Source organism: Burkholderia sp. JP2-270 (assembly GCF_003233675.1).
GTDB classification, from domain to species: domain Bacteria; phylum Pseudomonadota; class Gammaproteobacteria; order Burkholderiales; family Burkholderiaceae; genus Burkholderia; species Burkholderia pyrrocinia_C.
The window spans coordinates 1,473,956-1,531,626 of the sequence record NZ_CP029824.1; the positions used below are offsets into that span (position 1 = coordinate 1,473,956).

Below are 57,671 nucleotides of genomic sequence, written 5' to 3' on the forward strand. Positions count from 1 at the left end.
ACGATTCGACGAGCGTCGGCGCGATGAAGCCGGGGATCTTCGAGAAGCCGTCGGCCGCGACGCGCTGGTTCGTGTCGAGCACGTACGGGTTGCCGAAGCGTTCGAGCACGACGTCGCGGTAGCGCGCGAGATCGAGCGGGCTCGGGGTCAGGCAAGGGATCACGTCCTGCGTCACGTAGTCGTGCGCGAAGCGGCGGATCGCCGCGTCGTGCGTGCCTTCGTGGATATACGTGTAGCCCGCGAGCGTGCCGGCCCACGCGATGCAGCTATGCGTCGCGTTGAGGATGCGGATCTTCGCTTCCTCGTACGGGTGCACGTCGTCGACGAGTTCCGCGCCGGCCAGTTCCCAGCGCGGCCGGCCGGCCGCGAAGCGGTCCTCGATCACCCACTGGATGAACGATTCGCCCATCACCGGGCAGGCGTCGTCGATGCCGGTCGCCGCCAGCACGCGTTCGCGCACGTCGGCGGTCGGGCGCGGGGTGATGCGGTCGACCATCGCGCTCGGCGTGGCGACGTTCGCGTCGAACCACGCGAGCAGGTCGGCTGTGCCGCGCCGTTCGAGGAATTCGCGCATCCCTGCGCGAAAACGCGCGCCGTTGTTGCGCAGGTTGTCGCAGCTCTGCAGCGTGAGCGGGCCCGCGCCGCGCTGCATGCGTTCGGCGAGCAGCGCCGCGAGCGCGCCGTACAGCGTCGTGCGCGCGCCCTGCAGGTCGGCCGCGAGATCGGCATTCGCGACGTCGAGCCGGTTGTGTTCGTCGAGGTAATAGCCGCCTTCGGTGACGGTGAACGACACGATCCGGCAGGCCGGGTCGGCGCCGGCGTCGATCAGCGCGGCGAGGTCGATCGACCAGGGCAGCACGCGCGTGATCGCGCGGATCGTCTCGTACGCGCGCTCGCCTTGCGGCGTGACGGTTTCTAGCGTGTATTCGCCGTGCTGCACGGCGAGCGCGTCCATCGTCGCGCGCATGTCGTCACGGATGTTGCCGACGGTCAGCGACCAGCGTTCTTCGGCCGGCACGGCCGCGTTCACGCGATGCAGATACCACGCCTGGTGCGCGCGGTGAAACGAGCCCGCGCCGATGTGCAGTAGCACGGGCGCGCGGGCGGAGGGCGATTCGCTCATCCGGTGTCTCCTGTTCGTGCCAGTCTTTCCTGTTGGTTAGATCATTTGCTCTTCATGTGAGCGAATGATCGTATTCGGACGAGCGAAAGTCAAGGCGGGGAGGCTGCATTTCGATGGTGCGCTGCGGCGGCGCGCGGGTGGCGCGGGAACGGAGGCGAAGGGGCGCGAACAGGCGGCCGGTCGGGAACGGGCGTCAACGCCCTTTGCGCGTGAGCGCGACGAGTTCGTCGAGCAGCTTGCCGGCTGGCCCCCGGCAGGATCCCGTGGCGGCGTCGGAATGCGGTGAGCGTGCGTACCGCGACGACCTCGCGCACCGGCAGCGTGTCGATCGTGCCGGCAGCCTGCTCGGCGTCGTACATTGGCTCGGCCATCCAGCTCAGGAAACCGGCATGCGCGGCGAGGCTCTTCAGCGTCGTGACCGAGCGCGTTTCGACCGCGATGTCGGGCGGCGCGAGCCCGTGCGCGTCGCAGGTCGCGCGCATGTGGTCGAACGGCGCGGTGCCGCGCGTCGGAATCGCCCGGCGCGCGTGCAGCGTATCGGCAAGCATCGGCGCGCTGCCGCTCGTGCTCGGTTTCGTGCTCGTGCGTGCGCTGCCCGAATCGCCGCGCTATCTCGCGCGACGCCCCGCGCGCTGGCCGGAACTCGGTGCGCTGCTCGCGCGGATGCAGCGGCCGATCGTTCATGTGTCTGCTTGCTGTCTACGCGGCGCTCAGCTGGCTGCCGACGATGCTGGCCGCGAGCGGGCTGAGCGTGTCGGTCGCGGGCGCGGGGCTCACCGCGTACAACCTCGGCGGCGTGATCGGCGCGCTGCTGTGCGCATGGGCGATCGCGCATGCCGGGTCGCGCTGGCCGCTCGCGCTGTGCAGCATCGGCGGCGCGGCGAATGCGGTGTGGCTGATGGGTGTCGATGCGAGCCGCCACACGAACTGGCTGATCGTCGGGCTCGGCCTGCACGGGCTGTGCGTCAACGCGGTGCAGTCGACGATGCATGCGCTTTGCGCGTACATCTACCCGACGGCGGTGCGTGCGACGGGCACCGCGAGCGCTCGCGTTCGGCCGGCTCGGCGCGATCCTCGGCGCGTTCGCGGGCGCGATCGTGATCACGGCGGGCGACGCGGGTGCGTACCTGACGATGCTGGCCGCCGCGATGGGCGTGGTGTGCGTCGCGCTGCTCGCGGTGCGGCGGCACATTCCGCGGCTGTCGCGCGCGCAGTCGCTGCCGCGCGAAGGGGAGGCGCTGGCCCGCACGTCGTCGTGACGTGCGGACGCATCGCGTGCATCGCGTGCGTCAGAGCGTGGTGCGCACGTGCCAGAGCTCGGGGAACAGCACGACGTCGAGCATCTTGCGCAGATACGGCGCGCCGCTGGTGCCGCCCGTGCCCTGCTTGAAGCCGATGATGCGCTCGACGGTCGTCACGTGACGGAAGCGCCACTGGCGGAACGCGTCCTCGAGATCGACCAGTTCCTCGGCCATCTCGTACAGCTCCCAGTGCTGCTGCGGGTGACGGTACACCTCGAGCCACGCGGCTTCGACCGTTTCGTCGTGCCGCGTCGGCTGCGTCCAGTCGCGCTCGAGCCGCGCCGGTGCGATCGGGAACCCGCGCCGCGCGAGCAGGCGCACGACCTCGTCGTAGAACGACGGCGCTTCGAGCGTCGCGCGCACCTGTTCGAGGATGTCGGGCCGGTGCGCATGCGGCTGCAGCATCTGCACGTTCTTGTTGCCGAGCAGGAATTCGAGCTGGCGATACTGGTAGGACTGGAAGCCCGACGACTGCCCGAGATACGGCCGCATCGCCGAATACTCGGACGGCGTCATCGTCGACAGCACGTTCCACGCCTGCACGAGCTGCTCGAGGATGCGCGACACGCGCGCGAGCATCTTGAATGCGGGCGGCAACGCATCGGTCCGCACCGCGTCGAGCGCGCCGCGCAGCTCGAACAGCGCGAGCTTCATCCACAGCTCGCTCGTCTGATGCTGGATGATGAACAGCATCTCGTTGTGATCGGGCGACAGCGGGTGCTGCGCGTCGAGGATCGAATTCAGCGACAGGTAGTCGCCGTAGCTCATCGACTTCGAGAAATCGAGCTGCGCGTTGTGCCAGCCGGCTTCACCGGCGGCATCGCCCGGCACGTGAGGCGCTTCGTGTGCCGCTTGCGCGGAATGTGCCGAATGTACCGGTTGCGCGGCGCGTGCGCCCGAGAACGGGCAGCCCGCCGGTGCTTCGTCGCCGGGTGGCTGCATATGACCAGAATTCACGACTTTCTCCAGGATTGAATGACGGGGGCGCGGCGCGTTATCCGCACGTCACTGCGGCGCGCGCCGGGCAAGACCGGTCAGGTCACCGCGCCGCGTTCGGCGAACTCGGGCGCTTTCCACGCGTCGGTGGCCAGGATGTCGCGCAGCGTCTCGACGGCATCCCACACGTCGACGAAGCGCACATAGAGCGGCGTGAAGCCGAAGCGCAGCACATACGGCTCGCGGTAGTCGCCGATCACGCCGCGCGCGATCAGAGCCTGCATCACTTCGTAGCCGTGCGGATGCTCGAAGCTCGCCTGCGAGCCGCGCTGGTGATGCGAGCGCGGCGTCACGAGCTTCAGCGACAGGCCCGCGCAGCGCGCTTCGACGAGCGCGATGAACGCGTCGGTCAGCGCGAGCGACTTGCGGCGGATCGCCTGCATGTCGGTCTGCAGGAACACGTCGAGGCCGCATTCGACCATCGACATCGACACGATCGGCTGCGTGCCGCACAGGAAGCGCGCGATGCCCGGATCGGGCGCGAAGCCCGGCTGCATCGCGAACGGCGCGCGGTGGCCCCACCAGCCGGACAGCGGCTGCGAGAAATGCGCGTGATGGCGCTGCGGCACCCATACGAACGCGGGCGAACCGGGGCCGCCGTTCAGGTACTTGTACGTGCAGCCGACCGCACCGTCAGCGCGCGCGCCGTTCAGGTCGACCGGCACCGCGCCGGCCGAGTGCGCGAGGTCCCACAGCATCAGCGCGCCCGCATCGTGCACGAGCTGCGTGACGGCCGGCATGTCGTGCATGTAGCCGGTGCGGTAGTTCACGTGCGTGATCATCGCGACGGCCGTGTCCGCGCCGAGCGCGTCGGGCAGGTCCGCCGGATCGTCGATCAGGCGCAGTTCGTAGCCGCCGCCGAGCTGCTCGATCAGCCCCTGCGCGATATACAGGTCGGTCGGGAAGTTCGAGCGTTCCGACACGATCACGCGGCGCTCGGGCGAGCGCTCGGCCTGATGGCGCAGCATCGCCGACAGCAGCTTGAACAGGTTGATCGAGATCGTGTCGGTCACGACCGTTTCGCCGGGTGCGCCGCCGATCAGCGTCGCGAGCTTGTCGCCGAGACGGCGCGGCAGTGCGAACCAGCCGGCCGTGTTCCAGCTGCGGATCAGCCCTTCACCCCATTCGGCGTCGATCACCTGCTGCGCGCGGGCGGCCGACGCGCGCGGCTGCGCGCCGAGCGAGTTGCCGTCGAGGTAGATCACGCCGTCGGGCAGCGCGAACTGGTCGCGCAGCGGGGCGAGCGGGTCGTCGCGGTCGAGGGCGAGCGCGTCTTCACGGGTTTTGATCATGATGTGGGGTCGTAGGTCGGGGTAATCAGGAAGCATGCGCGGGCAGCGCGCGCAGTACCGCGCGCACGGGGCTCGCGTCGAGCGTCGCGAACTTCAGCGGCAGTGCGATCAGTTCGTAGTCGCCGGGCGGCACGTCGTCGAGCACGATGCCTTCGAGGATCGCCATCCGGTGCGCACGCACGCGGTGATGCGCATCCATCGTCTTCGATTCCTGCGGGTCGAGCGACGGCGTGTCGATGCCGATCAGCTTCACGCCATGCGCGGCGAGCAGGTCGATCGTTTCAGGCGCGACTGCGCAGAAACCGGGGTCCCATTGCGCGATCGGCGCTTGCGCACAGGTGCGCAGCAGCACGCGCGGCGGCACGCCGTCGAGCACGACCGCGATATCGCCCGGCTGCACGGCGGGCGATGCGCCGATGCAATGGATCACGCGGCACGGGCCGAGATAGGTGTCGAGCGGCACGGCGCCGATCGGCGCGCCGTCGGCGTCGTAGTGCAGCGGCGCGTCGCAGTGCGCGCCCGTATGCGGCGACAGCGTCAGGCGCGCGACGTTGACCGGCGAGCCGGCCTCCATCCGCCACACGCGTTCGACGGAAACCGGCGTATCGCCCGGCCACACGGGGGTGGCGGGGCTGACAGGCGGCGAGATGTCCCAGAGTGTGTCCATGGCATGACGAATCGGTGAGTCGATGCTTCGAATGATAGGTGGACGCTCGCAGAAAGTGCTTGCGAAATAAACATGGACAATCCGCCGGATTGGCAGATAATTCGACTGAGAGGGAAAACGGGGACCAAAAATGCACGCGATCACGCTCGATGCCACCGACTGCCGGATTCTGGCGGTACTGCAGGAGGAGGGCAGAATCAGCAATCTCGATCTGGCGGAACGGATTTCGCTTTCGCCGTCCGCCTGCCTGCGCCGCATGCGCCTGCTCGAGGAGCAGGGTGTGATCGAGCACTATCGCGCGTGCCTCAGCCGCGAGAAGCTCGGCTTCGAGCTCGAGGCGTTCGTGCAGGTATCGATGCGCAACGAAGAGAATCAATGGCACGAGCGCTTCGCGGAAGCGCTGCGCGAATGGCCCGAGGTGGTCGGCGCGTTCGTCGTGACGGGCGAGAGCCACTATCTGCTGCGCGTGCTCGCGCACAACCTCAAGCACTATTCGGATTTCGTGCTGAACCGGCTCTACAAGGCGCCGGGCGTGATGGACATCCGTTCGAACATCGTGCTGCAGACGTTGAAGGACGAAGCCGGCGCGCCGGTCGGGCTGGCGCGCACGGGTGCGATCAAAGCGGTGTAAGGCCGTGGAAGCCGCCGCCGTGGAACACGAGCGGCGGTGTCTCGTCCGCTGCGGCGCGCACGCCGCAGCGTTCGACTTCGCCGACGAAGATCACGTGGTCGCCTTCGTCGTAGCGGCTGCGGTTATGGCATTCGAACCACGCGAGCGCGCCGTCGAGCACGGGCATCCCCGAGTTGCCAGCCACATGCGCGATCCCTTCGAAGCGGTCGCCCTTGTAGGTCGAGAAGCGCTTGCACAGGTCGAGCTGCGACGCCGCAAGCACGTTCACCACGTAATGACTGTTGCCGCGAAACACGGGCGTCGACGCCGATTTGTGCGCGAGGCTCCACAGCACGAGCGGCGGATCGAGCGATACCGAGTTGAACGAGCTGGCGGTGATGCCGATCAGTTGCCCGGACGGCGCGCGCGTCGTGATCACCGTCACGCCCGTCGCGAACTGGCCGAGCGCCTGGCGGAAGGCGGCCGCATCGAAATCCGGCGGGTTGGCGCGGCTCATCGGGCGGCCATCCGGAACGAAACGGGCGGGCGCGACGCGACGCGGGTGCGACGGGCGCGGCGGACGAAAGGCGACAAGGCGGTCGATTGGGAAGTGGTGCGCATGGCCCGATTTTAGCGGAATCGGGGCCGCCGGACCCGGCCGGACGGCGCATCGCAGGGATAGCGTGACGTAGCGAACACTGCGGCGCGATGCCGGGTTCAAGATGGCGAGCGGTCGGCATGGCGGTTCTGTCGCGTTTTTGTGCGGTGCCGCCGGCCGGTCCACCGGCCGATCCGCCGATCCGCCGCGCGCGTCACCGATGTCCGCGCTATCGCGTCGCTGCCAGTCCGAGCGACAGCGCACCCGTCACGATCAGGCTCGACGCCCACACTGCATCGAGATTGAACCAGCTCCGCGACACGAACTTCAGCCCGAGATAGCGGTACACGAGCCACGCGAGCCCGCCGCCGGCGGCGATCATCGCGGCCGCATGCACGGCCGCGACGACGAGCGCCATCCCGAGATGCGCATCGACGAGCGTGGCCGCCGCACGGTGGCCGGCATCCATGTCGAGCCCGCAAAGCCCGAGGTAGATCGGCACCAGCATCAGCCCCGCGCCGTGCGCGATCGCGATCGCGAACGACCACAGGCCGAGCCGCGCCGGCGGGATCCGCGCGAGCGCACGCGGATGCCGGCGTCGGATCAGCAGCACGGCGCCGAAGCCGATCACGAGCGCGCTCGCGCCGATCCGGATCGCCGACTGCCACGCGAGCAGCGCCGCGAGCAGCCCGAACGGCAGCATCACCACGAATACCGCGAGCGCATGGCCGAGCGCGAGATAGCCGAGCGCCGCGACGAGCGCGCCGCCGCGGCGCGTCATCAGCGCGTTCGACACCGCGAGCGGCCAGCCCATCGCGGGATTGAGCCCGTGATACACGCCGCTCGCGAGCACGGCCGCCCACAGCGCGAACTGCGCGTGAAGTCCGGTGTTCAACGCTTGACCGACGGGTAGCAGAACGAGTCGGTCGAGCAGTCGCCGCCTTCGAGCCGGATCTGGTGCGCGCGATAGCCGTCGGGGAACTCGACCCAGTAATCGTCGGCGAGCGTCAGCCCGCCGTCCGGCCCCGCGTGCGCGAGCACCTGCGCGGCCGGCACGCCGTCCGGATAGAACTGGTCGTCCCACGTCGAATAGAGCGAGTTGGTCCAGTACACGCGCCGGCCGTCGCGGCTGATCTCGACCATCTGCGGGCCGCCCGCGAACGCGCGGCCGTTCGTGTGCGGCGCGCGGCGCGCGATGCCGCCGATCCGCACCGACCCCGCGAGCACCGGGTTGTGCGGATCCGACACGTCGTACTGGCGCATCTCGCCGGTGCCCCAGCACGATACGTAGAGGAAGCGGTCGTCGAGCGACAGGTCGATGTCGGTCACGAGCGGCGGCACCGCGCCGAATGCTTTCAGCAGCGGCGGCAGTTCGTCGGCCGCGGCCGGCTCGGCCGGGATCGTCGCGGTCTTCTTCACATGGAACTTGCCGCCCTCGCGCCACCAGGTCCAGATCGAGCCTTCGAGATTGGTCGTATCGACCACCACGCCGACGAATCCGTATTCGCGCACCGGATCGTGCGCGGGCCGCACTTCGAGCGCCATCTGGTGCTGCGCGCCGAGATCGATCGTCTGTACGTTGCGCCGCGCGCGCAGGTCCCAGAAATGCAGCCGGTGCCCGTATTTGTTCGCGAGCAGGTCCTCGGGCACGATGCCGTTCTCGAATTGCGGCGGCAGCGCCCATTCGCTCGACACCATGTAGTCGCGCGGCAGGTTCCACCAGAAATCGTAGTGCTTGTCCTGCGGGCCGCGATCGATCTCCCAGCGACCGAGCACGTCGAAGGTTTCGCAATCCATGATGAAGATGCCGGGCGCCCCGTCGGTGCCGTCCTTGCCCGCGCCGCCGAGCGTGCTCACGTAGATGCCCTCGGGGCCGCAGTGAACGGTGTGCGGCCGCGAATAACCGGTCTTCGCGAAGATCTCGTCGGGTTCGATGATCTTGTGGATCCGTGCCTGCGCCGGATGCGGCTTCGTGTCGATCACGTAGATGCGCGACGAGCGCAGGCCGGGGATGATCAGGAAGCGGCGTTCGAGGAACGCATGGCCGGTCAGCGGCGACAGCGCCGACGAGCACGCATTCCAGCCGAAGTGGTGAAACTCGTCGCCGGTGTTCGGCATCGTCACCGTGTGCACGATCTTTCCGTAGGTCGGCGAGCCGGGCTTCACGTCGATCACGGCGAGCGCGTCGGGTCTGGAAAAATCGGGGCTCAGCAACAACGTATAGGCAAACTCTTCTGCCGGCGCCTGCATCGCAAGCTCGGGCGAAGCGTGAAACGTCGGGTCAGGCCGCATGCTCATGGTGATGCCCTCTCGGTGGTATCGGACTACTGACGCACGGCCGTGCGCTGCGGGCGTGCGGGTCGAGGTGGCCGCGCGGCGCGCATCTCGCCGGCGGGCGCGATCGGCAGGCGGGCGCACGCGTCGGCGACACGCGCGGCGCCGTGCATCAGATCGTGAAAGCGGGTGAAGACGAGGTGCGGGATCGTCGCGCCCGCGGTGACACGGGCGCACGGTGTCGCGATGGTGCGGCCGAAGCGTCGGCTCGCGACGTGGCGGCGACCGGGCCCGCAACGCGGGCGATGTCTGTCAAGACGTGCATATCGATGTTCCGGCAGATGATGGGTGCATCAGGGTCGGGCGTGCATCGGACGCTTTGCGTGGCCGGGCGGTTTGCGCCGCGGTTACGCGTGCCTAAGTGTAGTCGAGAAACGTGCGGCCGGTCGCGCGCGGCACCTGTGCGATCTGCCAGGTTCGCGCGCGAGTGAGATACTTGCCGAGGTGCCGCTGCGTCGCGTACCACGGACGCGCAGCGGCGAGATGCTACGGTGGCGCCGGCACCTGCGTGCCGGCTGCTGTCATCAACGAGGGTCTGATTTCATGGGGAACGAAATGCTTGAAACCGCGACGTTGGGAGGCGGGTGTTTCTGGTGCACGGAGGCCGTGTTTCTCGACGTCGACGGCGTGACGGCCGTCCAGTCGGGCTACGCGGGTGGCCATACGCGCAATCCCGGCTATCGCGACATCTGCGAAGGCGACACGGGCCACGCGGAAGTCGTCAACGTGGCGTTCGATCCGGCGCGCATCGGCTATCGCGAGATCCTCGAGATCTTCTTCGCGACGCACGATCCGACTCAGCTGAACCGGCAGGGCAACGACGTCGGCACGCAGTACCGATCGGTCGTGTTCACGCATTCCGATGCGCAGCGCGAAACCGCGCTCGACGTGATCCGCGAGCTGGAGCGCGAGCAGGTGTTCGGGCAGCCGATCGTCACGCAGGTCGTGCCGCTCGACGGCAACTACTGGCCGGCCGAGGACTATCACCAGAACTATTACGCGCGTAACCCGGGGCAGGGCTACTGCTCGGTCGTGATCGGGCCGAAGCTCGCGAAATTCCGGCAGAAGTTCTCGCACCGGCTGAAGTCGCTGCGCGGCGCGTAAGCGCGCGAACGGCGGAACCCGGCGAACCCGACGTTAAGCCGCCTCGTTGCGCCACTGCGCGCACGCGGCGGCGATTTCGCGCGCGAGCGCGATGCACGACAGCGGCGCGGAGCCTTCCGCCTTGTTGTTGATCGTGATGATCACGGGCTGCCCGGCCAGCGCGTAGCGCGCGGCCAGTTCGGCGAGCGCTGAACGCGTGGCCGGGTCCTCGTCGACGAGCTTGTCGAACGGTTCGTACTTCGCTTTCGCCTGTTCGTACTTGAAGCCGCCGTGCAGGCTCCAGCGCACGATCAGCGGGCCCGGCGCGTCGCCGTCGAGCAGCGCGAGCGCGGCGGCCTGGCGCAGCGGGTCGGGCATCCGCGCGTGCAGGCCGACGCAGTAGCGCACGCCGAGCGCGGCGAGCGCGCGGATGAAGCGCGGCGTGAGCAGGCTCGCGTCGCGGATCTCGATCGCGTAGCGCGGGCCGTCGGCTTCCGGCGGCAGCGGCGGCAGCGCCGCGAAGAACGCGGCGAGCCGGTCGATCAGCGCGGCCGGTTCGGCGAGCAGATGATCGGGCAGCGGCGAGAACTGGAACACGAGCACGCCGGCCTTCGCGCCGAGCCCTTCGAGGCACGGCTGCACGAATTCCCGGGTGGCGAGCTGCGCGTCGAGGAAGGTCGGGTTCGATCCCGACGGCTCGCCGCGCCGGCCGCGCACGACCGCGTCGGTCACGGAGGCCGGCGCCTTCACGACGAAGCGGAAATCGTCGGGCACCTGCTGCGCGTAGCGCAGGTAGTCGGCCACCGACAGCGGGCCGTAGAACGACCGGTCGAGGCTCACGCTCTTCAATAGCGGATGCGCGCCGTATGCTTCGAGCCCTTCGCGCGACAGTTTCGTCTGCGCGAAATCGCCGTCGTAGACGATGCCGTTCCAGCCGGGGAAGTACCACGACGACGTGCCGAGCCGGACGTTCGGCGGCAGGCCGGCCGCTGCATCGGCGACGTCCGCCGTGATCTGCGCGGGCAGCACGCCGCGCTGGCGCCTGCCTTTTTTCGGCGGCGCGGCCGGCGGCGACGGTTCGTCCCACAGCAGGCCGGAGGCGGGCGGCGGTGGTTCGTCGGAAGGGCGGGCGGCTGCGCGGGCGGGCGGCGCCTGCCGCGCATCGTCATGCGGGTTCGACGTCACGCGTTCATCTGCGTTTGCAGGGGGCGGGTCGCCTGCGGGCGACGACGCGCGTGCAGCGTCGGGCGGCGCGCCGAACAGGTCGAATTGTCCGCCGGCGTGCGACCCGTCCGTGTCGTCGTGCTGCTGTCGTTCCGGCGGCGCCTTGCGCCGCGTCCTGCCGTCACCCATGCATGCCCAGCGTGAAGCGCCGCCTAGCGCGGCAGCGCGTGTTCGTACATATAGCGCCGCGACCACGGCAGCGTTTTCGCGCTGCGTCCGGCCTTGCGGCACACGATCTGGAAGATCGACACGTCGTCGTGCTCGAACGCATACGCGCAGCCGGCGAGATACACGCGCCAGATGCGGAATTTTTCGTCGTCGACGAGTTTTCGCGCTTCCTCGGCCTTCGCCTCGAAGTTTTCCGTCCAGATGTCGAGCGTGCGCGCATAGTGCCGCCGCAGGCTTTCGACGTCAACCGCTTCCAGCCCGCCGCGCTGCGCCGCTTCGAGCGCGAGGCTGATGTGCGGCAGCTCGCCGTCCGGGAATACGTAGCGGTCGATGAACTCGCCGCCGCCGAGCGCCGTTTCGCCGCTTTCCGCGTCGGTCGACGTGATCCCGTGATTCATCGCGATGCCGTCGTCGGCGAGCAGTTCGCGCACCCGCGAGAAGTACAGCGGCAGGTTCTTGCGGCCGACGTGCTCGAACATCCCGACGCTCGTGATGCGGTCGAACTGGCCGTCGATCTCGCGGTAGTCCTGCAGGCGGATCTCGATCTTGTCCTCGAGCCCGGCGGCCTTCACGCGCGCGGTCGCGAGGTCGAACTGGTTCTGCGACAGCGTCACGCCGAGACACGTCGCGCCGAACTTCTGCGCGGCGCGCAGTACGAGCGCGCCCCAGCCGCAGCCGATGTCGAGCAGGCGCTGGCCCGGCTGCAACTGGATTTTCGTGAGGATGTGGTCGATCTTCTTGATCTGCGCGGTGGCGAGATCCTCGTCGCCGTTCTCGAAGTACGCGCACGAGTACACCATGTTCTCGTCGAGCCACAGCTTGTAGAACTCGTTCGAGACGTCGTAGTGGTACTGGATCGCCTTTTTGTCGGTGTTCTTCGTGTGGTTGAAGTAGCGCTTCACGCGCGCGAGCTTGCTTGCGCTCGTCACCGTGCTGCGCGCGAGCGAGTAGCCGATGTTGATGATGTCCGACAGCTTGCCCTCGATGTCGATCTTGCCCTTCACGTACGCCTCGCCGAGATTGTCGAGGCTCGGTTCGAGCAATAGCGGCAACGCCGACGCGCTGTTCACCTTCAGCGTGACCTGCGGCGCGCTGAAGGTGCCGAAATCGAGTTGCTCACCGTTCCACAGCACGAGGCGCGCCGGTATGTTCGCTTTCGCCCGTACTTCGTCCGCCCACTGTGCCAGCTTCTTTTCCCAGAACATTTGGATTCTCCGTTTGTTCGTTGAATCGAATACAGCCAAGTATCTTGACGGCGCCCGCCGCTTGCGACGCGGGCGCCCGGATGCAACACGAGACACGACCGGCGTGCGCCGGCGCCGCGCTTACGGCGACAGGCGTGAAATCGTCCAGCCCGGCGACGTGTCGGCGTCGCGCGTATAGAGCAGACGGTCGTGCAGCCGTGACGGACGCCCCTGCCAGAACTCGATCGCGTCGGGCACGAGGCGGTAGCCGCCCCAGTGCGGCGGGCGCGGCGGGGCGTCGCCGTAGCGTTCGCTGACGGCCTTTTCGCGCGCTTCGAGCGTCGCGCGGCTGTCGATCACCGTGCTCTGGTCGGACGCCCATGCGCCGATGCGCGAACCGAGCGGGCGCGACGCGAAATAGCGGTCGCTTTCTTCGGCGCTGGTTTTCTCGATCCGGCCTTCGATGCGCACCTGGCGTTCGAGCTCGATCCAGTAGAACAGCAGCGCCGCTTGCGGATGCGCGGCGAGATCGCGCCCCTTGCGGCTTTCGTAATTGGTAAAGAAGACGAACCCGCGTTCGTCGACGCCCTTGATGAGCACGATCCGGGCCGACGGCCGGCCGTCGGCGCCGACGGTCGCGAGCGTCATCGTGTTCGGCTCGGGCAGTTTGGCGGCGAGCGCCTCCTTGAACCAGCGGTCGAACTGGACGAAGGGGTCGGGGGCGGCATCGGCTTCGTCGAGCGAAGCACGCGAATAGTTGATGCGGAGATCGGCGAGAGTCGTCATGTTATGCAAACGCTTCAATCTGGGGCCAGTATAGCGAACGCGCAAGAATCGTGCGTGCACAGTGGCGTGTGGGAGCGGGGAGTTCAGGCAAAATAGAGGGCTGCTCGACTTACGTTTTCCTTGCTGCCATGTCCGCTGCCGACACTGCCCCGCCCGGTTCTTCTGATCTTACCCCGACCCCGACAATCCAGCTTGACGTGGATCGCGAACGGCGTTTCGGCGGCGTCGCGCGGCTGTATGGCGCGCCGGCGGCCGCCGCTTTCGAGCGTGCGCATGTCGCGGTGATCGGGATCGGCGGCGTCGGGTCGTGGACGGCCGAGGCGCTCGCGCGCAGCGCGATCGGTACGCTGACGCTGATCGATCTCGACAACGTCGCGGAAAGCAATACGAACCGGCAGATCCATGCGCTCGACGGCAATTACGGCAAGCCGAAGGTCGACGCGATGGCCGAGCGGATCGCGCTGATCGATCCCGCGTGCCGCGTGAACCGGATCGAGGATTTCGCGGAACCCGACAACTTCGACGCGCTGCTCGGCGGCGGTTTCGACTACGTGATCGACGCGATCGACAGCGTGCGCACGAAGGTCGCGCTGATCGCATGGTGCGTCGCGAAGCGGCAGCCGCTCGTCACGGTCGGCGGCGCGGGCGGGCAGCTCGACCCGACGCGCATCCGGATCGACGATCTCGCGCTGACGATCCAGGATCCATTGCTGTCGAAGGTGCGCGCGCAGTTGCGCAAGCAGCACGGCTTTCCGCGCGGGCCGAAGGCGCGTTTCAAGGTCAGCGCCGTGTATTCGGACGAGCCGCTGATCTACCCGGAAGCGGCCGCATGCGACATCGAGGACGGCGCCGAGCCGTCCACGGCGGCGCACGTCGCGGGGCTCAACTGTGCGGGATTCGGTTCGAGCGTGTGCGTGACCGCGAGCTTCGGCTTCGCGGCTGCCGCGCATGCGCTGCGCGCGATCGCGGCGCAGGCCGCGGGCTGATCGGCGACGCGCGGGCGTTGCTTCATGCTGCGGCGCGGGACACGCGCTGCCAGCGATACGGCGACCGGCCGGGCCGTTGCGGGCCGGCCGGTCGTTCGCTCGTCAGTTGAGCGCCATGCTCAGCTTGCGCCGCCATCCGGCGACGATATCGGGGCGGTCGCCCGCCAGCTCGAACACTGAAATCATCGTCTTGCGGCCGAGATCGTCGCCGTACGCGCGGTCGCGCAGCACGATTTCCAGCAACTGCTCCAGCGCGCCTTCATACGCGCGCCGCGCGATCAGGCTCTGCGCGAGATCGAAGCGCGCGTCGAGATCGCCGGGGTTCGCCGCAATGCGGGCTTCGAGCGCGTCGGTCGGCGGCAGGTCGGCCGTTGCGTCGAGCGCGTCGAAACGGGTCTTGATCGCCTGGTAGCGCGGATCGCCGCCCTGCACGATCTGCGGCGACAGGCGCTCGGCCTCGGCGCGCGCGACTTCGACCTGGTTGTTCGCGAGCAGCAGTTCGATCAGGTCGAGGCGCGCGTCGTCGAAACCGGGGTTCAGCGCGAGCGCCGCTTCCAGGTGCGTGAGCGCGTCGTCGTGGCGCGATTCGGCCATCGCGTACTGTGCGGCGCGGCGTTCGGCTTCCTCGGGCGCCGGCAGCAGCCGGTCGAGGAACGCGCGCAACTGGCCTTCGGGCAGCACGCCGACGAACTGGTCGACCGGGCGCCCGTCCGCGAACGCGATGACGTGCGGGATGCTGCGCGTCTGGAAGTGCGCGGCGAGTTCCTGGTTCTCGTCGACGTTGACCTTCACGAGCTTCCAGCGGCCTTCGTAATCGGCTTCGAGTTTTTCGAGCAGCGGGCCGAGCGTCTTGCAGGGGCCGCACCACGGCGCCCAGAAGTCGACCAGCACGGGCGTGTCCAGCGACGCCTCGATGACGTCTTTCTCGAATGTGGCAAGCGTGGTGTCCATGTCGTTCTCTTCCGTTCGAATATCGTCAGGATGGGGGCGGCGCGCCCGTTTTTCAACGCGGCTTCGACTCGGGCAGCGGAATCCACTCGGTCTCGCCAGGCACCTTGCCCATTTCCTGGCGCGTCCAGGCTTCCTTCGCGCGCGCGATCGCGTCGCGGCTGCTGGCGACGAAATTCCATTCGATGAAGCGCTCGCCGTCGATCTTGTCGCCACCGAGCAGCATCGCGCGCGCGCCGCCGGCGCTCGTCAGCGTGACCGCCGCGTCCGGCGCGAGCACGGCCATCTGCTCGGCCGGAACCGGCGTGCCGTCGATCGCGAGATCGCCGTCGACTACGTAGACCGCGCGCTCCTCGTGCGACGCGTCGAGCTCGATGCGGCCGCCGGCCGCGAATTCGGCCGCGACGTACAGCGTGCGCGAGAACGTCGTGACCGGCGAGCGCAGCCCGAACGCATCGCCGGCGATCACCGTCAGCGACACGCCGTGTTCGTCGCGCTTCGGCAGCGTGTCGGCCGCATGGTGCTCGAACGACGGCTCGGTGGTTTCGTGCGCGCGCGGCAGCGCGACCCAGGTCTGGATTCCGTGCACGGTGTGGCCGTTTGCGCGCTGCGCATCGGGCGTACGTTCGGAGTGGACGATCCCGCGGCCGGCCGTCATCCAGTTCACGTCGCCCGGCACGATTTCCTGCCGCGAGCCGAGGCTGTCGCGGTGCAGGATCGCGCCGTCGAACAGGTAGGTGACGGTGGCGAGCCCGATATGCGGATGCGGGCGCACGTCGAGCCCGGTGCCGGCCGGCAGCGTGGCGGGCCCCATGTGATCGAAGAAGATGAACGGGCCGACGAGGCGCGCGGCGAGTGCGGGCAGCGTGCGGCGCACCTGCAGGTTGCCGATGTCGCGCACGTGCGGCTTCAGCAGGGCTTTGATCGAGTCGGTCATGGCGGGTCCGGTGATGCGATGGGGATGCAGGTCATTGTAATAGCCGCCCGCCGACGATTCCATGCGCGCCGCGCGGGTATCGGGCCGGGCGGCGAAACCCGGTAGACTGACGCGCTTCTCAAGAAAACGCCGGGCCGCCCCAAGTTTTCCTGACCCCTCGGGGGGCTGGCGCGAAGCGACAGGGTTGGGGGTACTTTGCACAACGATTCGACAATCGAGGAGACGCCGATGATGGCCCCGAAGGACTTGCTGCTCGCACTGGTCGTGATCCTGGCGTGGGGTGTGAACTTCGTCGTGATCAAGGTCGGCCTGCACGGGATGCCGCCGATGCTGCTCGGCGCGCTGCGCTTCACGCTCGCGGCCGTGCCCGCGGTGTTCTTCGTGCGCCGGCCGCAGATTCCGTGGCGCCTGCTGGTGCTGTACGGCGCGACGATCCAGCTAGGCCAGTTCGTGTTCCTGTTCACCGGCATGTACGTCGGCATGCCCGCCGGCCTCGCGTCGCTCGTGCTGCAGTCGCAGGCGTTCTTCACGCTGGTGTTCGCGATGCTGTTCCTCGGCGAGCGGCTGCGCGTGCAGAACCTGGTCGGGCTCGCGATCGCCGCGGGCGGGCTCGTCGTGATCGCGGCGCAGGGCGGCCGTGCGATGACGCTCGCGGGCTTCCTGCTGACGATCTGCTCGGCCGCGATGTGGGCGTTCGGCAACATCGTCACGAAGAAGGTCGGGAAAGCGAACCTCGTGTCGCTCGTCGTGTGGGCGAGCCTCGTGCCGCCCGTGCCGTTCTTCCTGCTGTCGCTGTGGTTCGAAGGGCCGCAGCGGATCGCGACCGCGCTCGCCGGGCTCGACGGTGCGTCGATCTTTGCGGTCGTCTATCTCGCGTTCGTCGCGACGCTGCTCGGCTACGGGCTGTGGAGCCGCCTGATGTCGCGCTACCCGGCCGCGCAGGTCGCGCAGTTTTCGCTGCTGGTGCCGATCGTCGGGCTCGCGTCGTCGGCGCTGCTGCTCGACGAGCACCTGACGCGCGCGCAGCTGCTCGGTGCGGCGCTCGTGATGGGCGGGCTCGCGGTGAACGTGTTCGGCGGGAAACTGATACGCCGCTTCGCGGCGTCGTGACGCGCCGGCACGCGCTGCGTGCCGGCGGCGGGGAGGGTGCTGGCCGTCAGGCCATCCGGTTCTTCGCGAGCGGCGGATTCGCGGCGAAATAACGCTTGATGCCGCGGAAGATCGCGTCGGCCATCTCGTCGCGATAGCTGTCGTCGTTGAGCCTGCGCTCTTCGTCCGGGTTGCTGATGAACGCGGTCTCGACGAGGATCGACGGAATGTCGGGCGCCTTCAGCACCGCGAACCCGGCCTGTTCGACCGAGCCCTTGTGCAGCTTGTTGATGCCGCCGACTTCCTTCAGCACGTAGTTGCCGTAGCGCATCGAATCGCGGATCTGCGCGGTCGTCGACATGTCGAACAGCGCGCGGCTCACGGCCGCGTCCTGCGTCTTGATGTTGATGCCGCCGATCAGGTCCGACGAATTCTCCTTGTTCGCGAGCCAGCGCGCCGCGGCGCTCGACGCGCCGTGATCGGACAGCGCGAACACCGACGAGCCGCGCGCGGACGGCGTCGTGAACGCGTCCGCGTGGATCGACACGAAGAGATCGGCGCCGACGCGGCGCGCCTTCTGCACGCGCACGTTCAGCGGTACGAAGAAGTCGGCGTCGCGGGTCATCATCGCGCGCATGTTCGGCGCGCCGTCGATCTTCGCGCGCAGCTTCTTCGCGATGTCGAGCGCGATGTGCTTCTCGTACGTGCCGCCGCCGCCGATCGCGCCCGGGTCCTCGCCGCCGTGGCCCGGATCGATCGCGACCGTCAGCAGGCGCACGGTGCCACCCTTGCCGGATTTCGGTGCGGTGAACTTGTAGGTGTCGCCGTCGTCGTCGCTGTCGTCGCGGCGCGCGATGACGGGCGGCGGCTTGACGGCCGGCTTCGCGGGCGTCGCAGGCGTGCCGGCCGCCGGCGGCGTGTGCGGCGTGGCCGGCGTGTTCTGCGCAAAGCGCTGGAAGAACGCGTCGCTGTTGTCGTTGCCCGCGACGGGCGGCGTGGCCGGCCCGTTCAGCGCGCTCGGCGGCTGCATCTGCTGCGCGCGCGCCGTGTCGTTGAGCGCCTGTTCCTTGCGTTCCGTCTGCGCGATCAGGTCGGTCAGCGGATCGGGCGCGACGGCCGGATACAGGTCGAACACGAGCCGGTACTTGTAGGTGCCGACCGGCGGCAGCGTGAACACCTGCGGCTTCACCGAGCCTTTCAGGTCGAACACCATCCGCACGACGTGCGGCTGGTACTGTCCGACGCGCACCGACTGGATCTGCGGATCGTTCGGCGCGATCTTCGACACGAGGTCGCGCAGCGCCTGGTCGAGATCGAGGCCGCTCAGGTCGACGACGAGACGGTCGGGCCCCTGCAGCAGTTGTTGGCTGTTCTGCAGCGGCTGGTCGGATTCGATCGTGACGCGCGTGTAATCGCGCGCGGGCCACACGCGCACGCCGAGCACCGACGACGCGTGCGCGAGCCGCGGTGCGACGAGACCGAGCACCAGTGTCGACGCGCCCGCGCGCAGAATCTGGCGGCGCCGCCAGTTATGCGTCGCGGTAGCCGCCGATTCGATCGAGCGGAACGGTTTGATCAACATCTTTCGAGACATGCCTTTCCTGAAGCGCTGTACGCCCGGACGGTGAGGGCGCGGCCGTCGCCATCCACGTCGAGCGAGAAAACCAGGTCGGGCACGCCGAGCAGCACGCCCGCCTGTTGCGGCCATTCGACGAGGCAGATCGCGCTGGAGTTGAAATATTCGCGAAAGCCTGCGTCGGACCATTCGGCCGGATCGTTGAATCGATACAGATCGAAGTGATAGACCTCAAGTTCCCCATCGCTGCGTTCGAGCGCGTACGGCTCGACGAGCGTATAGGTCGGGCTGCGCACGCGGCCCTGATGGCCGAGGCCGCGCAGGATCGCGCGCACGAGGGTCGTCTTGCCCGCGCCGAGATCGCCGACCAGCTGGATCTGCAGCCCGTCGTACGCATGCGCGCGGGCGAGATCGATGCGCGCCGCGTCGAGCGCATGCGCGAAGCGCGTGCCGAAGGCCTCGGTCGCCGCTTCGTCGGAGAGCGCGATCACGCGCTCCGCGAGCGGGGCGGGCAGCGTGGCGGCATGAGGCGTATGGGACGTGGCTGGCATTCTCGTAAAATAGTGCGATGAACCGATTACCGGAACTCGCCGCATCCGACAGGCCTTCGACTCGTGCCGAAGGCGCGGCGCCGTGCGCGCTCGACGATGCGGCCTTGACTGCGCTCGCCGCTCGCATCAGGGCGTGGGGGCGCGAATTGGGTTTCGGGGCGATCGGCATCAGCGATACCGATCTCTCGGATGCCGAAGCAGGCCTCGCCGCCTGGCTGGAAGCCGGATACCACGGCGAAATGGATTATATGGCGAAACATGGGATGAAACGCGCGCGGCCGGCCGAACTTGTGGCCGGTACGCGACGCGTGATTTCCGTGCGGCTCGCCTACCTGCCGGCCGAAACGCTCGCTGCCGGCGCACCCGACGGCGAGCCCGGCGCGCTCGCGCCGCACGACTGGCGCGCACGCGAACGGGCGCGGCTCGACGATCCGCAGGCGGCCGTCGTGTCGATCTATGCGCGCGGCCGCGACTATCACAAGGTGCTGCGCAACCGGCTGCAGACGCTCGCGGAGCGCATCGAGCGCGAGATCGGCGCGTTCGGCTACCGCGTGTTTACCGACTCGGCGCCCGTGCTCGAGGTCGAACTCGCGCAGAAGGCCGGTGTCGGCTGGCGCGGCAAGCACACGCTGCTGCTGCAGCGCGATGCGGGTTCGCTGTTCTTCCTCGGCGAGATCTACGTCGATATTCCGCTGCCGACCGACGCGCACACGTCGCCCGATACCGCGCCCGAGGCACCCGGCGCGCACTGCGGCAACTGCACGCGCTGCATCGACGCGTGCCCGACCGGCGCGATCGTCGAGCCGTACCGCGTCGATGCGCGCCGCTGCATCTCGTACCTGACGATCGAACTGAAAGGCAGCATCCCCGAGCCGCTGCGGCCGATGATCGGCAATCGCGTGTACGGCTGCGACGACTGCCAGCTCGTGTGCCCGTGGAACAAGTTCGCGCAGGCCGCGCCGGTGGCCGATTTCGACGTGCGGCACGGCCTCGACCGCGCGACGCTCGTCGAGCTGTTCGGGTGGGATGCCGACACGTTCGATACGCGGATGCAGGGCAGCGCGATCCGGCGCATCGGCTACGAAAGCTGGCTGCGCAATCTCGCGGTCGGGCTCGGCAATGCGCTGCGCGCGAGCGCGGACCGGCTTTCGCCGCAGGCGCGCGACGCGATCGTCGCCGCGTTGCGCGCGCGGGCCGACGATTCGTCGCCGGTCGTGCGCGAGCATGTCGAATGGGCGCTGCGCGCCGCGTGAAGGCGGCGTAAAGTGTCGTCGGCGCGCGGCGGTGCCGCGCGCATCCATCGCTCAGGAGAGGGCAATGTTCAATGCAGTCATCGACGCGCCGTTCGGCAAGGTCGGCATCCGCACGGACGCCGCGGTGGTGCGCGAGATCGTCTATCTGCCCGAATCGGTGAAGTCGGTCGAGCCGGATTCGCCGCTCGCGAAGCGCGCGGTCAAGCAGATCGAACGTTATTTCGAGCGCGCGTCGGCGCGCTTCGACCTGCCGCTCGCCGAAGTCGGCAGCGCGTTCCAGCACCGCGTGTGGGACGTGATCAGCGATATCCCGCCCGGCACGGTGCTGACCTACGGGCAGGTCGCGAAGCGGATCGGCAGCGCGCCGCGCGCAGTCGGCCAGGCGTGCGGCGCGAACTACTTCCCGCTCGTGATCCCGTGCCATCGCGTTGTGGCGGCAGGCGGTCTGGGCGGCTTCGCGAACCACGACGACAACGGTTATTACCAGAAGGTGAAGCGCTGGCTGCTGGCGCACGAGGGCGTGCCGTACTGATGAGCGAACCACTGATTTCCCCCGAAGCCGACGACGATGCCGTCGCGGCGTCGCCCGCGCTGCTCGCGAGCCGCGCGTCGATCGACGTGTTCTGCGATGCGCTGTGGCTCGAGCACGGGCTCTCGCGCAACACGCTCGACGCGTACCGGCGCGATCTGGTGCTGTTTTCCCGATGGCTGGCCGCGACGTACGACGCGCCGCTCGATTCGGCCGACGAGGCGATGGTGACGGGCTATATCGCCGCGCGCAGCGACGGCAAGGCGACGTCGTCGAACCGGCGGTTGTCCGTGTTCCGTCGCTATTACGGTTGGGCCGTGCGCGAGCATCGCGCGAGCGCCGACCCGACGCTGCGGATCACGTCCGCGAAGCAGGCGGCCCGGTTTCCGTCGACGCTGTCCGAGGCGCAGGTCGAGGCGCTGCTCGGTGCGCCCGACATCGACACGCCGCTTGGCCTGCGCGATCGCACGATGCTCGAGCTGATGTACGCGAGCGGGCTGCGCGTGAGCGAGCTCGTGACGCTGAAGACCGTCGAGGTCGGCCTCAACGAGGGCGTCGTGCGTGTGATGGGCAAGGGCTCGAAGGAGCGGCTCGTGCCGTTCGGAGAAGTCGCGCACGGGTGGATCGAGCGCTACCTGCGCGACGCGCGGCCGGCGCTGCTCGGCGCACGCGCGGCCGATGCGCTGTTCGTGACCGCGCGCGGCGACGGAATGACGCGCCAGCAGTTCTGGAACATCATCAAGCGCCACGCGCAGCAGGCCGACGTGCGCGCGCATCTGTCGCCGCACACGCTGCGGCATGCGTTCGCGACGCACCTGCTGAACCACGGCGCCGACCTGCGCGTCGTGCAGTTGCTGCTCGGCCACAGCGACATCTCGACCACGCAGATCTATACGCACGTCGCGCGCGAGCGGCTGAGGACGCTGCACGCGCAACACCACCCGCGCGGCTAGCGCACGGGGGGCGCGATTTCGGCCGGTCGCGGGCCCCGCTGCGCCCGCCAGCCTGTGCCGGCCGGCTGGCGTCAGGCCAGGTCGCGCAGCTTGTGCTTCAGCACCTTGCCGGTCGATGCGGCCGGCAATGCATCGAGCACGCGAATGCGAGCAGGGCGTTTGTAAGGCGCCAATCGCTCCGCGCACCATGCGTGCAACGCCGCTTCGTCCGCCGCCGCGCCGGGCACCAGCTCGACGAACGCGAGCACTTCCTCGTTGCCTTCGACCGCGCGGCCGATGACGGCGGCCTGCACGACGTCCGGATGCGCGTTCAGCACCTGCTCGACTTCGACCGGATACACGTTGAAGCCGGACCGGATGATCAGTTCCTTGCTGCGGCCCGCGATCGTCACCGCGCCGTCCGCTTCCTGCCGCGCGAGATCGCCGGTGCTCAGCCAGCCGTCCGGCGACACGGCTGCGCGCGTGGCGTCCGCGTTGCGGTAGTAGCCGAGCATCACGTTCGGCCCGCGCACGCGGATCTCGCCGACCTCGCCTTGCGGCACGTCGGTGCCGTCCGGCGCGACGATCCGCATGTCGACGCCCGGAATCGGCACGCCGACCGAGCTGTCGGCGCGCGGCGCGTCGAGCGGCGTCTGCGTGATCGTCGGGCTGCTTTCGGTCATCCCGTAGCCATTGTGCAGCGGCACCCCGTACACGCGCTCGACGCGCGCCTTCAGGTTCGCGTCGAGCGGCGAGCCGCCCGAATACGCGAAGCGCAGGCGCGGCGCATGCCACGGGTGGCCATGCGTGTGCAGGTGTTCGAGCAGCTTCGCGTGCATCGCGGGCACGCCCTGGAAGATCGTGACGCCTTCGTCGGCGAGCGCGATGCGCACGGCCTCCGGCGCGAAGCGCGGCGCGAGCCGCAGCGTCGCGCCCGCGTACAGGCTGCCGAGGCAGACCGACGCGAGCCCGTACACGTGCGACACGGGCAGCACCGTGTAGACGACGTCGTCCGGCGACACGCGGCGCAGCGTGCTCGACGTCGCCGCGATGAACAGCAGGTTGCGGTGCGACAGCATCACGCCTTTCGGTGCGCCGGTCGTGCCGGTCGTGTAGATCAGCGCCGCGCATTGCGCGGCACCGTCGGCGGCCACCGGTTCGGCAGGCGCGCTCGCATCGACGCGATACGACCATGCGCCGATGTCGACCGGCAGCGCGCCGGCGGGTGTCGCGCCGAGCCGCGCCGCGTGGGCACGTGCGTCGGGCGACGTGTCCGTCGCGAATGCGATCAGCTTCGGACGCGCGTGCGCGGCGATCGCATCGAGTTCGCCGGCAGACAGCCGCGCGTTCGACACGAGCGCCCACGCATCGACGCGGGCGACCGCGAACAACAGCACGATCTGCGCGACGCAGTTTTCCGCGACGATCATCACGCGGTCGCCACCTTGCACGCCGAGGCTCGCGAGCCGTGCGGCCGCCGCATCGACGGCCTGCGACAAGTCGCCGTACGACAGGCGGCGCGCGTCCTCGATCAGCGCCGGGTGCGCGGGCGCCAGCGCGGCCCAGCGCGCGGGCACGTCGGCGATGCGGTTAGGCAGCGCGGCGAGCAGCGCATCGACGTCGAGCGACTCGGATGAACGGATGGGCGAGGGCATGGCGTCTCCAGAAAAGGGGCGGGCGGCGGCGTGACGATGTTTGCGAACGATCGTGCCATGACGGCGCATGCGCCACAATCGGCCAATCGGGCAATAGCGCTTCGCGATGTTCGCAATGATGATGGGCGGAATCGTCGCGGCGATGCCGCCGGCCGCCCGGCGGAAAACGGGCCGCGAGTATACCGCCGGCGCGGGCACGCCATCGCGCGCGCCGGTCGTTCGCCATTAGAATGCCGCCATGAGCAAATCCAGACACGTGTCCGAAACCCCCGCGACCCAGCTGTTGCGCCGCCACGGCGTCGCGTTCGGCGAGCACCCGTACGAATACGTCGAACACGGCGGTACCGGCGAATCGGCGCGCCAGCTCGGCGTCGACGAGCACAGCGTCGTGAAGACGCTCGTGATGGAAGACGAACACGCGAAGCCGCTGATCGTGCTGATGCATGGCGACCGCACCGTGTCGACGAAGAACCTCGCGCGGCAGATCGGCGCGAAACGCGTCGAGCCGTGCAAGCCCGAGGTCGCGAACCGCCATTCGGGCTATCTCGTCGGCGGCACGTCGCCGTTCGGCACGCGCAAGACGATGCCCGTCTACGTCGAGGCGACGATCCTCGAATTGCCGACGATCTACCTGAACGGCGGCCGTCGCGGCTACCTCGTCAGCCTCGCGCCGGCGGTGCTCACTTCGCTGCTCCGCGCGCAGCCCGTGCAGTGCGCGAGCGTCGACTGAGGGTTTCACCTTCGTGGCAGGCCGCGCTCGTTCGGTAGAATGGGCGCCGTTTCGGCTTGCCGCGCACAGCCGTCCCTTTACCGATACGTTGAAAGAAGAGTCCTCCGCATGCAGATCCTGCTCGCCGCCCTCGTTGCCTACCTGATCGGCTCGGTGTCGTTCGCCGTCGTCGTCAGCGCCGCGATGGGCCTGGCCGACCCGCGTTCGTACGGGTCGAAGAATCCCGGCGCGACCAACGTGCTGCGCAGCGGCAACAAGAAAGCCGCGATCCTGACGCTCGTCGGCGACGCATTCAAGGGCTGGATTGCCGTCTGGCTCGCGCGGCGCTTCGGCCTGCCCGACGTCGCGGTCGCATGGGTCGCGATCGCCGTGTTCATCGGCCACCTGTATCCGGTGTTCTTCCGCTTCCAGGGCGGCAAGGGCGTCGCGACCGCGGCCGGCGTGCTGCTCGCCGTGCACCCGGTGCTCGGGCTCGCGACCGCGCTGACCTGGCTGATCGTCGCCTTCTTCTTCCGCTATTCGTCGCTCGCGGCGCTGGTGGCGGCGGTGTTCGCGCCGGTGTTCGACGTGTTCCTGTTCGGCACGAGCCACAACCCGGTCGCATGGGCCGTGCTCGCGATGAGCGTGCTGCTCGTGTGGCGTCACCGCGGCAACATTTCGAAGCTGCTCGCAGGGCAGGAGAGCCGGATCGGCGACAAGAAGAAGGCGGCCGCGGACGGCGGCGCGCAGGACGGCGGGAAAGCCTGAGGAAGCGGCGCCTGCCGCGTGCCGGGCGCGCCGCGTGTGCGGGGCCCGGCGTGATGAGGGACGGATCGGCCGGCGATCAGTCGCGGAAGTTGTTGAAGTCGAGCGGCGTGTCGGTCACGTCCTTGCGCAGCATCGCGATCACGCTCTGCAGGTCGTCGCGCTTCGTGCCCGCCACGCGCACCGCGTCGCCCTGGATGCTCGCCTGCACCTTGATCTTGCTGTCCTTCACGAGCCGCACGATCTTCTTCGCGAGATCGCCCGTCACGCCTTTCTTCACGGTGACGATCTGCTTGACCTTGTCGCCGCCGATCTTCTCGACCTTGCCGTAGTCGAGGAAGCGCACGTCGACGTTGCGCTTGGCCAGCTTGCCGATCAGCACGTCCTTGACCTGGTCGAGCTTGAAATCGTCGTCGGCGAACAGCGTCAACTCACGTTCCTTCTGCTCGACGCGCGCGTCGGAGCCCTTGAAGTCGAAGCGCGTCGAAATTTCCTTGTTCGACTGCTCGATGGCGTTCTTCACTTCGATCATGTTCGCTTCGGAAACGACGTCGAACGATGGCATGGCATTCTCCCTTGAGATGCGGGCACCCGGCTCGCGCGCGGGCACTCGCTATAATTGCGGACTGTTTGCCATTTTACCGATGCCCCTCCGTTTGCCCAAGACCGGCCATGCGCCGCCCGGGTGGACGTGACCGCGAATGCCGATGCCTCCTGACGATTCCGCCCTGTCGCTGCTTCCCGACCATCCGCTCGCCGCGCACAACACGTTCGGCATCGACGCGAGCGCGCGCTTCGCCGCGCGCATCACGCATGCGTCGCAGTTCGAGGCGCTGCATCGCGACCCGCGCGTCGCGAACCTGCCGCAGCTCGTGCTCGGCGGCGGCAGCAATGTCGTGTTCACGCGCGATTTCGACGGCGTCGTGCTGCTCGACGAAATCGCCGGCCGCCGCGTCGTGCGCGAGGACGACGACGCATGGTACGTCGAGGCCGGCGGCGGCGAGAGCTGGCACGGCTTCGTTGAGTGGACGCTCGAGCACGGGATGCCGGGCCTCGAGAACCTCGCGCTGATCCCGGGCACCGTCGGCGCTGCGCCGATCCAGAACATCGGCGCGTACGGCCTCGAGATGAAGGTGTATTTCGACTCGCTGGTCGCCGTCGAGCTATCTACGGGGCGCAGCGAGCGCTTCGACGCCGCGCGCTGCGCGTTCGGCTATCGCGACAGCTTCTTCAAGCGGGAAGGGCGCGGCCGGTTCGCGATCGTGTCGGTGACGTTCCGGCTGCCCAGGCAATGGGCGCCGCGGCTCGGCTATGCGGACGTCACGCGCGAGCTCGACGCGCGCGGCGTCGCGCCCGATGCGGCGACGCCGCGCGACGTGTTCGACGCGGTCGTCGCGATCCGCCGCGCGAAGCTGCCCGATCCGCTCGTTCTCGGCAACGCGGGCAGTTTCTTCAAGAATCCGGTGATCGACGGCGCGCAGTTCGATGCGCTGCGCGCCCGCGCGCCCGATGTCGTGTCGTATCCGCAGCCGGACGGGCAGGTGAAGCTCGCGGCCGGCTGGCTGATCGACCGCTGCGGCTGGAAGGGGCGCGCGCTGGGCGCGGCGGCCGTGCACGACCGCCAGGCGCTCGTGCTCGTCAATCGCGGCGGCGCGACCGGCGCCGACGTGCTCGCGCTGGCACGGGCGATCCAGGCCGACGTGCGCGAGCAATTCGGCGTCGAGCTCGAGGCCGAGCCGGTCTGCCTGTAGCGCGGATCCGCGCCGGTTTTCACGTACCCAAACAAAAAGCGCCGATCGTCGATCGGCGCTTTTTGCGTCTGCTGCCGGATTCCGGCGGCGCATCAGTGCTTGAGGCGGCCGAGCAGCAGGAACTCCATCAGCGCTTTCTGCACGTGCAGGCGGTTTTCCGCCTCGTCCCACACGACACTCTGCGGGCCGTCGATCACGCCGGCCGTCACTTCCTCGCCGCGGTGAGCGGGCAGGCAGTGCATGAACAGCGCGTCCGGGTTCGCGTGACCCATCATTTCCTCGTCGACGCACCAGTCGGCGAACGCCTTCATCCGCGCCTCGTTCTCGGCTTCGAAGCCCATGCTCGTCCATACGTCGGTCGTCACGAGATCGGCGCCCTTGCATGCTTCGTTCGGATCGTCGAACACCTCGTAGAACGGCGCGCTGTCGGGCGACACGAGCTTCATGTCGAGCGCATAGCCGGGCGGCGTCGACAGGCGCAGCTTGAAGCCGAGGATCTGCGCGGCTTCGATCCACGTGTAGAGCATGTTGTTCGCATCGCCGACCCACGCGACGGTCTTGCCGGCGATCGGGCCGCGGTGCTCGTAGTACGTGAAGATGTCGGCGAGCACCTGGCACGGGTGGTATTCGTTCGTCAGGCCGTTGATCACCGGCACGCGGGAGTTCTCCGCGAAGCGCTGGATGACCTCCTGCTCGAACGTGCGGATCATGATGATGTCGACCATCCGCGAGATGACCTGCGCGGAATCCTCGACGGGCTCGCCGCGGCCGAGCTGCGTGTCGCGCGTGCTCATGAAGACGGCGTGGCCGCCGAGCTGGAAGATCCCGGCCTCGAACGACAGGCGCGTGCGCGTCGAGCTCTTCTCGAAGATCATCGCGAGCGTGCGGTCGTGCAGCGGGTGATAGGTTTCGTAGTTCTTGAACTTGCGCTTCAGGATACCCGTGCGTTCGAGCACGTACTCGTAGTCTTCCAGCGAGAAATCCTTGAACTGCAGGTAGTGACGAATGGTTTTGGCGGTCATGAAGCGAAATACGGCGGGTTTCACCCGGCAGCGAGGCCGGACGGCGCCGCCGTCGGGTGTGGATAACTCAAAGCAGCATAAAGGATTTTCTGTGCTTTGACGAGCCGCGAAGAGAAGCGGGGCGCGATCGCCGCGCGCGACCGGCGGCACGGGAAGGGGGCGTCGGGACGACGCGCGATGGCGCGCTGCGGTATAATCCAAAAGTTTTCTCCAGCCCGGCAGGCAAGCCTCTTCGCGCTCTGCCGGACACAAGCTGTGCGCTGCACAAATCCGGTGCGGCACATCGGCAGCGCGCATCGGCGTCCTGTTTTCGGGATATCGGAATGCTTGTGCCGCCGTCCATTCCAGCTTTGTGTTCGCGTATCCAGGCGCCGTCGCCTGGGCATCGCCGGGCCGTCACTTGGGTAACCACATGGCTGAAACCCCTCCGACCGAATTCTTTATCCAGGGCATTACGAAAGACGGGAAAAAGTTTCGCCCGAGCGACTGGTCGGAACGTCTGGCCGGTGTGATGGCCTGTTTCGGGCCGGGGGCGAGCGGGCCGAATGCGCGTCTCAAGTATTCGTTGTACGTGCGTCCGACGATGCTCGGCGACCTGAAATGCGTGATCCTCGATTCGCGGCTGCGCGACATCGAGCCGATGGCTTTCGATTTCGTGCTGAATTTCGCGAAGGACAACAACCTCGTCGTCACCGAGGCGTGCGAGCTGCCGGACTACGGCGCGAAGAAGTGATGCGGTGATGCCGGCGGGCGAGGGCGCCTGGTGCGCCCGCCCTGACTGTCGTCGGTCGGCGCGATGCCCCGATGCCCGGACGACAGGCAACAAAAAAGCCCGCCTAGGCGGGCTTTTTTGCGATCGCAGGAAACAGGAACGCCCGCGTGAGCGGGCGCACCGGATTTACGCTGCTGCCTGCAGGCCCTTGACGGCTGCGGCGAGGCGGCTCTTGCTGCGAGCGGCCTTGTTCTTGTGAACGATCTTCTTGTCGGCGATCGTGTCGATCGTCTTCACGGCAGCCTTGAACAGCTCGGCAGCCTTTGCCTGGTCGCCGGCTTCAACAGCCTTGCGAACCGACTTGATCGCGGTACGGAATTTCGAGCGCAGCGCCGAGTTGTGCGAGTTTGCCTTCGCGGCCTGGCGGGCGCGCTTGCGTGCTTGTGCGGAGTTAGCCATGACGGTTCCTTATCCTGTCCTGTTTCCAGAGCTTGGAGCCTGACGGCCAAGCGCTGCTTTTCGATCCGTCCCCTGAGAACGATTGCCCAGGGGCGCATAAAAAAACGGTGATTTTAACCGAGGCCGGAACATGGAAACGGCAGTTGCCGTACATGGACAGGCCCAGAAACGGGCGATTATAGCAACAAAATCAAGCGAGTGGCAAGATCGATGTGACACGCGCCGGGCGGGGCGCCGGCGGCGGGCGCGCTTTTCGGCATCGGGCGGTGGCCGGGCCACGCAACGTCCGTATAATAAGCGCCCCATGAATCTATTCCGAGCCCTGCTGACGGTCAGCGGCTTCACGCTGCTGTCGCGCGTGACCGGACTGGCCCGCGAGACGCTGATCGCCCGTGCGTTCGGCGCCAGTCAATACACCGACGCGTTCTACGTCGCCTTCCGCATCCCGAACCTGCTGCGCCGCCTTTCTGCGGAAGGTGCGTTCTCGCAGGCGTTCGTGCCGATCCTCGCCGAGTTCAAGAGCCAGCAGGGGCACGATGCGACGAAGGCGCTCGTCGACGCGATGTCGACCGTGCTTGCGTGGGCGCTTGCCGTGCTGTCGGTTCTCGGGATCGCCGGCGCGTCGTGGGTCGTGTTCGCGGTCGCGTCTGGTCTGCACACCGACGGCCAGGCGTTCCCGCTCGCGGTCACGATGACGCAGATCATGTTCCCGTACATCGTGTTCATCTCGCTGACGACGCTCGCGTCCGGCGTGCTGAACACGTACAAGAGCTTCTCGCTGCCTGCGTTCGCGCCGGTGCTGCTCAACGTCGCGTTCATCGCCGCGGCCGTGTTCGTCGCGCCGCACCTGAAGGTGCCGGTATTCGCGCTCGCGTGGGCCGTCATCGTGGGCGGCGTGCTGCAGTTCCTCGTGCAGTTGCCGGGCCTGAAGAAGATCGACATGGTGCCGCTGATCGGCCTCAACCCGCTGCGCGCGCTGCGGCACCCCGGCGTGAAGCGAGTGCTCGCGAAGATGGTGCCCGCGACGTTCGCGGTGTCGGTCGCGCAGCTGTCGCTGATCATCAACACCAACATCGCATCGCGGCTCGGGCAGGGCGCCGTGTCGTGGATCAACTATGCCGATCGTCTGATGGAATTCCCGACCGCGCTGCTCGGCGTCGCGCTCGGCACGATCCTGCTGCCGAGCCTGTCGAAGGCGCACGTCGACGCCGATTCGACCGAATATTCGGCGCTGCTCGACTGGGGGCTGCGCGTCACGTTCCTGCTCGCGGCGCCGAGCGCGCTCGCGCTGTTCTTCTTTGCGACGCCGCTCACCGCGACGCTCTTCAACTACGGCAAGTTCGACGCGCATACCGTCACGATGGTCGCGCGTGCGCTCGCGACCTACGGGATCGGCCTCGTCGGCATCATCCTGATCAAGATCCTCGCACCGGGCTTTTATGCGAAGCAGGACATCAAGACGCCCGTGAAGATCGCGATCGGCGTGCTGATCGTCACGCAGATCTCGAACTACGTGTTCGTGCCGCTGATCGGCCACGCGGGCCTCACGCTGAGCATCGGCGTCGGCGCGTGCCTGAACTCGCTGCTGCTGTTCCTCGGGCTGCGCAAGCGCGGCATCTACCAGCCGTCGCCGGGCTGGCTGCGCTTCTTCATGCAGCTCGTCGGCGCGACGCTCGTGCTCGCCGGCGTGATGCACTGGTTCTCGATCAGCTTCGACTGGACCGGGATGCGCACGCAGCCGCTCGATCGCATCGCGCTGATGGCCGCGTGCCTCGTGCTGTTCGCTGCACTATATTTCGGTATGTTGTGGGTGATGGGCTTCAAATACGCTTACTTCAGAAGGCGCGCCAAGTGACGACCGCTATGACCCGCGTCCTCGACTACTTCAGCACGCTCGTGGCGGACGACGACAGCCTGCCCGTCACGGAGACCGCGCTGTCGCTGGCGCAGGACGCGTATCCCGACCTCGACCTGCAGGGCACGCTGGCCGAACTCGACATGCTGGCGGCGCGGCTGCGCCGGCGGCTCCCCGACGATGCGGACCTGAAAGGCCGCGTCGCCGCGCTGAACGACTTCTTCTTCCGCGAGCTCGGCTTCACGTGCAATCACAACGATTACTACGACCCCGATAACAGCCACCTGAACGCCGTGCTGAAACGGCGGCGCGGGATCCCGATCTCGCTGTCGGTGCTGTATCTGGAGCTCGCCGAGCAGGTCGGCGTGCCGGCGCGCGGCGTATCGTTCCCCGGCCATTTCCTGCTGCGCGTCACGCTGCCGGACGGCGACCTGATCATCGATCCGACCAACGGCCATTCGCTGTCGGAAGCCGAGATGGTCGAGATGCTCGAGCCGTATGTCGCGCGCGCGGCCGGCGCGGTCGACAGCGCGTTGCGTGCGCTGCTGCAGCCCGCGACGAGCCGCGAGATCATCGCGCGGATGCTGCGCAACCTGAAGACGATCTATCTGCAGACGGAACGCTGGCAGCGGCTGCTCGCGGTGCAGCAGCGGCTCGTGATCCTGTTGCCCGAGCAGCTCGACGAGGTGCGCGATCGCGGTTTCGCGTATGCGCGGCTCGACTACCTGCGCCCCGCGCTCGAGGATCTCGAGCAGTATCTCGGCGAGCGGCCGGAGGCGGACGATGCGACCGTCGTCGAGTCGCAGGTGACCGAATTGCGGCAGCGGATGCAGCGCGACGACGAGGACTGAGCCACCGCGCGACTGCCGGAACCTGGAATGAAGAACGCCCGCATCGCGGGCGTTTTGCATGCACGCTTACTTCGGCTGCATCCGGATCGCGCCGTCGAGGCGGATCACTTCGCCGTTGAGCATCGGATTCTCGACGATCTGGCGCACCAGCATCGCGTATTCGGCCGGTTTGCCGAGCCGCGGCGGGAACGGCACCATCGCGCCGAGCGCGTCCTGCACATCCTGCGGCATGCCGAGCAGCATCGGCGTCTCGAACAGACCGGGCGCGATCGTCATCACGCGGATACCGCTGCGCGACAGATCGCGCGCGATCGGCAGCGTCATGCCGGCGACGCCGGCCTTCGAGGCCGCGTACGCGGCCTGGCCGATCTGCCCGTCGAATGCGGCGACCGACGCGGTACTGACGATCACGCCGCGCTCGCCGTCCGCGGTCGGCGCGGTTGCGGCCATTGCGGCGGCTGCGAGCCGGATCATGTTGAACGTGCCGACGAGATTCACGCTGATCGTCTTCGCGAACACGTCGAGCGGATGCGCGCCGTCCTTGCCGACGGTCTTCGCTGCGGGCGCGATGCCCGCGCAGTTCACGAGGCCGCGCAGCGTGCCTGCGCGCGTTGCCGCGTCGACGGCCGCCTGCGCGTCGGCCTCGCTCGACACGTCGCAGCGCACGAATTCACCGCCGAGCTCGGTCGCGAGCGCGCCGCCCGCCGCCTCGTTCAGGTCGGCGAGCACGACCTTGCCGCCGGCCTGCGCGAGCATCCGTGCCGTTCCGGCGCCGAGGCCCGACGCGCCGCCCGTGATCAGAAAGGCGTTGCCGCGAATCTCCATGACTGTCTCCTTTGTCGACCGCCCTTGGCGCTTTAGCGCTTAGGGAGGTCCCATGCAAGGCGGTCGACCGCCCTTGGCGCTTTAGCGCTTAGGGAGGTCCCATGCAAGGCGGTCGACCGCCCTTGGCGCTTTAGCGCTTGGGGAGGTCCCATGCAAGGCGGTTGTGCTGTCCGATGCCAAGCGATCGGTTGAAAGACCGCGTGCCGGTTGGCGGGGCACGCATCCGACCGATTGTACGGGGCGCCATGGCGCGGCGGCGAGACAAGAACGGTCGTGCGAATCTCGGCCGGGCGAAAAAAAACCGCCCGGAAAGGGCGGCTTGCGGTGCGCGATGCGCTGCTTACTTCAGTGCGTCGAACGCGCGCTCGCGGATTTCCTCGACGCTGCCGAGGCCTGAGATCTTGCGATACTGCGGCGCCTTCAGGCCGTTTTCCTCGCCGCGCTGCGCCCAGTCGCCGTAGTACTTGATCAGCGGCTTGGTCTGCGCTTCGTACACTTCGAGACGCTTCTTGACAGTTTCTTCCTTGTCGTCGTCGCGCTGGATCAGCGGTTCGCCCGTCACGTCGTCGTGGCCCTCGACCTTCGGCGGGTTGAACTTGATGTGGTACGTGCGGCCCGATGCCGGGTGCGTGCGGCGGCCGCTCATGCGCTCGATGATTTCCGAGAACGGCACGTCGATTTCGAGCACGTAGTCGATCGCGACACCGGCGTCCTTCATCGCGTCGGCCTGCGCGATCGTGCGCGGGAAGCCGTCGAACAGATAGCCGTTCGCGCAATCGGATTCCTTCAGGCGCTCCTTGACGAGGCCGATGATCAGGTCGTCCGTCACGAGCTTGCCTTCATCCATGAAGCGCTTCGCCTCGACGCCGAGCGGCGTGCCGGCCTTCACGGCCGCGCGCAGCATGTCGCCCGTCGAGATTTGCGGGATGCCGAACTTTTCCTTGATGAAGTTTGCCTGGGTGCCCTTTCCCGCGCCGGGCGCGCCCAACAGGATCAAACGCATGGTGATATCTCCAAGTATGTAGATTCGTGTGGCGAGACGCAAAGGCGCCGGCGACAACGTGCGCGGGGCTTGCCTGGCGCGCGGCGGACCGGTCTGATGCGGCGCGTCGGCTTCGGCGACGCGCGGCTGCCGGCAGGGCCGCGGGTGGGGTCAAGCGAGGACGCGCTGGTCGCGGACGGCTCGCACAATCGCCTGATTATGCCACGGCTTATTTTGAACCCGGCTGAAAAAGGGCCCGCACGCGCGCGAGATCGGCGGGCGTATCGATTCCGGCTTCGGGCGCGGACTCGGTGATCAGCACTGCGATGCGCTCGCCGTGCCACAGCGCGCGCAGCTGTTCGAGCTGCTCGGCCTGTTCGATCGGCGCCTGCGCGAGCGTCGGATACGTGCGCAGGAAACGCGCGCGATACGCATAGAGGCCGATGTGCCGGTAGACCGGAAATGCAGGGGCCGGCATCGCCGCGACGTCCGGCCAGTGCGGCTGGTATGCGTCGCGGCTCCACGGAATCGGCGCGCGAGAGAAGTACAGCGCGATGCTCTGCGCGTCGAGCGCGACCTTCACGACGTTCGGGTTGAACACGTCGGCCGCGTCGTGGATCGGGTGGGCCGCGGTCGCGATCGCGCAGGCCGGATGCACGGCCAGGTGCGACGCTACGTCGCGCACGAGCACGGGGTCGATCAGCGGCTCGTCGCCCTGCACGTTGACGACGACGGTGTCGTCGCTCCACCCGAACGTCGCCGCGACTTCCGCGAGCCGGTCGGTACCGGACGGATGGTCGGCACGCGTCAGCACCGCCTCGAAGCCGTGATCGCGCGCCGCGTCGAGCACGCTTTGCGCGTCGGATGCGACGAGCACCTGCTGCGCGCCCGCCTCGCGCGCGCGCTCGGCGACGCGCACGACCATCGGCTTGCCGCCGAGATCGGCGAGCGGCTTGTTCGGGAGGCGCGTCGACGCGAGCCGGGCGGGAATGACGGCGATGAAGGGTTGCGGGTGAGTCATCGGAGGGAACGGTGAGAGGGACGGGGGCGGGTGGCGCGTCCGGCGCCGGTCGCCCGGCGGCGTTCGGCGACCGGCCGGGGCCGGGTCGCCTTCAGGCGATTGCGCCGGTCGAGCGGCCTGGCGGCTTAGCGGCCGGCCGGGTCGACCGGCGTGCCTTCGACGGTCTGGCGCGCTTCGTCGACGAGCATCACGGGGATGCCGTCGCGGATCGGGTAGGCGAGCTTGTCCGCGTTGCAGATCAGCTCCTGCGCGGCGCGGTCATAGTGGAGCGGGCCTTTGCAGATAGGGCACACAAGGATTTCAAGCAGGCGAGCGTCCACGGAGTTTCTCCACAACGAGGGCAATGAGGCGAGGGTCGAGCGCGGCTTCGACAGGGACGACCCAGAGTCGAGCGTCGCGCCAGGAAGCGCCCAATTTTACTGCATCCTTCTCGGTGATCAGGATCGCATCGACGGCGTCGTCGACGAACGGATTGTCGGCGAACGCGTAGTGGTCGGGCAGCGCGCGCGTCGCCGGCGCCAGACCGGCCGCGCGCAGCGTCGCGAAGAAGCGTTCCGGTGCGCCGATGCCGGCCGCGGCGAGCACGCGCTCGTTCGCGAACTGCGACAGCGGGCGGCGCAGCGCGGGCTGGTCGAGGTGCCATGCGGCGCCCGGCGCGAGCGCGAGCGCGTAGGTGTCGGGCCACGGCGGCAGTGCGCCACTGTACGGATCGTTGACGAGCGTGGCGTCGCGGTGCCGCGACAGCGGCTCGCGCAGCGGGCCGGCCGGCAGCAGGAAGCCGTTGCCGCCGAGCCGGTGGTCGAACACGACGAGCTCGACCGTGCGCGCGAGGCGGTAGTGCTGCAGGCCGTCGTCGCTGACGATCACGTCGACGTCCGGATGCGCGGCGCGCAGCGCCTGCGCGGCCGCGACGCGGTCGGGGCACACCCAGACGGGCGCGCCGGTGCGGCGCGCGATCAGCAGCGGCTCGTCGCCGCCCACGCTCGCGCGCGACGCGGGCGTGACGGCGGTCGGCGCTTTCACGTTCGCGCCGTAGCCGCGCGACACGACGCCGGGCGTGAAGCCGGCCGCGCGCAACGCGTCGACGAGTGCGATCACGGTCGGCGTCTTGCCGGTGCCGCCGACGGTCACGTTGCCGACCACGACGACGGGCACGCCGACGTCGACCGGTTTCTTCCAGCCCTGCGCGTAAGCGGTGCGCCGCAGCGCCGCGCACAGGCCGAACACGCATGCGAACGGCGTGAGCGCCCAAGCGAGCGCGCCGCGCCGCTGCCATTCGCGTGTCAGGCGCGCTTCGAGCCGGGCGAGCGGGCCGCCGGGCGCGCTCATCGGACCGGGCGCGGCACGTCGTGCGCCGCGGCGTGGGACGGATTCGTCAAGGCGGATTCTCCGTTGGGCGGCGCATGCCGCGGGGTCTGCGGAAGGCGGCACTCTAGCGCGCCGCATGCGGACGCGGCAAGCGCGACCGGCCGACGCAGCCCGCGGGGCCGGATCGCGGCGGGCTGTGGATAACTCTGTGAAGAACTCCCCGGCCGATGGCCTCAAACGCCCGCCGGGTGGGCATCGAATCGGATGAGAATCATTTCGAAAGGTTTAAAAATATATAAAAATCAACGCGTTATCGATAATTGTCTGGTTTTTTTCGCGGTTTCCAAGCGTTTCAGGCGGACGATTGCCAGAATGTGGACACCTTTCGAGCGCCGCGACGCATGCGCTCGGCGCTGGACGCCGCGCGCGTGTCGGACTATCGTGTCGCCGCCAGCATTCATCCGACCGTCCATGCCTTCCGACTCCCCTTTTGCTGCACCCGGCGCGACCCGCGGCGGCGACGAAGTGATTCCCGTTTCGGCGCTCAATCGCGCGATTTCGACGATGCTCGAGCGTTCGTTTCCGCTGCTGTGGATTTCGGGCGAAGTATCGAATTTCACGCGCGCCGCGAGCGGCCACTGGTATTTCTCGATCAAGGACCAGCAGGCGCAGATGCGCTGCGTGATGTTCCGCGGCCGCGCCCAATACGCGGAATTCACGCCGCGCGAAGGCGACCGGATCGAGGTCCGCGCAGTCGTCACGATGTACGAGCCGCGCGGCGAAGTGCAGCTCAACGTCGAGGCCGTGCGGCGCACCGGGCAGGGGCGCCTGTACGAGGCGTTCCTGCGGCTGAAGGCGCAGCTCGAAGGCGAAGGGCTTTTCGCGCCCGAGCGCAAGCGGCCGCTGCCGGCCCACCCGCGCGCGATCGGCATCGTCACGTCGCTGCAGGCCGCCGCGCTGCGTGACGTGCTGACCACGCTTGCGCGCCGTGCGCCGCACATTCCGGTGATCGTCTATCCGGCGCCCGTGCAGGGTGCCGGTTCCGCCGAAAAGCTCGTCGCGGCCGTCGAGGCCGCGAATACGCGCCACGAGGTCGACGTGCTGCTGGTCTGCCGCGGCGGCGGCTCGATCGAGGATCTGTGGTCGTTCAACGACGAAGCGCTGGCGCGTGCGATCGCGGCGAGCGAGCTGCCGGTCGTCAGCGGCGTCGGGCACGAAACCGATTTCACGATCGCGGACTTCGCGGCCGACGTGCGCGCGCCGACGCCGACCGGCGCGGCCGAACTCGCGAGCCCGCAGCGCGCGCTGCTGCTGCGCGAGGTCGGCGAGCGCCAGCGTGCGCTCGCGCGCGGCATGGAACGCCGGCTCGAACAGCGCGCGCAGCAGCTCGACTGGCTCGCGCGTCGGCTCGTGAGCCCGGCCGAGCGGCTGCAGCGGCAGCGCACGCACGTCGAGCAACTCGCGGCGCGGCTCGCGGCGGCGGCGTCGCGGCCGGTGCGCGACGCACGCGCGCGCTTCGCGCTCGCGCAGTTGCGCTGGCAGCGCGCGCGGCCCGATTCGTCACAGGCGCGCCAGGCGCTCGCAGGGCTGTCGCAACGTCTCGCGCTCGCATTGCGGCGTCGTCACGAGCGCGACACGGCGCGTGTGTCAGCCTGTGCGGCTCGGCTCGAGGTGCTGAGCCCGAAGCGTACGCTCGAGCGCGGCTATGCGGCGCTCATCGATGTGCAGACGGGCCGCGCCGTGCGCGCGCCGAATGCGCTGAAGCCGCAGCGGCGCCTGACCGTGCATCTCGCCGAAGGCTCGGCCGACGTGTCGCTTGCCGACGTGCAGCCGCGCTTGACCGATACGATCTGACGTAACCGGCGCAAGCGAAACGAAGGTCCCGCAACGGACGCGTCCCGCGCGGGAACGGATACTGCGCATCGCCGGTTCGTCCTGCCGGACGTTGCGCAAACGTCGCTTTTCCGCATACCGCGGATAAATGGCCCGTGAGTTTGCGGGGTTATTCGTCCTCGCCTACAATCGGACGCTCGGCAGCATTCAATACAAGCCCCCCTACATACTCAACGAAGGAATCGCCATGGCTCATACGCTCCCGCCGCTCCCGTACGCTGAAGACGCACTCGCGCCGACCATCTCGCTCGAGACGATCCAGTACCACTACGGCAAGCACCATCAGGCTTATGTGACGAACCTGAACAATCTGATCCCGGGCACGGAATTCGAAAACCTGTCGCTGGAAGAGATCGTGAAGAAGTCGTCGGGCGGCATCTTCAACAACGCCGCGCAAATCTGGAACCACACGTTCTTCTGGAACAGCCTGTCGCCGAACGGCGGCGGCGCACCGACGGGCGCGCTGGGCGATGCGATCAACGCGAAGTGGGGTTCGTACGACGCATTCAAGGAAGCGTTCACGAAGGCTGCAGTCGGCACGTTCGGTTCGGGCTGGGCATGGCTGGTGAAGAAGGCCGACGGTTCGCTCGACATCGTGTCGACGAGCAACGCAGCGACGCCGCTGACGACCGCCGACAAGGCACTGCTGACGATCGACGTGTGGGAACACGCGTACTACATCGACTACCGCAACGCACGTCCGAAGTTCGTCGAAGCGTTCTGGAACATCGTGAACTGGGACTTCGCAGCGAAGAACTTCGCGTAAGGTCCGGTGCTGTAGCGTGACAATATAGTCTGGAAAGTGCAATAAAGATTGGAAAATTCAGACTAAACAGTGCAATAAAGTTTTGAAACTGTAGTGAAATTGAAAGCCCTCGGTATGAGGGCTTTCCGCTTTTTATGCTCGCTCTTTTGGGTATCCTCGACTTCTAACGGTAGGCGGGTTATCTGCCACAGCGTCAACTGAGGTTCAGTGAGAGTAATCTCAATCGCGCCGCGAGCAGTGGGCGGTGACCGCCTAGATCTGAGCATCGTTGACCTGGCGCGAACGACGCGGGGTCGGCGATGTGCGTCACATCATCGGCCGACGGGAACTATGGCGTACTTTACTAACGTCGTGCCCGCGACTAGTACGAATGGCAGTTTTGCGGCCCAAAGCTACCTAGTAATCAAAAATCGCAGGCGAGGGCCTGAGCCCCCATGGTTATCCTCGCGCGGCGTTTGTAGTGATCGAAAGCTTTTTCGAAACGCTGCCGCCGGTGTGGTCGATACCTCATTTAGACGAGGGCGCGGCCTGTCTACCCGACGGAGAGCAATTCGCCTTGTACAATCACGGCGGCCATACCCCGAAGTCAACTTTAGCGAGTCAACTTGGCAACCTCACAGCATCCGACTAGTTCCCGCGGTATCTCCAGCGGTGGCGCTGCAGCAGCAGGGGGTATTGGGTTCCAGGCCCAGCTTGGGGCGCTTTTCGGCCTGCAGTTGCTTGCCCAAGTTCCGGTCGACTATGTACTGGAATTGGGGGCAGCCATTCCTGTCTGGATTCGCTTTGAGACCGAGGCACCGGTGGACGATATCCTGGTGGCAACCTCGAAAGGTGGGTTCATCGCGGTGCAGGCCAAGACGACCGTGAACCTCTCGTCCGGGCCTGATGGCGGCTTTGCAAAGACCATCCAGCAGTTCGTCCGACACTGGCTTGTCTGCCGCGATGGTCAGGGTGAACAACTTTGGGATCGCTGCCTCGATCCGAGCAAGGATCGACTCGTGCTGGCAGTAGGGCCCACGGCGCCCGCTTCGATTCGCGTAGATCTCCCTGCTGCGTTGAGGTCTTACTCACAGCCATCGCCAAGTGCGATGACGCAAGGTCAGCAAAAGGCATTGGAGGCGTTTGAGACATGCATGCGTGAGGCTTGGGGCAACACTACGGCCGAACCATGGAGTCCGACCGTGCTTCAAAGTGTTGGACAGCTTGTGAGAGTGATGACGTTCGACCCGGCAGGGGTGTACGCCAATGTCATGGAAGGGCTGGCGGGGACGGTGACAACGACGGACCAGACTCGACCTTTGATCACTGCGCTGACCCAGATCAGCCAGCGCTGGATGACCGAGCGGAGCGGCGGCGACTTACCTACTCTGCGGCAAGTCGTCATGCATGCGCAAGTGCAGCTGTCTGCGCCGCCGCGCTTCGAAGATGATATCCGCAAGCTAAGGGAGCACTCGGCGCAAATTGCCGCCGACTTGCGACCCTATGAACAGATCGAGCGAACCGAGGGCGTCATCCAAATCACCCGGGAATGCCAGGCAGCCGCCTTAGCCGCGGCTCAGGATGGCTCGCTCCTCTTGATTGGCGAGCCCGGTGCCGGCAAGAGCGCAGTCATTAACGCGCTGGCCCGTGAGCTGAGGAACCATGGCGATGTCGTCGAACTCGCAGTCGACCGCTATAGCGTCCAAGACCTCGTTGGACTGAAGAACGAACTGAATCTCGAACACGATCTGGTCAAAGTGCTTGAAGCCTGGGACGGCCCATCCGGGGGATGGTTAGTGGTCGATGCTCTCGACGCTACTCGCGGCGGCCAGGGAGAAGGCGCGTTTCGAACGCTAATTGAGCGCGTTCTTGCATTGAAGGGTCGCTGGAAAGTCATCGCCTCGATCCGGACGTTCGACCTGCGTATGGGCGTCCGATTCCGTGAGTTGTTCGCGGGCCGTCCTGCCAACCCGGACTACCAGGATGCCGCATTCCCAACGGTAAGGCATCTGGTTGTGCCTCATTGGTCAGAGGAGGAGTTCGAGCAGGTACTAAACCAAGCGCCAGAACTCCGTACCGCCCTCGATGGCACGCCAACGAAGCTTCAACAACTTGCGCTTGTGCCTTTCAACACGCGTCTCATCGGCGAGTTGCTCCGTACCGGGATGGGCGCCGCAGCCCTTCGCGAACTGGCCAACCAAGCGGGCCTGTTGAGGCTGTACTGGGAGCACCGTGTGACGCCGTTGGGCTCGCGCGCCGATGCCTGCTTGCGCCTCGTTGTTGAGACGATGGTCAATAGCCGAGCGCTGCGGACCCAGACGCATGTCATCGCTGCCACGTCGCCCGATGCATTGGATGCACTTCTCCTCAAAGGCGTGTTAGCCAAGGTTGAGAACGAGCGCTTTATCCAATTCCGTCACCATCTTCTGTTCGACTACGCTGCCTCGCGACTTCTTATGGACGTTGATGGGCTCGTTTCAGGCGAGGAGCAGTACCTGAAAGCTCAGACGCTTGGTCTGATGCTTGCGCCCGCGATGGGCTTCTTGCTGCAGGAGCTCTGGGGAGCACAGCCGGATCATGAGCGCTATTGGATCGCCGTCGAACGAATGGTCGGCAATCCGGAAGGAGACCCCATCCTTCGCAGCGTAGCCGGGAGACTCAGTGCAGAGTTGCCGGAGAATGCTGCAGACACTCATGCCATCGCAAAGCATGTCGCCGACGGTCGAGACACGGCGCCTACGGCACTTTGGCATGTGGTGTCTGCGCTGGCGTTACGGCTAGAAGACCATCCGAATGTGAGTCTCATACCGTGGGTGTCGCTCGCCGGTAAACTCGCTGCTAACGTCGAGCGAGTTTCTTTCCCGTTGAGGACGCTGCTTTACCTCTTGATCAACACAGCGCGTCCGTCCCAGACAGGCGAGGCCGTCGGTCTTGCAGCAAGAGCACTGTTGCAATTCGTGTTCGACCATCCTGAGTCGAGAATCGATGCTGCTCAAGTCATTCCCGCTGTCGTCGCCACTTACGCGACTGCGCCTTCGGAGTCTCGAGGGCTTCTAGAACGAATCTTTGAACCTCAGCGCGCTGACGCACACAACTGGGAGGACGTTCCAGCCCTCTGCCGTGAGATTTCCAAACTGACCGACGCCGATCCTGATTTCGCTGCAACCGTGTATTCGAGAACGTACACAGGCACGGTCAAGGACGATATCACTACCAGCATGGGCGGTCGAAGTCAGATCCTATCTCTGACGTCGAACTCCAAGCAGGACTATCGCATGGCGCTGTTCTCGCTGTGCGAGTTCTTCCCGACGTTTTTAAAGAATCACCCTCCAGCGGCTACTCGAGCATTTGTGGAATCGGTAGACGACTACATACGACGGGAGCACAAGCTAGCCGAGTGCGAAGTTATCACCCGAACGATCGCTGGTCGGACTGTCCGACTTGAAACAGACCTGAGTCACATCTGGGCTCGCGACCCTGATGACACGTATGGTCAAGATTGCGACGCCCTAATTGCGAAGTTCCTTCCTGCATTTGTTGCATTGCCGGAGTCCGATGCTCGATTGGTCGCAGAGCAGATGTTGACTTCATCGCCATGGGCATTGACATGGTCGAGACTCTTCGTCGCAGCAGTGCGGCGCAACGATAGCTTGATTGATCTGCTTTGGCCGATCGCGGCGGATGAAGCCTGGCTCACCAATATCGATACTCAGAAGGATGCGATCGACCTCGTCGCCCACGGGTACGGGCGACGCAGCATGACTGAGCGGGAGGCTCTAGAAACTTCGGTGACGACCTTCGCGATGGAAGCGTACACTGCACCGGAGGCAGCTAGGGAGCGCCTGATCCAGCGCTTGTATAGCGTAATCGGACATGATCGGCTCGTCACCGAGAGTGCGCGTGCGATCCTTGCGACCACCCCGGCCGAATTAGTCGAGCGCGCCCGTCAAAACGAGCGCCCATTTCGGATCACAAGCGGATTTGGCGAGTCCAAGCCCTTCTTCTGGATCGAAGACTTGGACCGAGATAAGCCGTCGAATATCGCCGTCATGGAAGCCATCGAGGCGGCCCGGGACTACATCCAAGCCAAGCCTGGTCGCCCATCGGCTGACGAAATCGATACAGCGCACACGCTCGACTTGCTCGAGGCAATCGCTCGCGGCCTAGATGCTCCCGACTTGGACGAAACGCTGCGTAGCCATGGCGAAGGGGTCATCGGCCAGGGGTGTGGAGAACTTGCGCAGGGCGAGCGGCTAGTTGTCAAGGGGAACTTCGATCCGACTGATCGTTATCTCATGCTTGTTCGGATAGCGGCCACCTCTGACAACCCGGAGGTTAGCGACGAAACGGAGTCTCAATACGAACAGTCCCAGTCCTGGGGAGGGCCGGCCGCTCGCATTGAAGCTGCAACGGCGGTGCTGGACGTTTGTCTGCAGCGGGCCGATCTGTACCCGCGACTTACCGAGGATATTGATCGCCTGCTAGATGATCGCCATCCTGCAGCGCGGTCTCAGTCGGTTGAGCATCTTATTCGATTGTGGGAACTCGATCGGGCCGGTTTCTGGCGACGCCTCGAACTTCGTCTTGAACGAGAGGGAAACTTTGCGGTCTTGGGCTCCGCAGTCAATGTGCTACGAAGGGTCATTCACGTCGAGCCCGACCGCAGCGAACGGCTGATTCTCGCACTCCTTGCGCGGTACAGCGGTGCCGCAAGGCAGGCTGATCTTGAAGAGTCCCTGGCTGACATCGTTGCGATCCTTTCGGTGACCCATCAGAAAGCATCAGCGGAGGCCGTACTCTCAAGATGGCTGGACAACCCATCTTTGCACAGCGGTCCCCTCGGAAAGATTCTGTTCACGCTCCGTGATGCAGTCGTGCTGGGCCTGTATCCCGGTCAATCAGAGGACACTGTGCTTAGGCATCGGGCTCAAGCCCTCCTTCACCGAATCGTCGTTGCTGCCAGCGGACCACTCGCAACGTATAACCCGAGAGTTGCTGTTCCGGATGACCAGGTGCCGAGGTTAAAAGCGTGCATCGAGCTCATCGACAAGGCAGCCATGCAGCTCTATTTCGCGACCGGTCGAGCCAACGGCGGTACGGGAATCGATGATACGGGGTGTGAAATTTACTTGGGTGAAGTAGCGTCGACGCTCGAGCTGATCGCCGATCAAGCACAGCCGCATACAATTTACCAACTTCTCCAATTGGTGGAGATTCTAGCCCCGCAGGACCCGGAACGGGCCTTCGATCTGACCGCGCGTGCGATTCGAGGAGGCGGGGCGAAGGGCGGTTACCAATACGAACCGTTGGGTACCGAACTGATGGTCCGCCTGATAAGCAGCTTCCTTGCGGATAGCAAGGAAATCTTTGGGGCTGAAGAACGGCGCCAGGCGCTCGTGGACTGCCTCGAGATCTTCATGGAAGCAGGGTGGCCTTCGGCAAGAAAGCTGCTCTACCGCCTGCCGGAGCTGCTCCAGTGATTCGCGAAGTGACTGAGGCAGAGTTCATCGACCGATTTGCTAATCTGATCGATCGCTTCGACGCGTCGATCGCCGCAGACGCGCAACCGGAATTTGCCGGCGCGGAGGTAGGCGATCCTCACGAACACACGACTCGTGTTCACTTTCTAGATGAACTCGTAGAGCTGCTTGGTTGGTCCCTCGGATTGGGTGGAGACATGGCGGAAGAGGTTCGTCTCAAGGGCGAAACGACCACGTTCATGGACTATCTCGGCGTCAAGGTAGACACCAATGCTCCAGCCTTACTCATTGAGGCGAAAGCGTGGGACAAGGCGTTTCTGGAACCACGAAGGAAGGTAGCTTTTGAAGCCACAACCCTATTGGGTGAGGGAATCAATCACTGGAGAAACGGTGGGGAGGCGAAAGACTCTCCACTGGCGGGACAATGGCATGCCTACATCGATCAGGTGGGCGGCTACGTTAAAGGTCTGAAAGACAAACATGAACACACGCTGCCGAGAGCCGTGATTACAAGTGGGCAATGGATCGTCGTGTTCGTTGACCCAGTGCAGGCCTTCATCGAGGGCACTGTCGAAGACGTCAAGATCAAGATCTTTCATAGGCAGAATTTCAAGGCCCAAGCCAGCGAAATATTTCGGCTGATATCGAAGAACGCTCTCGCCGCAGAGACTCCCTTTAACGTGCGACCTACTCAGGTCTTGAACTATCTCACAAAGGACTTGGTCGTCGCATGTTTTCACGCGGTTCATGTGAGCTACGAAGCAAGCGGAACACCCCTCTTCGGACGAAAGCCACGCGTATTGGTCTATCCCGCGCTGGTACTGCGTGGGGCGGACAACATGCTCCTGACGGTGCTCGAGGAATCTGAGGAGTCCTTGCTCGAGTACACGAAGGACGAGACAACGGACGAACTCTCTCTAGGTCCACACGTCGAACGGCTGGCTGCCGGCGCCGCGGCGCTACTGGCACGAACGGGAGCACAGCTCGACATTGAGCTTCGACCCGCGCCGATTGTCGATTTTCCGGGATTCCGGCCCGAACCGATGAATAAACCGTCGGTCACACGGCCGCTCGCGCGTTCGAATCCCCGAGAGCGTGATAATTGGATCATCGTTACTGGCCAAGCGACTCACTTTGTTAAAACTGTCCCCGATTTGGACTGCAGGTTCCATAAATGGAGCGTTTGCAATTTCGTGCGCCTGGCAGCAAGACCATCTGCGATCTCTAGACCTGCACTGGCGATCCCGAGGGCCCTCTTCGTCGACGAAACACCTCACCACTGCGCTCACCGTGATGTTATGGACCGCAGAGACCCCCGTTGTCAGATACACATGATTGACGCGAGCCTTTGTTGTCGCGGCTGCGCCTTTGCCTCAGATTGTTGGCCCGGCGATACCCGCCCGCCGCTGCCGTGTGGCACCTAGCATGCCGTGAGATGGCAAGACTACGGTTGCTCATGAAGCGAACAGTACGTACAAGACGGTCTAGCCTGCAAGTGCCGCGGCATCCGGCGCATGTTCGAAGCGTTGTTCACGAATCTCTAGACCTTCACGCGACGCGACCGCCTCGCTGAACGTTAGTCACCATCCTCCAGATAATGACTGAACGACAGGGATCGGCCTGGACCAAGACATTGCCTGGCGCTGTCGATACGGCCGCTTTTGGCCGAGGCTGTGTGAAAACCCGCGCCGAACGCACCGGCCGACAAACTCGGCTCGCCAGATCGCCACGTACGGGTTTCGAAGCGGTTCGGGAGGGGTAAAGCGACACTCGAAAACCGGATAGTTTCGAGTTTTCACACAGCCTCGGCCGTACATGGAAATTCGCCGATCAGCCTAATTGAAGGTTGGCTACGCAATCGTTGATTGTCTGTGCGAACTGCGGATTGGATAAATCGATACCGACGCGCGCAAGCGAAAGCAACAATTGCTCGACGCCTTCAACCCCTACGATGCGTCCGTTTTCGACGGGATCACTGAATCCGGGGAGCGCTCCCGGCAAGTCGGATCGATACTTGCGATTCCGTCTTCAACCCTGAGGTCGATTCCGAACGGTAGCAAGAATTCTCGAGTCTCGTTCATATCTGCGATCTCCACGTCCTCCGCAGCCGCATTATTGACGGTCTTGGGAGCACCGTCGACTGACCGTAGTTGGCCGAACGCGGCGGGCCGCCGCCCTGCGACGTGCGACCGGCGCAGATCGACCCTGAGTCGACATTGGAGCAGATTGGACTCTTCGTCAGCAATGTGGCGCATTGCCGAGGTTGTCGGCATCGCGCACTCGCCTCGCAATGAGCTTCTTTGCCGCTGCTCTCTTTGCCGGTCCGCGCCTTACTGCTGCTACCGCCACACGATATCTATCTTCAGTGTAATAGCGCTATGCTTCAGGGTCAGCGATGTTGGACATGCACATCAGCTCAAGGCTCATACACCACGAACCGCGTTCGTTTGCTAAAAAGCAACCTGGAAAAGGACTTCGACTTCAATGCCACGGGGAAAAATTTTTGGCGGACGAATTGCAATCAGCGGCTTCGACTACCAGGCGATCGTAATACTCGACCAATTGTTCGATCACTTTGATCAGCACCCTGGTGACGCACGTGCGCGCCCCGAAGGACAGGATGATCTGGACTTGATTTGGGTTGAAAATGGCCTTGAACGACGTCGACACGTGCAGGTCAAGAAACCGCGCACAACAGATCAAGGCGCCCTCAAGAAACAACCGTGGCGGCTTTCCGAAGTCACGGAGGAACTCCTGCCCAATACCTTAGACCAGCTCGCGACAGCTACCAGTCAGCAAGCGTGGATTTTGGGCGACACGGTGGATTCGGAAGTCCGACGTCTTGTCGAAGCCGGTAGCGCAGCAGCGAATCGCGAGGCTGACCTCTACTGGTCGACCGTTCATCGAATGGCTCGTGCGGAGATACGCGATGAACTCTCCGGTACAAAGCGTCGATCCGCGCTTAAATGGAGTTTCAAATACCCACCCAATGCCGCCAATGAAGCGCGCAACCTCCTGATTGCCGCATACAGCAAGATCTTGGGCGCTGCAGATGTCAGTGCCCAAGTTGTGCGCCGCTACGAAGAGCACGTTGTCCGCATCGACCAGCAGCTTCCAGGCGTACTCGCGCGGATCGAAATTCTGGATGATTATGGGTCTGAGGCTGAGGTAGGTCAGCGCTTTCGTGACAGGCTGCAACGTGAGTATGGGCTGCCTGCCGACGTCGTGGAACACAACCTGTTCGGCAACTTCCGATCTTTTATCAACGACGTCGCCAAGCGGCCTGAAGAGACGATTGATCGGTGGGGTTTCGAAGCACAGCTCCGCAGCGCCTGGCCGCAGATGAGTGCTGCGTCGGAGCCACCTGATGTGCCAGCAGGCGGAGTCTTGCGACCGGATCTGACCGATAAATTGGTCAAGCCCGGAACTGCCACGGTCATCGAGGTGATTGGTATCTCTGGGTCAGGAAAGACAACGCTTGCGGCTCAGGCAGCCTCCGCGCTCGAAGACTACGATCCGCGTCGACTTCCGATCTACGTCCGTGTGCGGGCAGACGCGGCATTTCGAGACGTTATATCCGGTGTCTCGTTCCACCTGTTAAGAAGGGGCATTCCCGAACTGTTCGGTCTCGCGGTGGAAAGCAAGCCTGCCGATGAGACAGTGATCGACCGCCTGGCGGAAATATGCAGTGGTCTGCCCCGGCCGGTGCAGTTGCTGTTTGACTTGGTCGAAGGAGCGGCCAGCGCCCAATTCGGCCACGACCTTGGTCGGTTTGCCCGCGCCTTGACGCCTAGTTCGTGCCGCCTCGTGGTATTTGGCCAGCAGAGCAGTTTCGGCGCACTAAGTCCCGTGGAAACCGAAAGCGCAGGCATCCTCACTATCAATATGCGCGGTTTCCGTTGGAATGAGTTTGTCAGCCTCGTAGGCCATCATCACGTCGACGCTGACAGACAAACGCTGTGGCAAATATTCAACCGGGTCACCGTTGGCCGGCCAGCTGGTCTCTACGCGCAGTTGGCTGAGGCTCTTGCCCGTCAACCGTCGCTTCAGGCGATGCTGGCTATCGCGAGTAGGCCACCGGAAGATATGGTATCAGCTGCTGAGCAAAGCCGTTTCAATCAGCTCGCAGACGGTGTCAGGTCTGCGGCAGAACGGCTTGTCTGCTTCGCTCTTCCATTTAGACGAAGCGATGCCGAAGCGGCTTTCCCAAATGAAAATGTTGGCGCTGCTATCAAGGCGCTCGTTAGTCTCGGGCTGCTCAGGATGGAGGCCGAAGGCCTTCTAGAGATGCATGAAACCGTTCGTGCTGGGCTGGAGTCTGGTATTGCGCCTGTCGTGCGGCAGCGCGCCCACGACGCCTTAGCGCGGTGGTATGCCGGAAAGGGCGACACCGCCGCCAGGATATTCCATCTTGGCAAAGCGGACCGCACCGCTGAAGCGGATTGCCTTGCTCGAGAAACGTTCCTGCAAGGGGGAGCGTGGCGTAGTCTCGCCGGCTATGTGAAGCGGCGGGCGCTGGTCACTGCGGAAGAGATCGTTGCGGTCGCCGCACGTCCCGAGCGCATTTCGGATTTCTATCTCCTTGGATCCATTTTGCCGGAACGTGCTCCAGAAGGCGTAGATGGCCTTTTCATGGACATGCTCGCCGATCAACGCTCTCGCTACTTCAGCGACCATGATTGGGCACGCCCCGTCGTCGAAGCGATCCTCACGCTGAATCCTCTTCGGTTTTACGACCTCATCGTATTTACCGTAAGCCACGGGGCAAACGCGGAAGAGCGTCGGCAGGGCTTGACATGGCTTTTGATTGCCGCCCGGGATGGGCGTGGAGCGATTGCACCCGAGATAGTAGCCTTCGCAAAGTCTCAACCAGATGACATCCAGTGCCTGCTATTGCCGGTCCTATTGCGCGATGGCAGGCGCGCAGCTCTTATGCTCGCCTTCGAAATCTTCTCCCGTTCAACAGGTGACGAAAGACGTCGCAATGCCCCTTGGAGCGGGGTGAAGTTGAAGGTCGACGGACGAGAAGATGTCTTAGAAATTCTGGCGGCACTGCCGAAAGAGTCGCCTTCGAAAATGATCACGACTCGATCGCTCGGATTCGGCCCGATTGGATCCCTCATCTGGACGGTGCGGCGTCAGATACGTCCGTTCTGCGTCGACCTCATCAAAGCAAAGGGCGGTGATACTGAACTCAAAACCGCAGCCTGGAGGGTTCTTATTTATATCGGTCACCCGGCATTTGAGGCCTTGGTCGATCCCCTAGCGCCCGAACCTATCCCGTTAGACTACGCTCTTCTAGGGCCAGCCTTCGCACCAACGGCCTACGATGTCGGGCGATATGAGGCGCTTTTGTTTGATCCTTCGGCGCCGCTCTCCAGTCGTCAAGCTGCACTCATGGTGCTTCTTTACCTTAACGTAGATTTTGGGGCACTACGGAATCGTCTGGCCGATTTACCGGAGGATCCATTAGCCAGCATCTGGAATAGTCTGTTTGTAATGCTTTTTGCGAAGCAACCGTTCGCCGCCGGCGTGCCGATATTGAAGGCAGAGTTGTCTTCACAGTCAGGTACCTCATCGACACCTAAGCTCCTCCTACCCAGCCTCATAGCAGTTGCGGAAGCTCCTTGGGAAGAGGTCACCGATCTGCTCGTGCAAGGCATTAGGCACGGTGACTCGTCAATCCGAAGTGCCTCTGCTGCAGGACTTGCTCGCCGTCGCTCCCGGTTCGCGGCGGGAGCACTGCGGTGCCAATATGCCGTCGAAACGGATCCCAAAGTAGTCCCGCATCTCGCTCAGGCCCTTGCAGCATGCGGACCAACGTCGACCAATGATTTGGCACGCGAGTTCGTATCACCTGACGTTGCGTTATGGAAGTGCTTCATCGCGATGCGGACTCGGGACGAAAGCTTCGCACCACAGCTCGTAAAGCTTGCGACCGACACTTCGGTTACATGGGTGGTTCGGCGCGTCGCCATCTGGGCGGCAGGTCGTTTACCTTTCGCTGCGGCCCTTCAAAAGATCGCCCCGATAGTTTTGGCGGAGAAAACGCCTCTGACGATCGATCTCAACGACAACCTACATGCGCACGCATCTCTCAGCCACATGCTACAGAATGGTGTGTCAGAGTTGCTGTCCGGAGGCGAGGCAAAGTTCGTCAACTTGATCGCTTCTATCTTGGCACAACAGTGGGCCGATCTAATAGCAGCAGGCGGCTTACCATCGCCATCCGAGGCAGCCCGATGGCTCTACTTCGGCTTGACGAGTGACCCCTCGCACGTGGGCGCCCAAATATTGCTGAACAAAGTTCAAACGCCTCTTTTGCACGCCGCGGTCGTTCGAGCGTTTCGCCTCGCCGGTCGCATGCAGGACATAGATGACGTGCTGGCCAGCGCTTCTTCCGTCTGGTTGGCAGTGAAGTGCCTGCAAGAAAGGCGCTGGGGCCGCGACAACGATCCGGGCCTGTGCCCGCGACTGCGCGCAATCCTCGCATCTTCGCCGTGCGGTGACGCGCCCATATTGGGTCGGATTGTCGACGAAATCGAAGCAAGTCGTCGCCTGTCGGGCGCGGTGGTGAGCGAAACGCCCGCTCCAGAACAGCCTGCGCATGGGCCACAGCCGCCCCTTGCCTATTCGGCCGCGGTGCGCTTGCTCCGTGGGGGCTCCGACTTCGGGATCGATACTGGACAACCCATCGCACTTTCCCCCTTGACCCGTGAGGAGGCGCAGAGACTCTTGGCGCTTGCGGACCCTGCCAACGATCCTTCGACAGCGGTCGTGCGATTTACACCCACAATGACTTTCACTTCTGAAGGGCATGTCGTGGGTCGAGAGAGTTCGACGTCGACAGGTGGTGAATCTGTCTCCGAGCGGCTTCGCCCCGCCATTGCTGCGGCTAACCGGTTCGACCTACCTATGCCTTGGCATGATGAACGCTTGCGATGGCCTTGGACCCAGACTTATGCCTCACAATTTATCGCTAGCCTCGGTGCTCAGGGCGACGCCGATCGCCTCTACCAGGCGCTCGACGCAGACGCCGACATCCTACTACCTTTTCTCGGTAGCCTTAGTGGCCTTAAGGCGACCGGACCGCTTCTCGACGATCGGCTTGTACCGATTCTCCATCGCTATCTCTCGCTGGGCGACGATGCCTTCTTCGAAAGTCTCTGCAACCTCGTGAACCGTATTTCGTCTCCGGCAGCCGTCCCCCTTCTTTCCGGATTACTCAGACGATGGGCGTCTCGGCTTGACATCAGGTCGTCCGACTCACTGACCGGAGACAATGAACTGTGGCGCGGCTTTGCACGGCTCAGAGAACATCCACGTTTTCGCGAGATCGCTGGATGGCGGACCATTCTAGAAATGGTATTGGCGGCAAACATATGGTGGTTTCGCAAGCAGGAAATTGTGCGGATTCTCGAAGGCGATCCCGGCTCTTATGCCACCATCGAGATCCGTCTGGCGCGAGAAGAGAACTGGGTCCACTTCAGTCGATGCGAAATCGATAGTTTGGATGCGGCGGCTGAGCGATTGTTCCAGGAGACGCGCTAGGGTCTCGGTCAACAATCGGATGGTTGGTTAGCGTTCGTTGTCCGCGCGCCCGACTTGGTGAACGCCATGTCCTGGCCTGCAGGGGAGCAAAGCACGAGGTTGGACAGTCGAGGCAAACATTCTGCAGCGAGAGCGGTCCTCATCGCTCCGTAAAAATGTGCCATCTTGAGAAAAGTTCCCCCGGTAAGAAACTGGCTACTGGATGGGTCGTTGCGATATTTGAAATCATGCTTCGTAATTTAAATAAATTACTATGATATGGATAACTAAACAAGTTAAATAGACCTATAGACTGAGTGGCAGCTCAGGCGTATGTTTTCATTGCTGTCGCCATTGCACCCGGATTGCCCAGGCATTGCTTGACCTAAACGGTTCGATGTTCGGTTGCCCACGAGTCACACGGCACTTTGTCAGTGAAATCGACGTAGTTCTTGCCGTGGGTATAGAGGCGGGCGGCGGACGCCACTGTTCTCGGTCCACGGTGACGTTAGGCAGGTACGGAAAAGCTATTCCAACGTTTGAAGTCGCGAAATGCGTGGCGATGTCTGATACCTGCGACGGTAGGGCTGCGTTGGTGCGTTCAGTTGCGGAGCGCAACGCTTTTTCGAGCGGATCGCCGTACGAATGCGTGAACTCAAACGCTGGACAGTGAGTGCATCGGACGCGTGAACCGGAAAGAGCAAGCTTGGCGTTCCCGGTATTTGAGGCGTGTCTCGTTTGTGAACTAAACCAGGAGGTGTGACATGTAGAAAAGAAAAAAGCCAATCGAGGACGAGTGGCTTTTTGTCTTGGCTCTTGACGAGCGCGGTACTGCGGGACTGGACATCCTCAGTATCGTTCTCCGAATCAGCCAAGTCAAGCCCTTTTTGTCCCCGCGTTTTCAAAGTACGACGCTCCAGTACCGACGGGCGTCGGCGCTCGCAAATCAACCGCGCGAATCGCACAACCCAGCGGTATCAACCGCGATCCGCGGCCTGTCTTCCGCGTCGCAGAGGTGCAAACATGGGAAAGGCAATGACTTGGGAAAAGCTAAGACAACTGATCGACGAGGGTTATGGACAAGGACATGGGGACATGTACCGTCCTTTCATTCAGATCCGTCGAAGAAACTGCTCGCCGAAGGGGAATCAATCGGTCGGCCCCCTTCCAGGATGCGTCAGACCTTTCCACGCACTGACAAGGGTGGAGCGCCAGTTTGGGATGCTGTGTTACTGGCTGGGCGCTTCAGACGTCAGGGAGCAATTGCCTGCGTGGCCGTTCCCGCACCGGCATCCGCTCGCCGGTGTAAGGGGAACATCGCTGTTCGACAACATTACTGTGCCGGGACTGATCGAGCTGGCCGCGGAGGCAGAGATAGAGCACGGGGTCTTCCCTGGAAGCGATGTTCCTTATGTGGCAACGCTCGACGTCGTTGCCACCGTGACGGGAGCAGCTGCTCCGCGAATGGTAGTGATCTCCTGCAAAGCCGGGGCTGACTTGGCGAATGCACGCCTGACGTCACGAATGATTGAGCGCCTGGAACTCGAGCGCCGTTATTGCAAATCCGTTTCGGCGAGATATCACGTAGCGCATGAGTTGGCGCTTTCCAAGTCACTTCTCTCCAACCTGGAGGTCTGCGGCGTTTCGGTTTCGCAACGGCATCTCATATGCGAGGCGGCCGGCTTCGAGACGTTCAAGGAAACCCTCAAGGAAGCGATCGAGACGACGTCCATTCGCTGTGCTGTTGAACGGGCCGTAAGCCGATCGCGTTTGAACCCGACGCTTGCGTGGCCAGCATTCCACCTGCTCGCGTGGTGCCTCGAAATCGACATTGATCTCTCGCACCCTAAAGTGACGTCGCAAGGAGCCGTGCTGGGTGGTCGCCTGCTTCGTGATGCTTTGCATCGCCAGCTACTTTCGGAGGAAGCGGCGTGATTAATATCAATTCAAACCATGTTCTGAGACCGAAATCGGACTGTGCACCGTTCAGCGGTTCCTGTCGTGTCGTTCTCGTTACTCGACAAGCCGACAGTCTCTGGGCAATCCAAATATCACGCGCCGACGGCCGTCCCATTCCGTATCATCGGATGCCGCGGCGCTATTCGATCAATGCAATCGAATTGTTCATCAGGCAGCAGTCGGTCACCATTTTTGACGAGCCGGTGCCTGCCGAATGGTTGCTCTCAGACGCTCAGATTCAGGCGCGCTATGGACGCAAAAATGAAGGGCGTCGGTGTAGCCTGTTGGCGAGGCGCGACGCTCGTTGGGCGGTAATTGAACCTATCGTCACCGCGCATACATCCTTTGAACTTCTGGAATGCGGTTCTTATCAGCCGGTGGTTGCGGCACGTGCTTTGGAACTTGGCGTGCCTGTCAAGAAGGTGGCCGCAATACTGCATCTGTATTGGGCGGGAGGTGGCAGCGTTAACGCTCTTCTGCCGCAGTTTCACAACTCGGGAGGGCGGGGTAGAACGCGCGTTCAACGCAAGAAACTGGGGCGCCATAACATAGCAGTGCGAAATGGATACTCTGGGTTGGAGGGATTCCGGGTCGACGAGGAGGATCGTCAACATCTTCGCTTCGGTTGGGAAACGTTTCTTCGTCCCGGGATAACGGTTGAGGCCGCATATCGACGGACAATGGAGGCCTTCTATCGGGAGACGATCGAAGAGCAGGCAGATGAACAGATTCCCGCCCTAAAGCCGGCGCACGAGCGGCCGACGCTCCGACAGTTCCGCTATTGGGGGCAGGGGGGCAACGCGCTGAGATCGGCCTCTTACTTCCAACTGTATGAGGGCGACTTCGAAAGGAACTTCAGGGCGCTGGCAGGCACCGCTCGTGACGGTGTGACCGCAGTTGGTCAACTCGCGTACTGTGATGCAACAACAAATGACGCGCATCTAGTGTCGGTTGTTTCCCGGATAAAGCCTGTCGGGACATTGCACAGAATAATGATCGTGGAAGCCTTTACGGGGCTGTGGGCGGGCGTCTATTGCGGCTTCGATGCACCCTCGGCGAGAACGGCACTGATGGCCGCCGCAAATGCAGCGCTTGATAAGGTTGCTTTTTGCGCACGGTTCGGTGTTCAGATTTCGGCAGATATGTGGCCCGCAATTACGTTCGCCCGATATCTCGGGGACAACGGTGAGTTCAGATGCGAGCCGTGTAAGCAGAGCATCTCCGGCCTAGGCAGCACGCTCGAGTTTGCACCGACAGGCCGCGCGGATAGCAAAGGTCCGGTCGAATCAAGTCATCACCAGTTGCATTCACGATTCGATCACAAACTGGACGGATCGACGCATGGTAGGCCCAGGCGACGGGGTGAAGATCATCCTGCTCTCGATGCAGTCTTGACGTACTTCGAGTACATGAGACATCTGATTCGCCGTATCGTGCATTACAACAATTTTGAACGTTGCGAGCAGCTGCTTACCACAGAGATGCGTCGAGACGGTGTAGCTCCGACCCGTGCAAGCATCTATTGCTGGTGTGTCAAAAACGGGTACGTCGCAGGAGGGCATCTGTCGGCGGATGAAATTAGGGCCCACCTACTCCCAGTGCTGCCAGCCGTGTTGACCGGATCAGGCGTGTATCTCGTACGACCAGACCGAGGACGGAAAGTCGAGTTAATCAGCGGAGCCCGTTTTGTTGGAGAAGTGCTACTTCAGAAAGGGTGGATGTTGCGAGCGCGGAAGAGGCACGAGCGGATCGAAGTTCGAGGTGATCCTGATGACTTGAGCCGCGTTTGGCTGGTTCACGAAGGACTTCATGAGTTAAAGAACGTGTCATCTGATTCTCTCGCGGTACGAGAGTGGACGCTGGTGGATCACCTTGTTGTGCAGGATGGTGACGCATTGGATCGGCACCTTGCTAAGGGTGATCTGGAACAGGATGAAACGGTCCTGGATTCGGCATTGTTCGCGGATATAGACAAAGCGAAACAAGAGAAAAAGGGTGAGATCGACCAACTGGGGAAGCCGCTCTCGAAGAAGCAACGGACCGCCTTCATTCGAAGGAATCGTACCGAGGAGAAAGAGCTCATTCGGTCGGAAGACGGCGTATCTGTGCGGCGCGCAACAGCCAAAGCTGCTGGGGGATCCGAACTGAAGTCGACGACTGCCGCTCAATCGGTACATAAATCGAAATCGCGCTCGCCGACGCATGATCTGTTGCGGCGTTTCAGGGAAGCTAGGAGAATGAAATGATGGACAATAAAGGGGCTGTAAATCCGCTTCTTGCATCGCTTCCATTGCCCGTCGATTTCGACACTCTTCCCGAACTCCTACTTAGCGAGCCGTTGAGCTTTGAGCTTCTCGGTACCAAGTCACCTCAGGAGCGGGCACATTTGCTCGCCAAGATAGGCAGTCACTTCGTTCCCACATCGACAGCAATTGACATCGCGGATGCAATACTGGTAGCTATCTATGCCGGCTACGAGGAGCGCAACCCTTGCCTCGCCGAAGTCAAAAAGAGACGATATCTGGTAGGGGGCTGGCAAGGATCGTTCAGAAGCGGAGGCCCGGCCTTCGTTGCCAAGAATGTGCGATGCGTAACGATCGAGGGTATAACCGGTTTGGGAAAATCCACAATCGTTGATCGGACGTTAAGCCTGTTGCCGCAGGTCGTCATCCACGGGCCGAGCGAATCAGCGGGATGGACTATGCAGAAGCAGTTAGTCTGGGTGAAGGTCGATATGACATCGGACGGTTCCAGACTCGGCTTCTTGATGCAGATGTATCAGCAAATTGACGCAGCGTTGGGAACCGACTACTTTTCGCAATTTTCGGCGAAGAGATGGCCCATTGAACAGCATATGGTTTCGGTCGCAAAGATTCTGTACAACTGCTTCTGCGGTGCACTCGTCATCGAGGAAATACAAGCGCGGAATTTTGCCGAGGCTGCTTCCCGGAACGTCATGCTATTGTTTTTCCTGCGTTTGGCAAATCTAGGTATTCCGATCGTGCTTATCGGTAACCCGCTTGGGTTCGAGGGATTCGCTGATTTCTCGCAAGACGTGAGGAGGTTGAGCTCGGGCGGGCGCTTTGAACTGTGGCCTGCGTTATCTCCTCAAGACGATGACTGGGCTGAGTTTCTGGTACCGGGGATGCTGCAGTTCAATGTGATGTCGAAACCACCAGCGATAACGCACGCGGCGGAACTGCTGTTTAAGTGCACCGGCGGCGTATACGACTTTCTCGCAAAGCTGCTTGCGCAAGCGCAACTTCTTGCACTGCGGCGCGGGCAGGAGTGCATTTACGATGCTGACCTGCTGGACGCATACGATGGCGCTACCATCACGGCTTCCCACAACCTCATCCGCGCGCTTGTCGAGAGGAACGAGGATGCGCTTAGACAATTTAGCGATATCCCGTCTGCGGCATTTGGAACCCGTTGGGTTGCCATGGGAGGCTTGGGTACCTCTTTGCCGGGTGGGAAGGTGGTCGCGCGTGCTCCGGTTACCGAAGTATTGAAATCATCAAAAAAGCGGTGGCCACGCTTTCAGGTTGCCGAGAGAATGTATAAGCAGAAAGTTGCTTCCGAAAAAAGAAGGGGTGGGCAAGATTCTGAAAAACAGCAGCAGCTACCTCCGGAGGATTTGCGATCTCAAGGGCTGAGAAGCGTACTGCTGGATAACTTTGAAACGATGAGACGTCGGCGCGAACGCGGCAAGTCGTAACAGCGGCGGTCGGTTGGGCCTAGATGTCAGCGGCCGGGTATCGGCGCTGACATCGAATTTGTTCGGCTATCTCTGCCAGTCGGGCGGCGGATCGCGGCATCTTTTCCAGCCTTACGGAGAACGGCACCGTCCCGAGCGTACGAAGAACGGTGTTTGGCGTGATCCGTGAGGTTCTTGATAAGGCGAGATCGCGGCGTTCGCGGTCAATTGATTCAAGAAGGATCGCGTCGCGCTCCGCCCAATTCACCCAAGTACCATAGCGAC

The 57,671-nt window shown here is 64.5% G+C and carries 45 protein-coding genes and 2 pseudogenes (2 of these 47 running past the window's edge); 22 read left to right on the plus strand and 25 right to left on the minus strand.

The window, feature by feature from the left end; translation table 11 throughout:
• Together dalD and DM992_RS07050 are read right to left on the minus strand one after the other, a co-directional pair.
• Positions 1-1,123: the 5' portion of a D-arabinitol 4-dehydrogenase gene (gene dalD / locus DM992_RS07045; RefSeq protein ID WP_111016231.1), read on the minus strand. 272 nt of this gene lie to the left of the window's left edge; 1,123 of the gene's 1,395 nt are visible here — the first part of the coding sequence; the start codon lies at positions 1,121-1,123; its stop codon lies beyond the left edge, outside the window.
• Between the two features lie 193 nt (positions 1,124-1,316).
• Positions 1,317-1,674, minus strand: a pseudogene (locus DM992_RS07050) (LysR substrate-binding domain-containing protein); the annotation flags it as partial.
• On the opposite strand from DM992_RS07050, the pseudogene DM992_RS07055 reads away from it, so the two are divergent.
• Positions 1,667-2,382, plus strand: a pseudogene (locus tag DM992_RS07055) (MFS transporter); the annotation flags it as partial. The pseudogenes DM992_RS07050 and DM992_RS07055 sit on opposite strands and share 8 nt — an antisense overlap.
• A gap of 30 nt (positions 2,383-2,412) precedes the next feature.
• Here DM992_RS07055 and kynA read toward each other — a convergent pair.
• The 3 genes from kynA to kynB form a co-directional block, all read right to left on the minus strand.
• The gene (kynA, locus tag DM992_RS07060) at positions 2,413-3,366 is read right to left on the minus strand and encodes a tryptophan 2,3-dioxygenase (RefSeq protein WP_111016232.1); all 954 of its coding nucleotides are present in this window, start codon (positions 3,364-3,366) and stop codon (positions 2,413-2,415) included.
• Between the two features lie 92 nt (positions 3,367-3,458).
• Positions 3,459-4,709 (minus strand): kynureninase, encoded by a 1,251-nt coding sequence (gene kynU, locus DM992_RS07065; RefSeq protein ID WP_111017847.1) that lies wholly within the window; start codon positions 4,707-4,709, stop codon positions 3,459-3,461.
• 28 nt (positions 4,710-4,737) lie between these two features.
• Complete coding sequence (gene kynB, locus DM992_RS07070; RefSeq protein WP_111016233.1) at positions 4,738-5,379, minus strand: arylformamidase; 642 nt, start codon at positions 5,377-5,379, stop codon at positions 4,738-4,740.
• 130 nt (positions 5,380-5,509) lie between these two features.
• Between kynB and DM992_RS07075 the strand changes: the two genes are divergently transcribed.
• Positions 5,510-6,010, plus strand: coding sequence for an Lrp/AsnC family transcriptional regulator (locus tag DM992_RS07075; RefSeq protein ID WP_006477992.1), 501 nt, complete (start codon positions 5,510-5,512; stop codon positions 6,008-6,010).
• On the opposite strand, the gene DM992_RS07080 is transcribed toward DM992_RS07075, so the two are convergent.
• From DM992_RS07080 to DM992_RS07090, 3 genes are all read right to left on the minus strand, one after another.
• Entirely contained in the window at positions 5,997-6,506 is a 510-nt protein-coding gene (locus DM992_RS07080) for a flavin reductase family protein (protein WP_111016234.1), read from the minus strand. The genes DM992_RS07075 and DM992_RS07080 overlap by 14 nt on opposite strands.
• Before the next feature lie 310 nt (positions 6,507-6,816).
• The gene (locus tag DM992_RS07085) at positions 6,817-7,482 is read right to left on the minus strand and encodes a hypothetical protein (protein ID WP_111016235.1); all 666 of its coding nucleotides are present in this window, start codon (positions 7,480-7,482) and stop codon (positions 6,817-6,819) included.
• The gene (locus DM992_RS07090) at positions 7,479-8,885 is read right to left on the minus strand and encodes a selenium-binding protein SBP56-related protein (protein WP_111016236.1); all 1,407 of its coding nucleotides are present in this window, start codon (positions 8,883-8,885) and stop codon (positions 7,479-7,481) included. The genes DM992_RS07085 and DM992_RS07090 overlap by 4 nt, the downstream gene beginning before the upstream one ends.
• Before the next feature lie 579 nt (positions 8,886-9,464).
• On the opposite strand from DM992_RS07090, the gene msrA reads away from it, so the two are divergent.
• On the plus strand, positions 9,465-10,025 hold the full coding sequence (msrA, locus tag DM992_RS07100; RefSeq protein ID WP_111016237.1) for a peptide-methionine (S)-S-oxide reductase MsrA: 561 nt from the start codon (positions 9,465-9,467) through the stop codon (positions 10,023-10,025).
• Between the two features lie 33 nt (positions 10,026-10,058).
• Here msrA and DM992_RS07105 read toward each other — a convergent pair whose 3' ends face one another.
• From DM992_RS07105 to pdxH, 3 genes are all read right to left on the minus strand, one after another.
• Positions 10,059-11,357 (minus strand): DUF72 domain-containing protein, encoded by a 1,299-nt coding sequence (locus tag DM992_RS07105; RefSeq protein ID WP_111016238.1) that lies wholly within the window; start codon positions 11,355-11,357, stop codon positions 10,059-10,061.
• Between the two features lie 23 nt (positions 11,358-11,380).
• Positions 11,381-12,601 carry a cyclopropane-fatty-acyl-phospholipid synthase family protein gene (locus tag DM992_RS07110; RefSeq protein ID WP_111016239.1) on the minus strand — a complete coding sequence of 407 codons (1,221 nt, stop codon included), beginning with the start codon at positions 12,599-12,601 and terminating at the stop codon, positions 11,381-11,383.
• A 120-nt stretch (positions 12,602-12,721) separates the two neighbouring features.
• Positions 12,722-13,366, minus strand: a complete 645-nt coding sequence (gene pdxH, locus DM992_RS07115; protein ID WP_111016240.1) for a pyridoxamine 5'-phosphate oxidase — start codon at positions 13,364-13,366, stop codon at positions 12,722-12,724.
• A 128-nt stretch (positions 13,367-13,494) separates the two neighbouring features.
• On the opposite strand from pdxH, the gene tcdA reads away from it, so the two are divergent.
• Positions 13,495-14,352, plus strand: a complete 858-nt coding sequence (tcdA, locus tag DM992_RS07120) for a tRNA cyclic N6-threonylcarbamoyladenosine(37) synthase TcdA (protein WP_111016241.1) — start codon at positions 13,495-13,497, stop codon at positions 14,350-14,352.
• A 102-nt stretch (positions 14,353-14,454) separates the two neighbouring features.
• On the opposite strand, the gene trxA is transcribed toward tcdA, so the two are convergent.
• Positions 14,455-15,303: a thioredoxin gene (gene trxA, locus DM992_RS07125; RefSeq protein ID WP_111016242.1), complete on the minus strand. Its 849-nt coding sequence runs from the start codon at positions 15,301-15,303 to the stop codon at positions 14,455-14,457.
• Between the two features lie 52 nt (positions 15,304-15,355).
• On the minus strand, positions 15,356-16,237 hold the full coding sequence (locus DM992_RS07130) for a pirin family protein (protein WP_111017848.1): 882 nt from the start codon (positions 16,235-16,237) through the stop codon (positions 15,356-15,358).
• A gap of 231 nt (positions 16,238-16,468) precedes the next feature.
• On the opposite strand from DM992_RS07130, the gene DM992_RS07135 reads away from it, so the two are divergent.
• The gene (locus tag DM992_RS07135) at positions 16,469-17,347 is read left to right on the plus strand and encodes an EamA family transporter (protein ID WP_204356112.1); all 879 of its coding nucleotides are present in this window, start codon (positions 16,469-16,471) and stop codon (positions 17,345-17,347) included.
• 46 nt (positions 17,348-17,393) lie between these two features.
• Here the strand turns inward: DM992_RS07135 and DM992_RS07140 are convergent, their stop codons facing one another.
• Positions 17,394-18,920 carry an N-acetylmuramoyl-L-alanine amidase gene (locus DM992_RS07140; protein ID WP_072442851.1) on the minus strand — a complete coding sequence of 509 codons (1,527 nt, stop codon included), beginning with the start codon at positions 18,918-18,920 and terminating at the stop codon, positions 17,394-17,396.
• Positions 18,902-19,453, minus strand: a complete 552-nt coding sequence (gene tsaE / locus DM992_RS07145) for a tRNA (adenosine(37)-N6)-threonylcarbamoyltransferase complex ATPase subunit type 1 TsaE (protein WP_111016244.1) — start codon at positions 19,451-19,453, stop codon at positions 18,902-18,904. The genes DM992_RS07140 and tsaE overlap by 19 nt, the downstream gene beginning before the upstream one ends.
• Positions 19,454-19,470: 17 nt before the next feature.
• On the opposite strand from tsaE, the gene queG reads away from it, so the two are divergent.
• From queG to xerD, 3 genes are all read left to right on the plus strand, one after another.
• Positions 19,471-20,706, plus strand: coding sequence for a tRNA epoxyqueuosine(34) reductase QueG (gene queG, locus DM992_RS07150; protein WP_111016245.1), 1,236 nt, complete (start codon positions 19,471-19,473; stop codon positions 20,704-20,706).
• Between the two features lie 64 nt (positions 20,707-20,770).
• Complete coding sequence (locus DM992_RS07155) at positions 20,771-21,238, plus strand: methylated-DNA--[protein]-cysteine S-methyltransferase (protein ID WP_111016246.1); 468 nt, start codon at positions 20,771-20,773, stop codon at positions 21,236-21,238.
• Positions 21,238-22,188: a site-specific tyrosine recombinase XerD gene (xerD, locus tag DM992_RS07160; protein ID WP_111016247.1), complete on the plus strand. Its 951-nt coding sequence runs from the start codon at positions 21,238-21,240 to the stop codon at positions 22,186-22,188. Before DM992_RS07155 ends, xerD begins: the two co-directional genes overlap by 1 nt.
• A gap of 71 nt (positions 22,189-22,259) precedes the next feature.
• Here xerD and DM992_RS07165 read toward each other — a convergent pair whose 3' ends face one another.
• Complete coding sequence (locus DM992_RS07165) at positions 22,260-23,822, minus strand: AMP-binding protein (RefSeq protein ID WP_111016248.1); 1,563 nt, start codon at positions 23,820-23,822, stop codon at positions 22,260-22,262.
• A gap of 238 nt (positions 23,823-24,060) precedes the next feature.
• On the opposite strand from DM992_RS07165, the gene ybaK reads away from it, so the two are divergent.
• Together ybaK and plsY are read left to right on the plus strand one after the other, a co-directional pair.
• Positions 24,061-24,552, plus strand: a complete 492-nt coding sequence (ybaK, locus tag DM992_RS07170) for a Cys-tRNA(Pro) deacylase (RefSeq protein ID WP_111016249.1) — start codon at positions 24,061-24,063, stop codon at positions 24,550-24,552.
• Between the two features lie 108 nt (positions 24,553-24,660).
• On the plus strand, positions 24,661-25,299 hold the full coding sequence (gene plsY / locus DM992_RS07175) for a glycerol-3-phosphate 1-O-acyltransferase PlsY (RefSeq protein ID WP_034178855.1): 639 nt from the start codon (positions 24,661-24,663) through the stop codon (positions 25,297-25,299).
• A 76-nt stretch (positions 25,300-25,375) separates the two neighbouring features.
• Here the strand turns inward: plsY and DM992_RS07180 are convergent, their stop codons facing one another.
• Entirely contained in the window at positions 25,376-25,861 is a 486-nt protein-coding gene (locus DM992_RS07180) for a YajQ family cyclic di-GMP-binding protein (RefSeq protein WP_111016250.1), read from the minus strand.
• A 136-nt stretch (positions 25,862-25,997) separates the two neighbouring features.
• On the opposite strand from DM992_RS07180, the gene murB reads away from it, so the two are divergent.
• Complete coding sequence (gene murB, locus DM992_RS07185; RefSeq protein WP_111016251.1) at positions 25,998-27,047, plus strand: UDP-N-acetylmuramate dehydrogenase; 1,050 nt, start codon at positions 25,998-26,000, stop codon at positions 27,045-27,047.
• A gap of 92 nt (positions 27,048-27,139) precedes the next feature.
• On the opposite strand, the gene argF is transcribed toward murB, so the two are convergent.
• The gene (gene argF, locus DM992_RS07190) at positions 27,140-28,069 is read right to left on the minus strand and encodes an ornithine carbamoyltransferase (protein WP_034178853.1); all 930 of its coding nucleotides are present in this window, start codon (positions 28,067-28,069) and stop codon (positions 27,140-27,142) included.
• A gap of 412 nt (positions 28,070-28,481) precedes the next feature.
• Here argF and DM992_RS07200 point away from each other — a divergent pair, with 412 nt between their 5' ends.
• Positions 28,482-28,802 (plus strand): DUF3579 domain-containing protein, encoded by a 321-nt coding sequence (locus tag DM992_RS07200; RefSeq protein ID WP_034178852.1) that lies wholly within the window; start codon positions 28,482-28,484, stop codon positions 28,800-28,802.
• 165 nt (positions 28,803-28,967) lie between these two features.
• Here the strand turns inward: DM992_RS07200 and rpsT are convergent, their stop codons facing one another.
• Complete coding sequence (gene rpsT, locus DM992_RS07205) at positions 28,968-29,240, minus strand: 30S ribosomal protein S20 (protein WP_006482211.1); 273 nt, start codon at positions 29,238-29,240, stop codon at positions 28,968-28,970.
• 304 nt (positions 29,241-29,544) lie between these two features.
• On the opposite strand from rpsT, the gene murJ reads away from it, so the two are divergent.
• Together murJ and DM992_RS07215 are read left to right on the plus strand one after the other, a co-directional pair.
• Positions 29,545-31,095 carry a murein biosynthesis integral membrane protein MurJ gene (gene murJ / locus DM992_RS07210; protein ID WP_111016252.1) on the plus strand — a complete coding sequence of 517 codons (1,551 nt, stop codon included), beginning with the start codon at positions 29,545-29,547 and terminating at the stop codon, positions 31,093-31,095.
• 8 nt (positions 31,096-31,103) lie between these two features.
• On the plus strand, positions 31,104-31,946 hold the full coding sequence (locus DM992_RS07215; protein WP_111016253.1) for a SirB1 family protein: 843 nt from the start codon (positions 31,104-31,106) through the stop codon (positions 31,944-31,946).
• A 66-nt stretch (positions 31,947-32,012) separates the two neighbouring features.
• Here DM992_RS07215 and DM992_RS07220 read toward each other — a convergent pair whose 3' ends face one another.
• The 5 genes from DM992_RS07220 to lpxK all read right to left on the minus strand — a co-directional run bounded on the left by DM992_RS07220 (position 32,013) and on the right by lpxK (position 36,103).
• Positions 32,013-32,771, minus strand: a complete 759-nt coding sequence (locus DM992_RS07220) for an SDR family NAD(P)-dependent oxidoreductase (RefSeq protein WP_111016254.1) — start codon at positions 32,769-32,771, stop codon at positions 32,013-32,015.
• A gap of 340 nt (positions 32,772-33,111) precedes the next feature.
• Positions 33,112-33,774: an adenylate kinase gene (gene adk / locus DM992_RS07225; RefSeq protein ID WP_111016255.1), complete on the minus strand. Its 663-nt coding sequence runs from the start codon at positions 33,772-33,774 to the stop codon at positions 33,112-33,114.
• A gap of 208 nt (positions 33,775-33,982) precedes the next feature.
• Positions 33,983-34,774 (minus strand): 3-deoxy-manno-octulosonate cytidylyltransferase, encoded by a 792-nt coding sequence (kdsB, locus tag DM992_RS07230; RefSeq protein WP_111016256.1) that lies wholly within the window; start codon positions 34,772-34,774, stop codon positions 33,983-33,985.
• Between the two features lie 125 nt (positions 34,775-34,899).
• Positions 34,900-35,094 carry a Trm112 family protein gene (locus DM992_RS07235; RefSeq protein WP_010090898.1) on the minus strand — a complete coding sequence of 65 codons (195 nt, stop codon included), beginning with the start codon at positions 35,092-35,094 and terminating at the stop codon, positions 34,900-34,902.
• Positions 35,075-36,103, minus strand: coding sequence for a tetraacyldisaccharide 4'-kinase (gene lpxK / locus DM992_RS07240; protein ID WP_111016257.1), 1,029 nt, complete (start codon positions 36,101-36,103; stop codon positions 35,075-35,077). The genes DM992_RS07235 and lpxK overlap by 20 nt, the downstream gene beginning before the upstream one ends.
• 450 nt (positions 36,104-36,553) lie before the next feature.
• On the opposite strand from lpxK, the gene xseA reads away from it, so the two are divergent.
• The 8 genes from xseA (at position 36,554) to DM992_RS07310 (ending at position 57,407) form a co-directional block, all read left to right on the plus strand.
• The gene (gene xseA / locus DM992_RS07245; protein ID WP_111016258.1) at positions 36,554-37,936 is read left to right on the plus strand and encodes an exodeoxyribonuclease VII large subunit; all 1,383 of its coding nucleotides are present in this window, start codon (positions 36,554-36,556) and stop codon (positions 37,934-37,936) included.
• A gap of 226 nt (positions 37,937-38,162) precedes the next feature.
• Positions 38,163-38,741: a superoxide dismutase [Fe] gene (sodB, locus tag DM992_RS07250; RefSeq protein ID WP_011352986.1), complete on the plus strand. Its 579-nt coding sequence runs from the start codon at positions 38,163-38,165 to the stop codon at positions 38,739-38,741.
• A gap of 605 nt (positions 38,742-39,346) precedes the next feature.
• A complete protein-coding gene (locus tag DM992_RS07255; protein ID WP_162631602.1) occupies positions 39,347-44,200 on the plus strand; it encodes a zeta toxin family protein in 4,854 nt (1,617 codons plus the stop codon).
• Positions 44,197-45,624: a hypothetical protein gene (locus DM992_RS07260; RefSeq protein ID WP_162631603.1), complete on the plus strand. Its 1,428-nt coding sequence runs from the start codon at positions 44,197-44,199 to the stop codon at positions 45,622-45,624. Before DM992_RS07255 ends, DM992_RS07260 begins: the two co-directional genes overlap by 4 nt.
• A gap of 1,060 nt (positions 45,625-46,684) precedes the next feature.
• Positions 46,685-51,751: an ATP-binding protein gene (locus DM992_RS41520; protein ID WP_162631604.1), complete on the plus strand. Its 5,067-nt coding sequence runs from the start codon at positions 46,685-46,687 to the stop codon at positions 51,749-51,751.
• A 1,014-nt stretch (positions 51,752-52,765) separates the two neighbouring features.
• The gene (locus DM992_RS07295; RefSeq protein ID WP_162631605.1) at positions 52,766-53,665 is read left to right on the plus strand and encodes a TnsA endonuclease N-terminal domain-containing protein; all 900 of its coding nucleotides are present in this window, start codon (positions 52,766-52,768) and stop codon (positions 53,663-53,665) included.
• Positions 53,662-55,935, plus strand: coding sequence for a hypothetical protein (locus tag DM992_RS41525; protein WP_162631606.1), 2,274 nt, complete (start codon positions 53,662-53,664; stop codon positions 55,933-55,935). Before DM992_RS07295 ends, DM992_RS41525 begins: the two co-directional genes overlap by 4 nt.
• Positions 55,932-57,407: an ATP-binding protein gene (locus tag DM992_RS07310; RefSeq protein ID WP_111016269.1), complete on the plus strand. Its 1,476-nt coding sequence runs from the start codon at positions 55,932-55,934 to the stop codon at positions 57,405-57,407. The genes DM992_RS41525 and DM992_RS07310 overlap by 4 nt, the downstream gene beginning before the upstream one ends.
• Positions 57,408-57,426: 19 nt before the next feature.
• Here DM992_RS07310 and DM992_RS07315 read toward each other — a convergent pair whose 3' ends face one another.
• Positions 57,427-57,671, minus strand: the 3' end of a protein-coding gene (locus tag DM992_RS07315; RefSeq protein ID WP_111016270.1) for a TnsD family Tn7-like transposition protein. Its footprint extends 1,225 nt past the window's final position; 245 of the gene's 1,470 nt are visible here — the last part of the coding sequence; the start codon falls outside the window, past its right edge; the stop codon is at positions 57,427-57,429.

What these genes read in the sequence shown, in the direction of transcription:
- kynA (WP_111016232.1), bottom strand. Translation starts at nt 3,366, where the DNA reads ATGCAGCCACCCGGCGACGAAGCACCGGCGGGCTGCCCGTTCTCGGGC.
- kynB (WP_111016233.1), bottom strand. Translation starts at nt 5,379, where the DNA reads ATGGACACACTCTGGGACATCTCGCCGCCTGTCAGCCCCGCCACCCCC.
- DM992_RS07075 (WP_006477992.1), top strand. Translation starts at nt 5,510, where the DNA reads ATGCACGCGATCACGCTCGATGCCACCGACTGCCGGATTCTGGCGGTA.
- DM992_RS07080 (WP_111016234.1), bottom strand. Translation starts at nt 6,506, where the DNA reads ATGAGCCGCGCCAACCCGCCGGATTTCGATGCGGCCGCCTTCCGCCAG.
- DM992_RS07090 (WP_111016236.1), bottom strand. Translation starts at nt 8,885, where the DNA reads ATGAGCATGCGGCCTGACCCGACGTTTCACGCTTCGCCCGAGCTTGCG.
- msrA (WP_111016237.1), top strand. Translation starts at nt 9,465, where the DNA reads ATGGGGAACGAAATGCTTGAAACCGCGACGTTGGGAGGCGGGTGTTTC.
- DM992_RS07105 (WP_111016238.1), bottom strand. Translation starts at nt 11,357, where the DNA reads ATGGGTGACGGCAGGACGCGGCGCAAGGCGCCGCCGGAACGACAGCAG.
- DM992_RS07110 (WP_111016239.1), bottom strand. Translation starts at nt 12,601, where the DNA reads ATGTTCTGGGAAAAGAAGCTGGCACAGTGGGCGGACGAAGTACGGGCG.
- pdxH (WP_111016240.1), bottom strand. Translation starts at nt 13,366, where the DNA reads ATGACGACTCTCGCCGATCTCCGCATCAACTATTCGCGTGCTTCGCTC.
- tcdA (WP_111016241.1), top strand. Translation starts at nt 13,495, where the DNA reads ATGTCCGCTGCCGACACTGCCCCGCCCGGTTCTTCTGATCTTACCCCG.
- trxA (WP_111016242.1), bottom strand. Translation starts at nt 15,303, where the DNA reads ATGGACACCACGCTTGCCACATTCGAGAAAGACGTCATCGAGGCGTCG.
- DM992_RS07130 (WP_111017848.1), bottom strand. Translation starts at nt 16,237, where the DNA reads ATGACCGACTCGATCAAAGCCCTGCTGAAGCCGCACGTGCGCGACATC.
- DM992_RS07135 (WP_204356112.1), top strand. Translation starts at nt 16,469, where the DNA reads ATGGCCCCGAAGGACTTGCTGCTCGCACTGGTCGTGATCCTGGCGTGG.
- DM992_RS07140 (WP_072442851.1), bottom strand. Translation starts at nt 18,920, where the DNA reads ATGTCTCGAAAGATGTTGATCAAACCGTTCCGCTCGATCGAATCGGCG.
- tsaE (WP_111016244.1), bottom strand. Translation starts at nt 19,453, where the DNA reads ATGCCAGCCACGTCCCATACGCCTCATGCCGCCACGCTGCCCGCCCCG.
- queG (WP_111016245.1), top strand. Translation starts at nt 19,471, where the DNA reads ATGAACCGATTACCGGAACTCGCCGCATCCGACAGGCCTTCGACTCGT.
- DM992_RS07155 (WP_111016246.1), top strand. Translation starts at nt 20,771, where the DNA reads ATGTTCAATGCAGTCATCGACGCGCCGTTCGGCAAGGTCGGCATCCGC.
- xerD (WP_111016247.1), top strand. Translation starts at nt 21,238, where the DNA reads ATGAGCGAACCACTGATTTCCCCCGAAGCCGACGACGATGCCGTCGCG.
- DM992_RS07165 (WP_111016248.1), bottom strand. Translation starts at nt 23,822, where the DNA reads ATGCCCTCGCCCATCCGTTCATCCGAGTCGCTCGACGTCGATGCGCTG.
- ybaK (WP_111016249.1), top strand. Translation starts at nt 24,061, where the DNA reads ATGAGCAAATCCAGACACGTGTCCGAAACCCCCGCGACCCAGCTGTTG.
- plsY (WP_034178855.1), top strand. Translation starts at nt 24,661, where the DNA reads ATGCAGATCCTGCTCGCCGCCCTCGTTGCCTACCTGATCGGCTCGGTG.
- DM992_RS07180 (WP_111016250.1), bottom strand. Translation starts at nt 25,861, where the DNA reads ATGCCATCGTTCGACGTCGTTTCCGAAGCGAACATGATCGAAGTGAAG.
- murB (WP_111016251.1), top strand. Translation starts at nt 25,998, where the DNA reads ATGCCGATGCCTCCTGACGATTCCGCCCTGTCGCTGCTTCCCGACCAT.
- argF (WP_034178853.1), bottom strand. Translation starts at nt 28,069, where the DNA reads ATGACCGCCAAAACCATTCGTCACTACCTGCAGTTCAAGGATTTCTCG.
- DM992_RS07200 (WP_034178852.1), top strand. Translation starts at nt 28,482, where the DNA reads ATGGCTGAAACCCCTCCGACCGAATTCTTTATCCAGGGCATTACGAAA.
- rpsT (WP_006482211.1), bottom strand. Translation starts at nt 29,240, where the DNA reads ATGGCTAACTCCGCACAAGCACGCAAGCGCGCCCGCCAGGCCGCGAAG.
- murJ (WP_111016252.1), top strand. Translation starts at nt 29,545, where the DNA reads ATGAATCTATTCCGAGCCCTGCTGACGGTCAGCGGCTTCACGCTGCTG.
- DM992_RS07215 (WP_111016253.1), top strand. Translation starts at nt 31,104, where the DNA reads ATGACCCGCGTCCTCGACTACTTCAGCACGCTCGTGGCGGACGACGAC.
- DM992_RS07220 (WP_111016254.1), bottom strand. Translation starts at nt 32,771, where the DNA reads ATGGAGATTCGCGGCAACGCCTTTCTGATCACGGGCGGCGCGTCGGGC.
- adk (WP_111016255.1), bottom strand. Translation starts at nt 33,774, where the DNA reads ATGCGTTTGATCCTGTTGGGCGCGCCCGGCGCGGGAAAGGGCACCCAG.
- kdsB (WP_111016256.1), bottom strand. Translation starts at nt 34,774, where the DNA reads ATGACTCACCCGCAACCCTTCATCGCCGTCATTCCCGCCCGGCTCGCG.
- lpxK (WP_111016257.1), bottom strand. Translation starts at nt 36,103, where the DNA reads ATGAGCGCGCCCGGCGGCCCGCTCGCCCGGCTCGAAGCGCGCCTGACA.
- xseA (WP_111016258.1), top strand. Translation starts at nt 36,554, where the DNA reads ATGCCTTCCGACTCCCCTTTTGCTGCACCCGGCGCGACCCGCGGCGGC.
- sodB (WP_011352986.1), top strand. Translation starts at nt 38,163, where the DNA reads ATGGCTCATACGCTCCCGCCGCTCCCGTACGCTGAAGACGCACTCGCG.
- DM992_RS41520 (WP_162631604.1), top strand. Translation starts at nt 46,685, where the DNA reads ATGCCACGGGGAAAAATTTTTGGCGGACGAATTGCAATCAGCGGCTTC.
- DM992_RS07295 (WP_162631605.1), top strand. Translation starts at nt 52,766, where the DNA reads ATGACTTGGGAAAAGCTAAGACAACTGATCGACGAGGGTTATGGACAA.
- DM992_RS07310 (WP_111016269.1), top strand. Translation starts at nt 55,932, where the DNA reads ATGATGGACAATAAAGGGGCTGTAAATCCGCTTCTTGCATCGCTTCCA.